The following is a 57671-nucleotide window of genomic DNA, read 5'->3' as shown; positions in this document are numbered from 1 at the left end:
AGGATTATTCGAAAGAAAACAACCAGGAACTAAGAGAGTTCAAAGCAAATATTCAAATGGTTGCGATCCTCGGTTCTCATCCAGCACATAGTTATTGATAAAGGGGCATTGCATGAAAGGTATGTTTAGATTTTTGTTTTTATTCTGTTTTTGTTCCGTTCTTTTGATACCTTTCGGTTTACATGCGAAGGTTTCTTTGGTTGCGACCACAACCGACATAAAGTACATCGCAGAACAAATAGCAGGTGATCGTGTCGAGATTTACGGAATGATCAGAGGAGTGGATGATCCTCATTTTGTCATGACAAGACCCGACTTTCTCGTTCGTTTGAATCAAGCGGACATTCTTTGTGTAGTTGGTCTGGATTTGGAAGTAGGTTGGGTGCCTTTTTTACAACAACAATCCAGAAACATCAAGATCCAGAAAGGCCAGCCGGGATACTGCGATACTTCCGTACAAGTAAAGATCTTAGGTGAGCCTACCGTAATGATGGATCGTTCTATGGGAGATATGCATATCTATGGAAATCCTCATTTTTGGAATGATCCTATCAATGTGATTCAGATGGCGGAGAATATAAAAAACGCATTAACCAGAGTCGACCCGATCAATCACGAATATTATGATGAAAATTTTACAAACTTTAAAAAAAGGCTGATTGCTCTAACCAAAGAAGAACTCAAAAAAATGGAGCCCTATTTCGGAATCAAGGTGGCGGTATTTCACGATCAGTTTGTTTATTTGGCAAATCGTTTTAAATTTACAGCCAATCTTTCCATAGAAGAGAGACCGGGAGTTCCACCTTCTATTCGTTATATGGACCAGGTTGTAAGCTATATGATTGCCGAAAAAATAAAAATCATCTTGCTCGGACCATACCACAACCCAAAATATGCCGAGTATGTTTCTTCCAAGGTTCCCGGGAGTATGGTTCTCATCATGCCGGTTTCCGTTGGGGGAACACCGGAAGCCACCAGCTACGAAGAGACTTTAAAAATCATGCTTCAAAAGATTAGAGATGCTAGCGACAAAAGCAAATAAGATCAGGATTTTTTCCTCTTTTTTGAAAGCGGACAATCTATCCGTCGGATACAGAAAGGGGTTTCCCATTGTTTCGGGTGTTAGCTTTGAAGTGAACCCTGGCAAAACATACGCCCTGACCGGCGGAAATGGCGCGGGTAAAACCACTTTATTTCGAACACTCACGGGACTACTTCCTCCGATTGCTGGAAAGATTCAATTCCCCGTTCTTAAATCCACGTCTTACGTTCCTCAGGCAAAAAAGATGAGATTGGATTTTCCTCTTTCCGTTAAAGAAGTATTGCTTATGCCCGCCAATATGGGTTTGAGTTTTTTGCCTAAAAGAAAATTTACCAAAGAAGAATTGATCCTGATAGAACGTACTGGAGTCGGAAAATATTTAAATAAGCAAATTTCGGAATGCAGTGGCGGACAATTGCAACGAGTTCTGATTTTGAGATCCTTATTCACCAAAGCAAATCTGATCTTCCTCGATGAACCGATGGACTCGCTTGATCATGAGTCAAGGGAACTTTTCCAACTGATCCTGGAAGAATACATTGCAACAGACAACCGTTCCTTGTTTGTAATTACCCATAGTTTAACTAATGATTGGCGACAAGAGTTTTCCGAAATCTTTGAGATTGACGAAGGCAAGTTTTACAAGATTTCACAAGGTGAAAAACCTCCTCATTGCCATCACCATGACTAGTGTGCTTCAAAATTGGGATTTATTTTTGCCCCAGATGATCCTGGGAGGAATTTTGGGAGCTCTTCTCAGTGTTCTAGGAATTCTTTTGGTTCTTAGGAATATGACTTTCTTTGGGATCACGCTTTCCCAAGCAGTCGGTTTTTCAGTAGCATTTTGTTTGTTTATGGATTGGGATCGGGAAATTTATCCAATTTTGTTATCCTGTCTCTTGATCATTCCTATCATTTTGATGAGAAGAATTTCCCATATCAAAGAGGATGTAATTCTAGGGATTTTGTTTGTGTTCTTTGCATCTATTTCGCAAGTGTTACTTGCATTAGGTGGAAATGTTCAAAACCATCTGATGGCTTCTTATTTCGGAGATATTCTAACATCTCAGGTGAAATTGAATTCATTCGGAATCTGGACTGCTGGAATTGCATTTTTCATCTATCTCGCTTATTTCCGACGATTTCTATTTTTAAGTTTTGATCGGGACGAGTATCGAATCCAAATCGGTAATCCTTTCTTTTTCGATATTCTGTTTTATTTGATACTAGCTTCTGCGGTTACTGTAGCGGTAAATGTTTTGGGTTCCTTTTATTCCATCGCACATCTCTTGATTCCCGTCTTTACACTTTTGCCATTTGTTCGTTCTACGAAAATTCTGGCACTCGTCTCGGTTTTGTTTTCCATAACAGGCACCATAGCGGGATTTTTTCTAAGTCTTGCCGGGTTCTCTCATTTGGGCGAGACTATTTATTTTCCGACTTCGTCTATGATCATCGTATTTATGTGTGTATTTTCATTTTTGATTTTAGCTGTCAGGAGTTTATTCAAAAGGCTGTTTTGATATTTTTCCGATAGGTAAAGTATGGAAATGGTTTCATGCAATACCTGTGGAAATACAAAATTCAAATCTTTGTTTTCCAAAGAAAGTCCTCTCGGCGAAAGTTTTCAGATCGTAAAATGCAATGTATGTTCTTTGGTTCAGGTGAACCCTCAACCGAGTCTTGCCGAAGTCATCCGCTATTATTCCGATTCTTATTTTACTCAAAGAACCGATCGGGGTTATGATAATTATTATTCGGATAAAATCAAAACCGAAATCTCCCGTGTATTCCGACTCAATCTTCAGGATTTGAAATTTTTTGGGTGGGAAGACGATTATAAAAAAAGCAGTTTGGAAAAGGAAAGAACCGATACAAAATTGCGATCTTTGGATATAGGATGTGCCGCCGGATATTTTGTGGATTATATGCGGGGCAGAGGTTATTCATCTTACGGGATCGAAGTCGCGGACGGTCCGGTTAAGTTTGCAAGAGAAACCTTGGGATTGGAAGTGTATCAGGAGGATTTTTTAAGTTGGGACAAGAATTTTCAAAACCAATTTGATGTGATCACTCTTTGGGCTACGATCGAACACCTTCATAAACCGAAAGAAACTTTGGAAAAAATATTCAGACACTTAAGACCCGGAGGATGTTTGGTATTGTCCACTTGCAGATACGGAATTTTGGCAAAATTTTTGGGACCAAACTGGCGTTATTTGAATGTTCCCGAACATTTGTATTATTATTCCTTGTCCGGCCTTTTGAAAGTGTTGAAAAACATAGGCTTCGAATCCCCGATCTCACTTTCCTATGGAAGCGGGTTCACTTCCAAACCGAATGCCGGTGTATTTTACAAATTGGCTAAAAAGTTTGCGGATTGGCTTGTGAAAAAAATAAACCAAGGGGATATGCTGGCTGTGCTTTTGAGAAAACCGATGGGAACCCTTTCTTAAATTTCAATACATTCCATAACTGCTTTTACCAGATCTTCCAAAGGGTGCGATGCATCCAGGAAGATCGTACCCGCCGGCAGGATTTTCATATAATTTTCATATATTCTGTTTTGCGAATGGTCGTCGTCAAAGGCTTCTTCGCTTCCTCCCCGGTTTTTACGACGCTCTCTCGCTTCCTCAGGAGTGATATCCAGGAAAAAAACCTGTTTTGGTTTCGGGAAATTTTCCTTTTCATTCAATGCAATGATTTCTTCCGCACTGATTTCTTTTCCGGCTTGGTAGGCGGCGGTGGAATAATAGTATCTATCCTGCACTATGATAGCACCTTTCTCTATGTTAGGTGATATGATTTGCGAAACGGACTCGGTTCTGTCCAGAATAAAAAGTTCCAATTGTTCTTTTATAGTCAAAGAAATCCTTCCTGATAGAAAGGAACGGATCTTTTTCCCATGTAGCCCGTCAGTGGGCTCTCGGTGCCAAATTACATCCCTGTTTTGCGCTTTTAAGTTCTCTGCAACCAGTTTGGAAAGGGTTGTTTTCCCCGAGCCATCAATGCCTTCAAAAACAAAAAAATAATTCGTATTGGCCATATTTGTCCTAATTGAGCTTTCATAATTTTTACTAGACTTTTTTATGCACGGCAAAAACTTATCCAGAGGAGCCAAAAATGAAAAAAATCTCTTTATCTCTTCTTATAGCCCTATTTGCAATTGTTATGGTAAACTGCGCATCAAACGATGTGAAAGAACCTACGCAAAACGATATTAACAAATTGCAAGAGCCAAAACCTTCCAAAAAGCCTACTCTTAACGAAGCGCTTAAACAACGTACTAGAGACATTAAGTAGTCTTTTTTTGTATCCCCATCTTCGGATGGGTTTCCTTTCTATCTTTTTCTCTCAACGCTTCAATACGAACTGCTTCATTCTGATATGAAACACTGAGACTTCTTCTTTCGTTTCATATAGATCTTCCGAAGGCATCCAATTCAAATCAAATTGAGTTTTCCAAATGGTTTTAGGTATCTCTTCGTTGTAGAGAGAGTTGTCCGGCCAGTATAAAAATAGGATTCGTTTCAAATTTAAGGATTTTGATTTTTTTTGTATTTCGATCCAGTCATTTTCCGTATAAGCTGTGATTTGAGGAATCTCCAAATAAGATCCTCCCATCAGATAACTTAAGGAAAGTCCCCTGTGAACGACTAGCTCCGGTTTTGTGGTATCCATTTCTTTTTTCAGAACGTGATACATTTCCGCAGAAGATTTCCAAATACGAAGTGCCCGCAAATCCGATTTGTATCCGAAATACATTGAGGTTAGGAGGGATAGAATTAGAATGAAATGGATGGATTTTTGTTTCGGGGATTCCAGATACAAAGAAAAAAATCCGATCGCAGTCAGATAGGAACCTATCTCGTAATACCTCATTCCGAAAATATCCACACCTGCGCGGTAGGGAGAAAGTACGGGCACCAGAAAAATAAACAATATCCCCGAAAGAAATAGGCTTTTTGAAATAACATTTGTTTGTTTCAAAAGAAAGATTCCCGAAAGGAATACGAAAAATATCGGGTATCCTTTGAAAATTCCTATCTTTGATTCGGAACCCCATAGGTCTGCGATCCAGGAACCGATATAAGATCTGTTAGAGAAGGTATCCACATCCTGGATCGTATTCATTCCCCTCATTCCGAATACATGACCGTAAAGTTTGTAATTTAAAAAAGAGATAAATCCCAAAACAAGGAGTGTTGCCATCCCCGATAAAAAATGATTTCGTATCCAATCCGGTTTTTGTTTGGAAAGTATGAAATGAACAATGATAAAAAAGACAATGCCTATCGTTACTTCCGGGCGAAGCTGAAAGCTGAAATTGACTGAAAATGCAAAAATCAGATTATAAAATAGAGTGGAGTTCTTTTTTTTCTCAATATGGAAATAACTTAAAAGCGAGATCAGTGCAAAGAAGTTGGTAAGTGTCAGCTCGGAGTAATCGAGAGTGGATAAAAATAAAAAACTGAAAAAATGTATGAGTATGGAAATTACTGCCGAGGTATTCTCTTTTACCCCAAGCTCCCTTAATAATTTGTCTGTTAGCATCAGATTCAAAAAAAAGAATAAGATGGGAATATAAGTCATCCAATGGATCGGAAATAAAAACCCGATTGAGGATTGTACAAGTGTAAATAGAATGGGGTATTGAAAATAGCAGGTTCCGCCTTCCTTTAGAAACGCCCAAGGATAACCGATCGGAATCTGTTTGGTTTCAAATCCCAAATCCTTTGCAGGAAAATAACATTGCAACTTTTCTGAAAAGTTTCCCCCTTTTCTTAGGGCTTCCACTTGGTACAATTTGATCTCAGGATCGCTTCCCACAAACACAGAATCTCCGTTCCACTGGATTCTGTGTACTAAAGGATAGAGACAGACGAGAAAGAAAATGAAAACTTTCACGAATCTAATTTTCATAAAACATCATTCCCGTTTCATGATATGAGCGGAAACGGTTTGGAAGGTGATTACAAAAATAGAAAGACTCGTCGTTGTGAGGAATAGCAGCTGATGCTCAAAGTTGATAAACTGGTATTGGTTTTTTTTCCATTGAATGATCGTATAAGCCAAAGAGGAAATCAAAGTCAAAGCGCCGAACAATGCAAAGAGGAATAGTTTGTCTTCGGGAAGTTCCAATAGTTTTTTATAGTATTTTGATATTCTATTTTGTTTGGTAGCGATAGAAAGTCCCGTACCCCAAATCTGAACTCCCATGATACTGAAGAAGGAAAATACGATCATCGAATGACCGCCGTATAGATTGAATCCGTCAAAATGTACGATTCCAGTAAACGTTCCTATGAGTAGATTGCTGTAAGATAGTAAAAAAAGCCCGATCCCCGTCCATTCAAAAAGATGGGGAGCATAGAACAGGATGCGAAGCAGATGACGCATTCCGTCTCTCCATGTTTTCAGGTGAGGAATTCTACCTTCTTTGTCCGGCCAAAGGGAAACGGGAACATGATGGATTTTGGATTCATGAAGCAGTGATTGGATCAAAAGTTCCGACGCGAATTCCATTCCTGTACTTTTTACATTCCAGGAGAGATAAGCTTCTTTGGTAAAACATCTGAAACCGGAGTTGGAATCTCTGATCTTTGTTCTTTTCGCATATAATAAATTGATGATGAAGTTGATCACAGGAGTTCCCAGATATCTGTGCAAAAACGGCATTGCCCCTTTGTGGATCTTTCCATCCAACCTGGAACCGATCACCATATCATAATTGCCTTGCACAAGACTTTGGATGAGCGCAGGTGCCTCTAAAAAATCATAAGTATCATCGGCATCGGCAAAAACTATGATTTCGCTTTTTGCGTTCCGTATTCCCGAATCCAAGGCGGCGCCGTAACCTTTGGTAGCACAAGGAACCACTTTTGCTCCGAAGGATTTGGCAACTTGCGCCGATTTGTCGGTGCTCCCGTTGTCTGAAACCAAGATTTCAACATCAAAATTTGTGCTTAGATCTTTTTTGACTTTTACCAACTTTGTCAAAACGTAAGGAAGAGTTTGCTCTTCATTCAAACAGGGAATTACAAAACTAACGGATTTTTTTTTCATTGTTTTCGGCTCAGATATATTTTATAGGGGTCATGTATGGATAGGATGGCTTTGATAAAAGGAAGTAGTCTTTGATTGCCTTTCTCCTCATTCAATAGATCATATAACTCGGAATAACAAAATGCTTTTTGATTTGTTTTGTTAAAACAAAGGGTTAGGTAATGGGAATAGATAGGCGATTTTTGATGTTTTGCCCGCGCCATTTGAAGATGAATGTATCTTTTTCCTAAAAAATACTCCCTCCAGGTTTCTATTTCTACCGGCTCTTCCGGCAAATGAGCGAACTTGTGTTTCGAATTGTACTGAAAAAATTCAAAATTGGAAGTTTGGTATAATTTGGTCCATTTGCGGATGTAACTTTCCGTTTCATTCCATTGTAAGGCTTTATAAAAAAACAGAGATGCGAATCCCAGAAGTAAGACGAGAAAAATTTTCTTTTCCATAGGTTCGATTTGTTCTACATCTTCTTTCGGATCCAAACCGATTCCCAGAATCAGTAAAATCGCATATAGATTCGGAATTTCAAAAGAATTAAAATCGAATATTTCGTGAATAAGCCATACCAAACTGATGCCCAGAAGTACGTACCGATGTGTCCTTTCGTTTTGTACAAACACGACAGACAAAACCTTTTTGATCCATAAAAAAAGTAAAATAACCAATAGGATGATTCCTACCATTCCGAGAGAACTGAATAACTGGATAAAAAGGCTATGGGCTACTGGAAACGATTTGAATTCATTCACATAATCCAGTATGGTTTGGTAATGCGAAGAACTATCCGGATTCGTATCCAAAAACAATAGCTGGCTTTCAGGAAATAATCCGAATCCGAACAAAGGCGAGATATGCAAAGTATTCGTAATATGAAATTTCCATATCATCAAACGGATGTTTATCGAGTCCAGGTTGATCAGTTTTTTATCGTTGAATTGGCTGAAAAATATTAGAATAAAAACGGCTAAGATCAAAAGAAACAAATGATGGATTTTAAATTTTTTTCTGACAAGTATTCCGAATATAAAAATTGCAAAACAAATAAACATTAGAATGGAACTCCTTGAGCTGGAGATTCCCAAAAACAACAATGCAATTCCCAGGCCGAACGCATTGTACGTTTTTTCCATAACCGTAGGTTTTCTGATAAACTGGACTAAAAATAAACAAGCAAAGATCGCCGAATTTGCACCGAGAAGGCTCACTGGAATATGATAAAAACTGCTCCGATTGAAATTGTATTCGAATCCGGTATCCAGACTTAATTTTAAAATAAAAAACAAGCATTGTATGTAATATACATAACCTAACCAGGATAATACTTTTTCCTTTTCGTCCGAATCCAAATAATATCCTCTGACGAGGACGAGTCCGCCGATTAGAAACAGATAAAATTGCAATAGACCGTTTTCGGGATCAAGGCCGCGCCAGGTGGATATAAACGCGGATAAAATAAATAAGATCAGGACGAGAAAGGTTTTTGATCTGGTCTTTGGAAAATGAAATTGGGAAAGATCTTTTGGTAAAAGTCCGTAACCCAGACCCAAACAAACCGGTACGATCGCGTTCGGATTGTAAGCTGTGAGTGCTATATTCGGAAAGATCGCTATAATGGAACCGAGCTTTGTAAATGATTCGGAGTTTCGTGCCTTTTTAAAATGATAAATGAGCAGAACCGCCCAAAAGAGAAATGTTAGTTTCACAGATGCTTTTTCCGGAAGGACTCGGAGTGGGTCGTACTCCCCCCACTTGACTGCCGAGAGTCCGAGCAAAACTAAGAACAGGATTAAATCTAAAATTTTTTTCGGGTCTGATTTGAGATAAAAATAGGCGTAGATGGAAAATACAAAAGCAACCGTAAGGGTCGCGGCAAAGATTTCAAACCGGAAAATGGGGTGGGATGTGGGGCTAAAGAAAAAGTAAAGGATCGAAAGTAAGGTAACGCAATACTTCGTATAATAAAACATCCTAATCGCTCCATTCCTTTATAGAATCCTTTCTGTCCAAGTCATTTTCAAAATGCTAAGAGTTTTCCCTATATCAGAAATCAATTTGTCTAAAAAAAAGGCAATTTGCGCGACTTTGCGCGGCCGCTATTTTCCCTTGTTTGGAATTTGGGCAATTTGATTAAAGTTTGTGAGCTCTTACTCATTGGTACCTTTCTTGCATTCCTTTGGTAGAATAAAACATGATTTTGGAAGAGAGAACACGTAAAAATTCAGAGGAATGGGAAATTTGGTTGGGTTCTGGAAGGATTGTGCCTGTTTTCCAACCCATTTTATCCTCGGAATCCACTGGCATTTTCGGCTATGAGGTACTGGGTCGTCTGGTAACGGACACAGGCCTTGAGTCTCTAGGTCCGTTCTTTCTTGCATTCGATCAGGCGCGCGGCCCGGGCCAATCAGTCAACAGAACCGGCGATCTGTTTCGGATCAAAAAGAAAATCGATAGAGAGATTCGTTATCTCGCCTTACAAAAGTTTAAGGAGGAAGCACCTCCGGAAACCAAACTGTTCATCAATGTTTCCCCACATCTGATGTTCGATTTTTTAAAAAATTTTCCTGCAAAACTTCCCTTTACGATTCAGAAGGTGAGAGAACTTGGAATTGATCCCACTCGCATCGTGATAGAGATAACCGAGGAAAGATTCGAACATAATTTGGAAATTCTAAAGCCGCTTCTCAGCCTGTACCGAAACGAAGGATTTAGTATTGCAGTTGATGACGCAGGTTCCGAGGCTTCCAACCTGGATCGGATCGGTTTATATCATCCTGAAATCATCAAAGTCGACTTACAGATGTTACGTAGATCCACATTTTCAAGAAATTTTAAAGAGATTTTATTGAATCTTTCCAAATTGGGAGAGTCTCTCGGCAGTTCTCTTTTGTTCGAAGGAATCGAGTCGAATGACGAACTTTATAATTCTCTCAATTACGGCGCACGTTATATACAAGGTTATTATTTTTCCAAACCGGAAAAAGAGTTTGCGAAGAGATTTGCTTTTCGTTCCGAAATGAGCCGGTCTTTGGAATATTTTCATGAAAGAAAAAACGAAGAGATGAATGCCGAAATCGAATGGGAAACAAAGTGGAAGGAAAAACTATCCAAGATCACTCTGGGCTTTGATAATACGGACGGGGTCTATGAATGGACAGGCAAACCGGATTCGGAAATTTCCAAAGACAGGGACTTTTTCAGAATGTACATTACCAATCTTCTGGGGTTTCAGATTTCTCCCAATTATATTCATGATTCCAAAAAAGGGATGTTAGCTGACTACGGTTATTTGGGGAAAAACTGGTCCTGGAGACCTTATTTTTTCGAACATATACATAAATCCAGAACGAGCGAAGACTCCTGGGCGATTTCCCCCGTTTATCATGACATCACCGACAATGTGATGTTGCGTACATTTTCCAGGGATTTCGGAGAAAATTTAATCCTCTTTATCGATATAGTGGTTTCCCGTTAGGGAAAGTTTTTGCCAATCTTTCATTCTCCGTTTGTATGACGAATAGAGGATTACTTGGCAACTCTCAAACTCATCCAACTACCTGTTCCTCCGCCTTCCTATTATGCGGCTACCGGAAATGTTCCTCTTGCGGCCGGAACTCTTGCAAGCTCACTGGAATTATCCGGGCTAGGCAAATCGGGTCTGCACACGGAAGTCCTTTCTCCTGATGAAACAGATGTTATGGGGGATGAAGAACTTGCAAATCATATTGCAAAAGACGAACCTGCCTTCGTCGGGTTTTCCCTTTATCTTTGGAATACTGAAAGAAGTTTGCACCTTGCCCGGGAGATCAAAAAAAAATCACCCAAATCGAAAATCATCATCGGGGGGCCTGAGGTAAATCACGACAACCCATTTGTGCTTTCGGAAGAAGGTTATGATATAGCGGTGAGCGGAGAGGCGGAACATAGTTTTGCAAAATTAATGAAGACGTTACTCGACAAGTCTCCGTTAGACGGAATTGAAAATATCGCCTATAGGAATTCTTTCGGAAAAATGGGAACTTTCTCCCGAGAGCTTTCTCCCGATTTTCCACTTACTGATTTTCCGTCGCCATATACCAACGGATTTCTGAAAGTAGATCCCAAAAGGTCGACTTATCTTGAGACCGTGAGAGGATGCAAATCTTCCTGTACTTATTGTTTTTATCCCAAGTCTTCTCAGAATCTGAGAACCCTTGATATCGGAGAAACCATCAAATTGATTCGTTCCTTAAAAGACCAAGGTGCGAAGGAGCTGGTTTTCCTTGATCCTACTTTCAATCACAGACCGGGTTTTGATGCTTTTCTGGATGCGATAGCAGAGGTGAATTCGGACGGGCAGATGTCCATGTTTGCCGAACTTCGTTCGGAAGGTGTGACACCAAAGCTTGCAAACAAATTGAGAAAAGCAGGGTTCAACCGGATTGAATTGGGAATGCAGTCCGTAAACCGTGAAACGTTAAAGCGCGTTAAACGGTATGGAGATCCGGCAAAAGTAGCCGAAGTGGCAAAGATGCTCGCGGGCGAAGGGATTGATTTGCTTTTGGATCTGATCATCGGTCTTCCGGGTGACAAACCGGAGGATGTGGAAAGAGGAATTCATTTTTTTCTGGAACATGGTCTCGGTGAATGGGTACAGGCATTTCCGTTGTCAGTCCTTCCCGGTACTGCGATGAGAAGGGATGCGGAATCGGAAGGTTTGCATTACCTTATGGCCCCGCCTTACAGAATCATTCGAACCGCTGATTTTTCCCCGGACCAATTGGTGGACAGTCTGTATCTTGCCGAGGATCTCTTGGACCGAAGATTGGATGAATTTCCTAGACCTTTCCTATGCGTTCCGGATAAGAACATCAGAGATAGATATGATTTTGATTTGGATCGGGTGGATCTTTCCTATTTGATTTCGAAGGCGAAATTGCCGGGAGCAAGACACCAATCCGTTTGGTTTATGAGTAAAGATTTCGAATCCAAAAAAGATTCCATTCGCAAACTAATGGATGTTCGCTTGGGAGTTGATCCTTTCTGTACAATGGATTTCGTTTTTTATATGGAAAGGGAAGTTTCTTTGGATTTGATCGGATTTTTGGAAGCCCGTATACGGGAAGCAAACCCGAGTTATCTTTCCCGTGCACTCGCACACCGTGGGGAAAATATGCAACGTAGATTGATCTTTGTTTTAAAGAAAGATGCCGTGACTAGTCCGGCTTGGCAAAAACAAATGGAAAGAGCGGAGTCAGTTGTTTTGTATCGGGAAATGAATTCCGATTTTGCGTCAGGCCATGCGGAAATGTTAGGCGTCACATTGCCTTTTGCATGGATTTCCGATCAAACGGTAGAAGATAGAATTTGGAAACATTTGCAGGAAAAGTCGGATCCGGAAGCTGTTTCCTTTGCCGTTCGGGATTTGGAAAGGAAATGGTCTACCGAGGTTTTGGAATATGGAGAAACATAGGGCGATTTTATTTTCCTATTTGTTTTCTTAAGATCTCAACATTCTCCAAAAATCTTTTTTTCTCCCCATGCCTGGAAGAGTGACCCGCAAGAGAAAGCCCTACGGTTAAAAATCCTTCCTGGTCTTTTTGAATGGACTTGATCATTCCGAAAGCGGTAAGAGGGGATTGCATCCGAAAGAAAATATCAAAATGAAATCCGCTGAGTTTCGGAATGCTTTGTAAAAGATCAGGATGATCGATTTTTACTTTGATCCCGCCTTCCGAGATGTCAAGAACCGGATACTTTCCTTCCACCTTAACTAAGTTAGAGTGTCTGATCCGATCGACCATTTCGAAAGCCAAAGTTTTTGTTTCCATTGCTTTTACCAAGTCGAATGTTTCCGTTTTGCTTTGCATTTGGATGTAACCGATCGGAATGGATTCATCATCGTCATTCAGATAAAGTACGGGAAGTATCAGTTCGGAAATCACTTTCTGATTTCTGAATTGGTTCATTTGTTGCTGGATGTCGGAATCGATTTCTTCCGAAAATACAATAAAATCTTCTGTCGGTGCTGTTTCATAAGATTCTGCTTTTTGGGTATCTTCGATCAGAAGTATTTTTTTTGTTAGTTTAACGCGTCTTATCTTTTCGGGATCGTCCGATGTAAAAGTGGAAATTTTAATGAAATCGCATTTCCCATGGAGCCTGTTTTCATAATCTTCAAAACTCACTTTTACCGCAGTGGGAACGTTAAACATATCCGTTTCGATCTTTGCCTTGCTGGATATGATGTTTGTGATCCATACGGAACCGGGTGGAACGGAAAGTCGGGAACTCTCTCTGTCCTTTTTGGCAATCGCAATTTTGTCCAAGACCATCACATATTGATTATCGCCTTTGTCTTGTTCTACGGTGCAGTCCAGGTGCAGGTATCTGCCCAATATCTTATAAAGTACTAATTTTTGCCCCACATGGAGGATGGTTGTAGGGCGGGTCCCTACAAGAATTTTGGTTCCATCTCCTGCTACTTTTTTCAAATAACAGATGTCCCCACCGCCTTCCGGGTCCTTGATGTTGAGTTCCTGGTTCAAAAGGAACTTGGTCAGTACGTGGAGTTTTTTGTCCTTGTCTGAAAATACATCTAGAGATCGTCTCGTACGTTCAATTGTTTCCATTTGAGTTGGTGCTTGTCTAAATTATCGGACGAAAAACAAACGAAATTCTCTTGCAAGGAGAGTTTTCTAGCCTAAAGTAGAAAAAGGAAGGATAATTATGTCAAATCACCCCCAACCAGGGACCGAACTCCTAGACGGAGTGAGCGGAGAAGAGCTCTTTTCGGTCAATATGGGCCTCACCTACCGGGATTTTTTGGTCCTGCCAGGTTTTATCGACTTCAATCCGAGCGATGTAGAGCTGGATACCAAACTTTCCAAGAATATTTCTCTGAAACGGCCGCTGATGAGTTCGCCTATGGATACTGTAACGGAATCCGAGATGGCGATCGCTCAGGCGCTGATGGGTGGCATTGGAATAATACATTATAATAATACCATCGAAGAGCAGTTGGAACAGGTTCGAAAAGTAAAAAGATTCGAAAACGGGTTTATCAAAGATCCGGTACTCCTTTCTCCGGAACACACTGTTGCCGATTTGGATGACGTAAAAGAAAGGCACGGATTCAGTGGAATTCCCATTACCGAAGACGGAACGGCAAATACCAAATTGGTCGGGATCGTTACCAACAGAGATGTGGATTTCGAGCAAGATCGATCCACTAAGCTTGGTAAGGTGATGACAAAGGAGCTCATCACTGCAAACCAAGGCATCAGTCTCAAGGAAGCAAATGATATTCTTCGTACGAGTAAAAAAGGAAAATTGCCCATCGTTGACAAACAGGGAAAACTCGTTGCCCTGATTTGCAGAAGCGATCTGAAAAAGAACAAAGAGTTCCCTCATGCTTCCAAAGATGATACCAAAAGATTGAGAGTGGGTGCGGCCATTTCCACTTTGCCTGAGTCTTTGGAACGAGTTTCTCTTCTTTCCCAAATTGGTGTGGATGTGATCATCATTGACTCCGCACAGGGAAATTCTTCCTACCAAATTGAAATGATTCAGTTTATCAAAAAGACCTACCCAGCCATTGATGTGATCGCAGGAAATGTGGTCACCCAAGGGCAAGCTGCCAATTTGATTGCCGCAGGGGCCGATGGACTTAGAATCGGGATGGGTCCCGGCTCCATTTGCATCACTCAGGATACTATGGCAGTGGGGCGTGCACAGGCAACTGCCGTTTATAAAACAGCTCATTATGCATCCAAACACGGAGTTCCGGTGATTGCCGACGGTGGGATTTCCAATATCGGAGACATTGCCAATGCTCTAGCGATCGGTGCCTCCATGTGTATGATGGGATCCATGTTTGCCGGAACAAAAGAAGCACCGGGGGAGTATTTTTATGAGAATGGGATTCGTCTAAAACGTTATCGTGGGATGGCCAGTTTGGAGGCGATGAATAAGGGTGGGGACAAAAGGTATTTCTCCGAATCACAAAAGATCAAAGTGGCACAAGGTGTCTCCGGTTATGTTGTGGATAAAGGATCTGTATTGAATTTGATTCCTTATTTGGTTCAAGGCTTAAAGCAGTCGTTCCAGGATATGGGATTTAGAAACGTTACGGATTTGCACACAGCACTTCGCGCGGGACGGGTTCGATTTGAAAGAAGAACCGAGTCCGCACAGGCGCAAGGCTCCGTTCATGGATTGTATTCCTATACCAAACCTTCCATGAGAGTTGAGTAAACAAACCGAAATTATGCGAAATATTTTAATTTATCTCTTTCTTGTTTTAACACTGCCTTGCGTTTTGAATGCGCAAGGTGCTGCTTCTCCCGATTCCGTATTATCAGCCCAGGAGTTATTGGCAAGACTTGACCGCGAATTGGATTACGGAAAGGGACTCGTCAAAGGTTCTTACATCCTAATTCGAAGAAACGGTCAGTCCGAAACCTGGAAGATCAACCGTTTCTTCAACGGAGAAGACGCGCTTTATCTTTTTGATCGAAAGGGGAGAGGGTTGGAATCAAAACTACTCACCAAAGACGAAGGGGAAAATATTTATTTCTTCAATGTTTTGAGTGCCAAGTTATTCAAAAAGACGGACGATGAAAAATACGAAGCATTGATGGGAACCGGTTTTTTTTACATCGATTTGTCAGGTTATTCCTATCAGGCGAATTACAACCCTTTGGTGAACGGTGAACTAGAGATAGGCGGCGAGTTCTTTTATCGGGTTTCTTTAAAACCGATCCTACCTTATTTTTATAAAAAGCTCGTTTTGCTCATTGGCAAAAAAGATTTGAAGCCCTACCGAATCGACTTTCATGATAAGGACGGTATTTTATTCAAGACCCTGAACTTAAAATACGGTCCGGTCAAAATCAAAGACTCTTCCAAAGTGGAAGAATTGGAAAGAGCTTCCCGATGGGAAATGTTAGACTTGAATACGGGTAGTATTACTGTTTGGGAAATCCAGGAAGTGGATAAGTCGGTAGCTCCCGATCAATCCCTTTTCGCAGTTGATAACCTGAGCCGATGAAAGAGAACAGCTTTCTCGTTTTCAGAGAAGGTTTTGTTCCAAAGGAAAAAATTCCGATCCTTCCGGAAGAAATTGCGCATCTTCGCAGCCTTCGTTTGGACAAAATACCGTGTGAAATCGAGATCCGGGACGGTCTTGGAAAATCCTACTTCTATTCTTACGAGCCGGGAAATAAGTCCATTTCCTTTCTTTCCGAAACAATTTTAAATTTCAACTTACAAGCGTTATCTTTAGTCATTGCATTGCCCAAAGGAAATCGTTTGGATTTTTTCCTTCAGAAAGCGACTGAACTAGGGATCCAAAAAATCTATTTTTGTATTTTCCGCCATTCGATCCGAAAGGAATTCAATTTGGATCGTGCTAAAAAAATCGTAAGGGAAGCGGCAAGTCAGTCCAAACAGGCCATCTTACCCATATTAGAGATAGTTGATGCAAAGAATTGGATGGAAGAAAATAAAAACAGAATCTGTATCCTTCATCCCGGAACGGAAAGAATTTATAAACCTGGGGATTTTTCCAGGTTGATTCCTGTGATCGGACCGGAGGGAGGATTTCATTCGGAGGAAGAAGAATGGATGACTCGAGAAAAGATTCCTAAGTTTTCTTTTCCCGGGGGAATCCTTCGGACGGAAACCGCAGGCATTGCTGCGGCCTCCCTGATTGCTTTTGCGGAAAGGAAAGTCTAGAGCGATCTATCCTTTATCTTTTGCTCAAGAGCAAAAGCAAAGTATTGGAAAGATTGCAGTTTGTGGTGCAATTGGACTGGCAAGTGGAGACCGCAGGAAAATTGTCTCCCGTTACATCCGGATAAGCTGCTGCACACTGTGACTGACAAGCTGCCAAAGATCCGCCGTTACAAGTTAATGTATAAAGAAGTAGATTTTTCTCAATGGTTTTGTCTTCCCGTTCTTTGCAAGCAAAGGAGAAAAGCACCAGACTGAGTAGAATGAAAAACTTAAGAACAGGATTCATATTTCAAGGATCCTGGCGGGTCATCTTTTCGTCAATCGGATCGTAAATCACTTGACCCACTAGGTTTTTTCCATTGTCTGGAGGAAATCCAAGATGGCTGAAACTGCGAAAAAGGTTCTTGAGAAAAAAGGACAAGGGGAATACGAATTCACTCCTTATGGCGAGTTTTTGTCCTATTTTCACGCACATATAGATATTTTTAAAAGACTACTCAAAGCCAAAAAAAACGACCCGGCACAAATAGAGGCGATTTCAAAATCTGTAAAAGCCTACATGACGGCGAATATCAAAAAGACGGATCATTTTTTTGAAAATCTCCCCCAATTCTCGACTATGTTAGGTGTTTCTCAAGGAGAAATTTCCAGCTATTTAAACACAAATTTCATCGAAGTTCTAGGAAAGGTTCAGGAAAAATTAAAAATCCAAGAACTGGAAAAAATCAACAACGCTCCCGAACAACAATACGAGCGGATTACGGAAGAGATCATAGAAAAATTGCAATTCGTTTTTCCAGCTGATACTCATTTTGCGGAACGCGGAATATTGATCGTTTTGGAAAATACGAAGACGGGAGAGATCACCGAGCCGAAAGGGCTTATGGCGGAATCGGCAAGAGCTGCACTCGCGGTGTCGGGCAATGCCAGTGAGAAAGCGGGAACAATTTCCTTATCCGAAGCACTTGCACAGGCGAATGCACCTCCGCCTCCTCCTGTAAAAAAAACACTCTTACCCGAAAAAGAAAAATCCATCTTACAAGAGATAGTTGAACTTTACGGAGATACATTGACCGGTGGGCTTTTGGAGGTTCAGATCGGCCCGCCTGTAGATGAAAACGCTCATATAGAAGAAGTTCCTTCTTCCTCCAAACAAGAAAAGAAAGACGATTATGAAATCGAAGACCTGGATTTTGAAGAAGATTCCGGTTCTTCCCAAATGCAAACCTCCACTCCCGAGACCCCCGATGGAATTTTGGATGATATCGGAGGGATTTTGGATTTTGATTCTACTCCCGAGCCGGAACCGGAAGAAGATCCTTATCTCGATACCGTTCGGAATTATTCTGTCAGGGAATATATTGAATTAACTTCTGTTATTGTGTCTTATCAGCAAAAGGCGGACCAAGTAGGTTATCAGAACTGGCTGCGAACCCAACCCGAATTTGAAAAAACAGTGATTTCCTTTCGCGCTCAATTGATGAAAGAGGCAAAGGGAGAGTCTGTGGATTGGAGCCAGGCATTTCAGAGTATTTCTTCCAAAACGGAATTTACCTCGGACAGCTTGCATTTGTTACAGCAGAAGCTTAAAAACTTTCAAATTGTAAAAATGACTTTGGACAGAACCATAGCGGAGTTAAGAAAGGGATCGCCCGAGTTTATGAACTTGGTTCGAATGGCATGGCCTCATATTCAAAAAGCGTTCTTTGATGTTCCCAATTATGAAGCGGTACAAAGAAGTCTTAAGGGAATTCTTTCCAGGGTAAATGAAGAAAGTCATAAAAAGGACCTAACAAGAATTTTTTCACAAGCACTTAATTTCATTCAATCCAAGTATAAGGATTGATCCGACATCGAAAATACGTAATTTCTGCAATCGGGGAGTAAATCTGTGAACGGAAGAATACCGCTTTTTTTCTTTGTTTTTCCTCTCGTTATTTTTTCGGAAGAAACATTGATCGTGGATCCCTTGCTGCAACGTCCTTGGATTCCGGATTCCAGGGCTGAAGAAAAAAACAGCTATCACCGTTTTCTCGCCTCATCAAAAGAAACTGTAAAAACAAAACTTGCACAGGATACATTCGGCAGAAATTACCACGTATACCCTTCGCTAAAGATACGTTATACGATCGACAACGATTATCATAAGGAATTTCCCATTTTGGAGGATGGAGATCTTGCGATCAGAGAGATGGAGGCTTTGGTGGGAGCAAGAAGGGAAAAGGACGCTCTTTTTTTGGGAAAAGGAATCGGACTTTGCCAAAGACTTCACGCCGAAAAACAAAAAGGTTTTATGCCCCTTTGGGCGAAAGAGGCAAATGTTCTGACGAGTCGGCTTTCCAGTAGGCTTTTGGACAAACCCGAGGAGATGTTTCTTGCCTCGGACCCATTCGGTTGTTATGCGGGGGGCCCTGAATCTTTGGGAAATTTGTATTTGGAATCCGAGACATTCCGATATAGACTCGTAGTTCCCGCCCAATTGAGATATGAGGGACTGTTCCGAACGAATGCAGGTCATATCCGTTTGGAAAAAAACTTTATGTACAGACTGGTTCGTTTTGTGGAATTTCTTTCTCCTACCAGAAACGACGATTGGGACGATATGGAGGAAGCACTCACCTTACAAACAGCAGGTCTTACAAAAAAAGCACCCAGGAAAATCTTATTTTCGATTGCTTCCACGTTTGATACGGTTCCAAGGCTTAGGAATTCAAAAGATTATTTTCGGTTTTGGGATAAGATACGCGGCCTGAATCCCAAAATGATCCACGAAAAATCTTTTACCAGATTTGAAGAAAACGGGGACTATATAAGCAAATGGAAAGTGATCGACGAAACGGGGAACGTATCTTATTATCTGATGAAAGAATATTATTTTTACAAAGCTCCTTTGGGCTTTCTGATTTCTTTGTCTTATCCCGAATCGGAAAAAGATAAAGCGAACACCTACTGGAATTTGATTCGTTCTGAATTTAAGGTAAGAGAGTATTAGTCATGTTTGCCTTTGTCGAAACCCCGAAGAAAAAAAGACCGAAACGCCCTGATTCCGAACCTAGCATATTTCAATTATTTTGGATCGGGCTTTGTCTGATCTTGGGTTTTCTGATCTCGCTTTTGCCCTTTGGCGCTTATTTACCAATATCCATTTCCATTTGGGCGCTTGTGATTTTATTTTTACCCTTATTGTTTATGGGAATCTCTTTGATAAGAAAATACGGATATATGATTTTGATTTCCGTATTCTTGTCATTAGTCGGTGGCGGCATATCCATTCTGTTTTTGGGGGACTATGTCGGGTATCTGACACGTATTACCGCAGTGACGGACATCAACCCGGAAGAAGCTGTCAAATACTCCCAGTATAAATTTATCTTTTTAAAAAATTATAAAATACTAAAAGAGGAAGGAGGTAGTTTTCAAGCACCCCTTACCGTAAGAAGCCGCGGTGCTTCAAAGTATTATGGTCCTGTGATTCAATTTCAATTTGCTCCCATTCGCGGAAGCCTTGCTCCGGAAAAAGATCTTTCGCTCTACGCCGTCTGCATGGCGAATTTGGGCTCTTCCTGTTCTTTTTCGGATTCAGGAACGGGGGGAAATGTGTTGCATGAGTCCATTTGGGATTCAGAAAAAAGAAATGCGAAAGGAAATATTCCCAAAGAAGGATCGATTTTCCTTGTTTGGAAACCTTGGGGAGAGATGGAAATTCAAAAAAAAGGGATTTGGTCTTTGGTCAGTATTCTGGTTGTACTCTTGGTTTGGGCAGGATTCTGTTTTGGTAAGAAGATCTTTCAGATGAAAGCTCAAGATATTATCTGAACTTTTTCTTTTTTTGTTTTCGATCCTTCCTCATTTTTCATTCTTTTCCCCATGGTGAATCGGACCCTCTTTCGCAAATTTTTTCTTCTGGCAAGTTTATTCGTTTTAACAACAACTTCTTTTTTTTCACAAAATGCGTCCCCCCATATTGAATTGTTTAGTCCGGAAGGAACTTCCAAACAGGTCAAACAAATACAAGTTAGGTTTTCCAAACCGATCGTAACATTGGGGGATCCCAGACCCAAACAGGATATCTTTAAAATCAATTGCGCTCTTCCGGGAATTGCCCGTTGGATCGATAGTTCCACTTGGGTGTATGAATTTGAAAAAGAGCTACCCGGAGGAGTGAAATGCGACTTCACTCTGAACGATTCCGTTAAAACTTTGGAAGGGCAGAATATCTCCGGCCAAAAAAATTTTCTATTTGATACGGGCGGACCTTCGATCCTTTACGCATCTCCTTACTCGGGAGGAACGGTCGATGAAGATCAGATTTTCATACTCAACCTCGATGCAAAACCTGACCTAAATAGTGTTTTGCGATACGCTTATTTTACGGAACAGGATTTGTCCAATCGGATCGGCCTGGAAATCGTGGAAGGAAAAAGCAGAATCGAAATTTTAAAAAGCCAATATTCTGCGGATGTCGAAACCACGATTCTTATCAAAGCGAAGCAGACCTTTTTGCCTGAAAAAAACATCCAACTCGTATGGGGCAAAGGTGTCCGTTCTTCCTGGGGTGGGGAAATCCGGGAAGATGAAATCCATAACTTCAAAGTCAGAGCGCCTTTTTCCGTTAGTTTCTCTTGCGAGAGGGTGAATGCCAAAGCGGACTGCATTCCTATTTTGCCTTTCAGTCTTTATTTCAGCGGTGCTGTTCCGACGGATGAGCTTTCAAAGATCAGTTTAACATCAAAGTCAGGAAAAGAATATCCTTCCAAGCTTGATCCTGAAGATAAAAACTCGAAGAGTTCGCATTATTTAAGTTTTGCGGGTCCGTTTCCCGAAAACGAAGAATTTGTCATTCAGATTCCAAAAAGTCTGAAAGACGAAACGGATCGGGAGCTTGTAAATCAATCCAGTTTCCCATTGACAGTCCGTTCCGGTGAATTTCCGCCTTTAGCCAAGTTCCCTGCCAAATTCGGAATCCTGGAGCTGAATGCAAATCCAGCCATCCCGGTCACCGTTCGAAATATAGAGGCGCAGCTTCCTTTGAAGACCATGTCTCTTACCGTTACTAGCAGCACACAAAAAACAATCGATCCGATCGAAGTGCAAAAATGGTTCCAGGCACTTTCCAAACACGAAAGGGAAAAATCCATTTTTGCTTCCAAGATTGTTACGGGGCAACCAGTTTCGGCGAATTTGCCAAAACCAAACGGAAAGAAGACGATGGAAGTCGTGGGAATTCCTTTGGAAAAACCAGGGTTTTATGTTGTTGAACTTGCCAGTGATGTGTTAGGTGCTTCCCTTCTTGAAAAAAAGGGGAAGATGTACGTAACAAGCGGGGCACTCGTTACAAATATGTCCGTACATTTCAAATGGGGAAGGGAATCCAGCCTTGTTTGGGTAACCTCTCTCGATAAAGCCGCTCCCGAGCCCGGAGTGATTGTAAAAATCATAGATTGCAAAGGTATTGTTCGCGGAACGGGAATTACCGGGAAAGAGGGAACCGTCCGGTTCGGAAAAATGGGAACGGGAGAAATTCCTTATTGCGGATATTACGAAATGGGGAGCGGTCTTTCAGTATTTGCTCGGAAAGGAGAGGATCTCAGTTTTACTTCAACTAATTGGGATAAGGGGATAGAGTCCTGGAGATACCAATTGCCCACGTCCGAGTACAACGATTCTTCCGAAATCCAGACTGTTGTTATGGATCGGACTTTATTCAGGGCGGGGGAAACGGTTCATTTTAAACATTTCAGAAGAGGTCATTCCATCCAAGGTATGACGGCAAGCGATCCGAAACTGTATCCTAAGAAAGTAGTGATTCAACACGAGGGTTCGGGAGAAAAATTTGTTTTTCCTTTGGTTTGGTCTTTTCCCGGTTCTACGGAATCGGAATTTGCAATTCCGAAACAGGCAAGACTTGGAACGTACAAGATTTTTTACCCTTATTCGGAAGATGATGATTCTTATGGAAATACTGTTGCGAGTTTTAGGGTGGAAGAGTTCCGACTTCCTGTGTTACGCGGAGGAATCCAGCTTTCGGAAGGTGCCGGTTATCTGGTAGCACCAAACAATGCAAAGGTTGAGATGAACTTACAATACTTATCCGGAGGAGGGGCTTCCGGATTTCCCGTCACAGTGAGAGGACAGGTCACTCCTCAGAGTTTTTCCGTTTCGGAAGAATATTCCGAGTTTTCCTTTTTCCCCGAAAAAATAGAAACAGGAAGAGTGGTTCTGGACGAAGAAGGAGGAGGCTCCGATGAAAGTTCGAAACGAAAAACATATCCGGGTGAAAAAATCAACTTGGATGAAAAGGGTTTTTCCGGTTTTACCTTCGATGATTTAAATTCGATTTCTTCCGATTCCTCATTGGAAGTTGAAATGGAATATCTCGACCCAAGCGGGGAAATCCAAACCGCTTACCGTAGTTTTCCGATTTATTCCGCCAATCTTAGGATAGGTATTATGCCGAAGGGTTGGATGTTTACCAAAGAGAAGGTAGAGATGCAAATACTCGCTCTCGATCTTAAGAACCAACCTAAGAAAAACCAAAAGGTCACCGTTAAGGCTTATTCCAGATCATACTATTCCAATAGACGCAGATTAGTCGGTGGATACTATGCTTATGACCATTACAGGGAAGTGAAGGATTTGGGTACGTTTTGTACGGGAAAAACCAATGAAAAAGGCATTCTGTTTTGCGATTCACCCGCACCTGCTACGGGAGAGATTCTTTTTTCCGCTTCTTCAGAAGACGAAAAAGGAAATGTTTCCGCTTCCACTCATTCGATTTGGGTGGCTTCTTCGGAAGAATCATGGTTTGAAGCAAGTGATCACAACCGTATGGATATCCTGCCTGAAAAAAGAAACGTGGAAACTGGCGAGACTTTAAAAGTCCAACTGAGATCTCCCTTTCGGGAAGCTACCGCACTCGTTACAATCGAAAGAGAAGGTATCATGGATTCCTTTGTAATGCCGGTTACGGGAAAAGAGCCTACTGTCAGTTTTCCGATCAAAAAGGAATACTCGCCTAATATCTATGTTTCGGTGCTTCTTATTCGGGGAAGGATAGGAGATCCGAAGCCGACTGCACTTGTCGATTTGGCGAGGCCGTCTTTTCGAATGGGAATCGTTCCCATCCATGTGGGATGGAAACCTTATGAATTGAGTGTAAATGTAAAAACGAAAAATTCCAGTTATAAAGTAAGAGAAAAGGTGGAAGCGAATATTCAAGTCAAAGATGCAAACGGCAAACCGCCGCAAGCTGGTGGAGAACTGGTTGTTGCCGTTGTGGATGAAGCCCTCCTTGAGCTTTCCGGGAACCCTACTTGGAAATTATTGGATGCAATGATGGGACTTCGCGGACATGAAGTCAATACTTCGACTGGTCAAAGTCAGGTGATAGGAAGGAGGCATTTCGGTTTGAAAGCGAGACCGACAGGAGGAGGGGGAGGAAAGAGTCCTACAAGATCCTTGTTCGATACTCTTCTTTATTGGAAAGGCAAAGTCGTATTGGATAAGGAAGGCCGTGCGACCGTCAATTTTCCGTTAAACGATTCTCTTTCTTCCTTTAAGATCGTTGCCGTTGCTTCCTCGGGGGTATCCGAATTCGGAACCGGATCCGTTAGCATTCAATCTACTCAAGATGTTCAGATTTTTTCCGGTGTCCCCAGTGTAGTAAGGGAGGGGGATTCCATTTTACATGAGTATTCCGTTCGGAATGCAACTTCATCGGAGAAAAAGATCACAGCTAAACTTTCCGTGACAGATATTGGAACCGGCTCCGCAGCGAAAAAACAGGTTTTTGTTTTACCGGAAAAAACTTTATCTTTGAGAGGTTCTGCGACCGGAGTATTTGCATGGGATCTGAAAGTTCCGAATGATTTGCAAACTAGAAATCTGTTTTTGGAAGTGAAAGACGATTCGGGGACAGTACTTGATCGGATTGCGGTCGATCAGAAAGTAACACCTAACTTGGTGCAAAGGGTTTACCAAGCAGGTTTATTTCAATGGGAAGGGGAATTCAAAGAAAATATAGAAACACCTTCGGATTCGATTCCCGGATCGGGCTTCTTTCAGGTAACAACCTCCTCCAGTATTCTGGGGAGTCAGAAAGCAGTAGAAGATTATTTTAAAAAATATCCTTATAATTGTTTGGAACAGAAAGTTTCCACGGCAATCGGACTTTCCAGTGAAAGCAGATGGAAACAGATTGATTCTGAATTGGGATCTTATTTGGATTCGAACGGACTTGTAAAATACTTTCCGCGAATGGAAAGAGGGAGCGAGATATTAACCGCTTATGTTCTTACCTCAAGTAAGTTAGCTGATTTTGAAATGAATGGAGATTCCGTTACGAAGATGGTCGGGGGCCTCCGGGCATTTTTACTTGGAAATATTCAGGGAGACAGATGGTCTTTTGGTGCGGATTCCGTGATTCGTAAGATCATAGTGATGGAAGCACTTTCCCGTTATGAAACTTTGGAATGGGATCTGGTAAGTCCCGTATTTGTAAATATCGAACTGCTTCCGACCGCTTCACTCATTGATTTGGGTGAAATTTTAACAAGAGTAAGCGGATACGATCCAAAATTGAAATCTCGTATTGCGAGTGCTTTGCGATCCAGGTTGAATCTGCAAGGAACTGAACTTGTGATCGCGGATGCGAATTTTTCCAATCCGTGGTGGATTCTCGGATCCAATGACTATACAATGTCCAAACTTGTATTATGGTCTTTTGCCGATCCTTTTTTTAAAAAAGACATGCCTAGGCTCGTCAAAGGTTTAACCCAAAAGCAGAAAAAGGGAAGATGGGATACCACTCTCGGGAATGCATATGGAATTCTTGCTTTGAAAAAAGCGGGCAAAGTATTGGAAAGCGAACGGGTACAAGGTGGTAATGTTTCCGTAAGCGATGGCAAATCCGTAACTCTTCTCGATCCGAATGCCTCTGATAAAAGTTCCGCTTCGGTCCCGATGGAAATCGGGAAAAAGGAAATTGCAGTAGGTTACTCGGGAAAAGGGAAACCTTGGATTTTCTGGGAAGCGAAAAGTAAAATTCCCTTGAAAGAACCTCTTTTCAGCGGTTATCGGATCAAACGTTCGGTCGAAGCGGTAAGTCGTGTTTCTTCCGGCAAATGGACAAAGGGAGATATTCTCAAAATCCGTCTGGAGATTACTGCTGACTCGGAAAAAACCTGGGTGGTTTTGGAAGATCCCATTCCTGCAGGTTCCGTTCATATTGGTCGGGGTTTGGGCAAAGAATCCAAGATTCTAAGCGGAAGAATTACAAATGACCAAGATTTTTCACCTAGTTTTGAAGAGAGGTCGTTTACAAATTATCGCGCCTATTACGAGTATTTGCCACAAGGCACTTGGGTAACGGAATACACGATTCAATTGAACCATCCGGGGATTTTTCCTCTGCCGCCCACCCGTGTGGAAGCAATGTATTCTCCTGAAACATTTGCGGAATCTCCGAACGGAGTTTTTGAGATTTCGGGTTCGGATTCCTAGGAAAAGTTTACGGATTTAGGGGTTATGGAATTATGACTCCAATGGAAGAAATTCCAGCCCCTTCATCCCTTCGAAAAGTACTGTTCGCCGTAATTGGCTACACGGTTTTTTTTTACTTATTCTTTTTATTATTTAATACTTCTTTCACCATCATGGGTGTGGATGTAGGAGATTACCTAAAACAATACTTAGGTGATTTTTTCGGTGTTTATCTATTTTCCACCTTCAAAGTGTTTTCCGCTTCTCTGGTATTTCATTTTGCATTGGGGATTTTATTTCATTATAGTTTGGAATCGGTTCCACAGTTTAATATAAAAAAACAAATTCCTTTACTACTCACTTATCTTTTCGCAATGGATTTGCTCGGACTCTTTCATTCCATTACTCTTTATCCGCAGATCTACGGAGAATTTTTCTTTTACCGTTATTCTTCACTTTCTTCGCTCCTATATTTTTTTACGGATCATTTTTCACCCGTTTTCTTTTTTTATACAATTGTTTTGATTTTATCCGTTCAACTGGCAAACATACTCTATTATGTTTGCCAGGAAAAAACAAAACTATCCTTCTTCTATTTAACAACAATCCTGATCGTCCTCCTTTTTCATCGGTTCGGGAGTCTGTATCCTGCGCTCGCCTTTATTTTTATCTTTCCCATCTTACATAAGTTAAAAGATAAAATACATATCAGAACCTATTTCCTGTTGATTCCGTTTCTGATCTTTCTTTTTCCCTTTCCATTTCTGTTCGATTTCTTATACGGAACTTTTACGGAAGATCATAAGGACAAACCGCCTGTTTTTTTGATCTCTGCCGACTCGCTTCGTTATGACAAACTCGGATTTGTGAACGGAAATAAGGAAATCACACCAAACATAGATTTATTCTCCAAAGATAGTTTTATTTTTCATGACCACCATACTACGATTCCACGCACTTTTCCCAGTTGGGCGGACCTATTGACAGGAAAGTATTCCATGACTCATAAAGTCAGGGATATGTTTCCGTCGAAGACGGAAAAAAACAGGATCGGTTCCAAAGAGTTTCCTACTATCGGACAAAAGCTGAAAGAGATCGGTTACAAAACATCCGCTATCGGGAGTTTTGCGGCAGATATTTTTCCAAGGGCGGATTTCGGTTTTGATGAAGTATTGGCTCCCAATTTCAATGCAAAGGTGATGACTTTGCAAAGGACGGCTGAGTCTCAACTTTTTTTATTGCCGGTTGTAACGGGGAGTTTCCTCGGGGGTGGAGATTATATTGAAGAGATGGACGGATTGTCCACCTGGGGAGACGGTAAAAGGATTTTAGACCGACTTAAAAAAGTAATAAGGAGATCCGGTGAGTCTTCTTTTTTTCTGACATACTTTTCAAGCGTCGTTCATTTTCCATATACGCCCGCTTATCCCAATTATAAAAAATTCACAAATCCGAATTACTACGGCAAATACAAATATCTGAAATTCGTTGATCCAACCGCTACGGATAAATTGAACAACCAAGAGATCGAACAGATTCGCAGTTTATTCGATTCCTCCGTATATGCATTTGATGAAGAATTCGGTGCCATCGTTCGATTTTTAAAAGATAAAGATTTATATGATAAGTCGATCATCATTCTGACTGCAGATCATGGCGAAGCATTGTACGAAGATATCCACGGACAAGGACATGGGGAACACTTAAGAGGAGAGGCTGTCACCAAAGTTCCTTTGTTGATTAAGTTTCCTTCCGATAGCAAATATGCGTCTTTACCGGAACGGGAATTTTTCGGAACTACTTCTTCCGTTGATATTTTTCCTACTTTATCGGATTATTTTTCAATTCCAATCAAACAAGAGTTACCTGGTCTGTCATTATTGAATGTTCTGGGACAAAAAGATTGGGAAAATGAAAGAGTAGTGTATTCCGAAACCGGGATTTGGTTTTCCGACGTAGGGGATCATTTTTTTCAATCTCAGAGAATTCCATATCCCAATATTTTAGAGCTTCATCAAGTGGTTCCCGAAGAAGAATTTCAGATTATGATCACTGACCGTAATTTCCAAGAGACAATTGCCTTCGCCAAACACAGGTCAGTTCAAAACTCACGTTATAAATTTATATACATTCCGACCAGAAAAGGTGTTCTGTTTGAGCTTTACGATAGAAAAAACGATCCATTGAATACTAAAAATATTTTTCCGAACGGAGCGATCGGTCCTTCTCTAAAAGAAAACTTATACTCCCTTGTAAAGAAATGGGAAGACGCAAGTCAGGCAGGAGAATATCTTTTGCCAGGGACACTCAGGAATGGCGACTTATAGTGAATTTTTAACAATAGATATAGGAAGAGAAATATGCCGAAACGTAGTGATTTAAATTCGATTTTAATTATTGGTTCAGGTCCGATTGTAATTGGTCAAGCTTGTGAGTTTGATTATTCCGGGACGCAAGCTACGAAAGCCCTTCGTGAAAAAGGAATTCGCGTAATTCTCGTTAACTCAAATCCGGCCACGATTATGACGGACCCCGATCTGGCTGATGCAACTTATATCGAACCGTTGACGGTTCCGGTTCTGGAAAAGATCATTAAAAAGGAAAAACCTGATGCCATCTTACCTACGGTAGGTGGACAAACCGCTTTGAACCTGGCACTTGCCTTGCACAAAGAAGGCATATTAGAAAAATACAATGTAGAGTTGATCGGTGCGAAGGTGGAAGCGATCCGTAAAGCGGAGGATCGGGAGCTTTTTAAAAAGGCTATGGAAAAACTGAACATCCGGGTAGCGAAATCAGTTATGGTTTCGGATATGGTCGCGGCAAGAACGGCTGCAATCGAGATCGGCTTCCCGATCATCATCCGACCCGCATTCACTCTCGGGGGAACGGGAGGAGGAACTTGTTATGATCAGGAAGAATTTGAAGATATCGCTGCAAAAGGTTTATCAGCATCTCCAATTTCTCAGATTTTAGTAGAAGAATCCGTGTTAGGCTGGAAAGAGTTCGAATTGGAAGTCATGCGTGATCTCGCAGACAACGTAGTAATCATCTGTTCTATCGAAAACCTGGATCCGATGGGAGTTCATACGGGAGATTCCATTACAGTTGCCCCACAACAAACATTAAGCGACAAAGAATACCAAAGACTCAGGGATATGTCTATTGATATTATCCGTGAGATAGGGGTCGAAACGGGTGGTTCCAATATCCAATTTGCAGTCAACCCTGCAGACGGGGATGTGATTGTGATAGAGATGAACCCCCGTGTTTCCCGCTCTTCTGCACTTGCTTCCAAAGCAACCGGTTTCCCTATCGCCAAAATTGCAGCCTTACTATCCATCGGATATACTTTAGATGAAATTAAAAATGATATTACTCGTGTTACACCTGCTAGTTTTGAACCTTCGATAGATTATGTTGTAACGAAAATACCGAGATTTGCATTTGAAAAATTTCCGGGTAGTGATCCGACTCTAGGTGTTCAGATGAAAGCTGTGGGTGAAGCGATGGCGATCGGAAGGACTTTCAAGGAGAGTTTTCAAAAAGCGCTTCGCTCTTTGGAATCGGATCGTTTCGGTTTCGGAAGCGACGGTTATTTGAAAGAACTGATCGAATGGGACGGGATAAAAGATTCCGATAAAAAAGAGTGGCTGACAGGCAAAGTAAGAAGACCCACCGACAAACGGATATTCTACGTCAAACTTGCTTTTAATTTCGGAATGAGTGTGGAAGAAATTCATGATATTTGCAAGATTGATCCTTGGTTTTTATATCAATTCGATGAGTTGTTATCTTTGGAAAAAAGATTCAAAGCGGAAGGCCGGGCCATCTTAAAAGAAATGAAGAAAGCGGGATTTTCCAATCGTCAGCTTGCATTTCTCACCAAAGAATCCGAAATTTATACTCAATTGAGAAGTGGTGCTCCGATCGACGTCACCAAATCGAAAATCGAAGGAATTTTGCGTAAGGAAGAAGAAGATTTGGAAACTTATCTTCTGAAGGAACACTTAAATCCTGTTTATAAACGAATTGATACTTGTGCGGGAGAATTCGAAGCATTTACTCCTTATTTGTACTCTTCTTATGATGAAGAAGATGAAGCGGATGTTTCCTCCAAAAAGAAAGTAATGATTTTGGGTAGCGGTCCGAACAGGATCGGACAAGGAATTGAATTTGACTATTGTTGTTGCCATGCTTCCTACGCATTACAGGATGCAGGTGTTGAATCAATTATGATCAATTCCAACCCGGAAACGGTTTCTACAGACTATGACACTTCAGATAGACTTTATTTCGAGCCGCTTTGTTTGGAAGATGTTTTGAATATTTTCAGAAAGGAAAAACCCGATGGAGTGATTGTTCAGTTAGGTGGTCAAACCCCTTTGAAATTGGCTCGTGCACTGGAGAAAAGAGGAGTTCCTATCATTGGAACAAGCCCTGATTCCATTGATCGCGCGGAAGATAGAAAACGATTTGCTGAAGTTTTAGATAAACTTAAACTCCGCTCTCCTGAAAACGGAATTGCTTCTTCCAAAGAAAAAGCAAGAGAGATCGCAACGAGGATCGGTTATCCTGTCCTGGTTCGCCCTTCATACGTGTTAGGTGGAAGAGCTATGTTGATTGTGAACGAAGAATCCGAGTTGGATCGTTATATGGAAGAAGCGGAAGAGGTATCCGAAGACAGACCTCTTTTGGTGGATTCCTTTTTGCAGGATGCGACCGAAGTCGATGTGGACGCACTTTGTGACGGTAAGGATGTGTTTGTTGCGGGAATTATGGAACATATTGAAGAGGCGGGAGTTCACTCGGGAGATTCCGCATGTGTTCTTCCTCCTCAGTCCATTTCCACAAGAATGATTCAAGAGATTGAAGAAGCGACCCACAAACTTGCCATTGAATTGGATGTAAAGGGACTGATCAATATTCAGTTTGCGATCAAAGATGAAACTCTTTATGTGATTGAAGTGAATCCGCGTGCTTCGAGAACTGTGCCCTTTGTTGCTAAGTCCATCGGTGTTCCTATTGTAAAGTTAGCCGTTCGTATTATGTTAGGTGAACATCTTGCTAGTTTCAACTTGGGAAAAAGATTTTCCGCACCGATGATTACCGTAAAAGAAGCTGTGCTTCCTTTTAGCAAATTTCCCGGAGTGGATACTATTCTCGGACCTGAAATGCGATCTACCGGCGAAGTAATGGGAATCGCTTTGTCGAAAGGTGAGGCTTTTGTAAAGGCACAAATCATGGCAGGGGAAGAACCACCTAAACAAGGAACTGTTTTTGTCACGATCAATGATAAGACTAAAAAAGAATTATTGGAGCCTGTGCGTTCACTTTCCAACCTGGGGTACATCTTAATTGCTACGGAAGGTACTCATAAGTTTTTATCCGAGAACGGAATTTTATCCAGCAAGATCAATAAGATCTACGACGGATACTTTCCGAACGTAATTGATTATATCAAAGAGAAAAAAATCCATTTGATCATCAATACTCCTTTATCGCGTGTTACTCGGGAGAATGCTTTTACCATCAGACAGGCAGCAATCAAATACAAGGTACCTTGTCTGACTACTGCACAAGCTGCAAAAGCTCTGATCCATGGTCTGGTTGAGATGAAGGATAAAGGATTTACCGTCAATTCATTGCAGGAAATTCACAAAATCCCGAAAAAATAGTAAGATAGAAAAGATATATAAACTCAAGGGGCAGGGGTTTATATATCCAATCCTGTTAAAATCCGTTCAATCCTTTTTCTATTTACACCTAAATCCGATTTACCCAGCCTGGAGGCGGATCGGAAGTGCAGAAGTTTGTTTTTTTCATCAAAATAAAACTCAACGTCGTCCACATAACGCATGATTAGCGATGTAAATTCCACATAAATGTAATTTCCGCCTTCTTGGATTATATTTGTTCTTTCATAGTCTGTGATTTTTTTCTTTAAAATGGCAAATGCTTCCGGTAGCGGCTTTTTATAAGCTACAGGGGATCTGAAATGTTCCGCATCATTTGTTTCGGAAAAAGATGAAATGCAGTTTGGAGTTTTCGGACAAGCAGTAAGTTTCCCTTCTTTGATTCCCAAGCTGGTTGGTCGGGAACCTGTGCAAGAAACAAGGAAGAGGAGGGCGATCGTTGTAGTTGTTGTTAGTTTCATGGAGAATCCTTAGAGGGCGGTCCCCCGCCCTTTCTAGGGTGGGGAGGAGTGGATCGTGGGCCCGCGCTCCGTCCCCCTTGTTACCTCATTACCTCCAAAAAAACAATCACAACTTTCAACTTTATTGTTTTTCTTCCGATTTGTTCGCCTTTATGCCTACTCAAATACCAAGTTTCCTTTTTTCTGTGAAATTCGGAACGCAGCATTCACAAGACCTACATGGCTATAGGTTTGCGGAAAATTTCCCCACTGGCTGCCGTCTTTTGCATCTACATCTTCACTAAATAGTCCCAAGTGATTGGAATGTTCTATCATTTTGTAAAAAAGCTCCGACGCTTCCTCGACTTTTCCCAAACAAGCGAGGCTTTCTATGTACCAGAATGCGCAGACGAGAAAAGTGGAATCCGGTTTGCCGAAATCGTCATTGTGAAGATATCTGAAAAATAATCCTTCTTTGGTTTTCAATTTTCTTTCTAATTCTTCCAAATGTTTATGTGCGGTTTCAGATTGCGGTTTTAAGTAAGACATTGTAATGAGCTGCAAAAGGCTTGCATCCAAATGTTTTGTTCCGATTGCTTGGGTATAAGCTTGGGCGTTCGGATCAAAACATTTTTCAATTCTCAGTTTGGATTTGTCCAGTAAAGAGAGAGCTGATTTTTTTAAATCCAAATCTTCCAAGGATTCTGCAATCTTGATCGTTGCTTTTGCCCCTGCCCAATGGAACAAATACGTATAACAATGATTTTGTGATAAATTTCGGAACTCCCAAAGTCCTGCATCCGGTTCCTCCATAGTTGCTTCAATCTGATTGAGTATATTTTTCACCAATGTACGGTTATGATAACGATTTTTATCAGGTAATCTTTCATCCAGATACAAGGGCAATAAGGAAAGAAGAATCTGTCCGTATGCATCATTCTGAATATGAGTATAAGCTTGGTTTCCCACTCGGACAGGAGTGTTGCCTAAATATCCTTTGATCGGAATTTCTTCTTCAGCAATCAAAGTTTCTCCGGTAATGGAATAGAGAGGTTGGTATCGTCCTTCTCCCGTCGGTTTTAAGTTGGCAATATAATTGGCATAAGATTCCATTTCTTCAAAATGGCCTAGCCTTGTTAAGGCTTGTAAGGTGTAGTAACTGTCCCGAATCCAACAAAAACGATAGTCCCAGTTTCTACCGCTTCCGTTTGCTTCGGGCAAACTTGTGGTGGAGGATGCGATAATTGCACCAGTATCCTGATATTGGTGTATTTTCAATACGAGCGCAGATCGGATCACTTCCTTGGCTGCAAAACTCCCTATCGAACAATGTTTTACCCAGTTCTGCCAATAATCTTTTGTTTTGTGATAATACTCTTCAAATAAATGGGGAAGATTTCCGTTTAAGGAAAATCCATAGGTCAAAACAAAATACTTCGTTTCGGATAATACTTCCGACCTTTTGTTCAAAAGATAATTATGAGAAAAGTTAGTATAAAGTCTCAATTTAAAATTGTTGAAAACATAGGAGATTCTGTCCGATCCGAATTGGATTTCAGGAGATTCTTTTCCAAAATGATATTTCGGATTTAAATCGATTTTGATTTTTGGATTGCCTTCGAGCCTTTCCACTTTTCTGCAAAGAGTGAGTGGGTAATACGCTTGTCCGTCTTGGTAAAACCTCGGGGCAAAATCAATGACACGAAATTTCCCTCCGCTTGTATGAAACTCAGTGGAAATGATATTTGTGTTTTGAATGTATTCTTGTTTTACTGAATATATTTCCTCATCGGAAGTAATGCTGAAATTTCCGCAATCGGGGTCGAGTAGAGACCCAAAAACAGGCGAGGAATCAAACCTGGGCAGACACATCCAGGGAATATTCGCATTCGAATCAACATGTGCAATATAACCGCAATTTCCTATGATTCCCGTATTGTATTTATGTTGTGAGCTCATTTTTTTTCCTTAAACGAACATTTTTAAAAAATCACGAACCTCTTCAGGATGGGCAAGTCTGTATTTTGCAAAACTATCACCTAACCCTACTTTGATGGTAATCGATGATTCCGGTAAAGATTGAAACATTTCTTCGTCAGTAGTGTCGTCTCCGATGGCGATAACGGAAACATCATTCTTTGATTCTAAAAATACGTTTACAATACGGCCTTTGCCGGTTCCGAATTCCCTTATCTCAATGATTTTACTGCCAGGCAAAACGATAAACCCGCTATTGACCGAAATCTGAAACAATTCGTCCAATAGTTCTTTTGAATATTTCAGGCCAGCTTCCGGGTCTGCGTTTCTATAATGCCATACAAGGGAAAAATCTTTTTCTTCGACGAAAGATCCGGGTACTCTTGCTTCGTATTCATCTAATAAATGTTTTATTTCTTCCTTCCATAAAGACTGTGATTGAAACTGAGAGACCCAGTTTTCATTCGGTTGTTTCCACCAAACTCCATGTTCGGCTATCAAGTGAATGGGGAGTTCATTGAAGTAGGATTCTAAGAAAGTTTTTGTTCTGCCGCTGATAATTACGATTTCAAATTTATCTTCTTTGGCAAGAGTCTGTAAAAGATTCAGGATTTCTTCCGTAGGATAGGCGTCTTCCGGTTTCCTTTGCAATTCCCTTAAGGTTCCGTCATAATCCAGAAAAAAAATAGTTTTGGCTTTTGAGTTACAGTCGGAAATGATTTTTTTCCAGTCATCTTTCTGCAAGGTGGTCGTTTTGGAATACGTTTTATTGGAAATACTTTTGTTTGTGTCTTTCAGTATTTCACTTGCCCAATAATTGATATTGTATTTATGAATTCTCTTTTTTAAAAACGAGTTTCTTTTTTGTCTTTCCGCTTCAGGCATTGTGAGAGCAATTCTAATTCCATCGGCGATTTCCTGCACATCGTTCGGATTTACGAGAATCGCCTCACCTAATTCTGAGGAGGCGCCTGCAGTTTCGCTTAAAATTAATATCCCGTTTGTTTCTGTTTGAGAAGCAATGAACTCCTTTGCGATTAGATTCATACCATCCCGAAATGGTGTGACTAGAATCGTGTCGGATGCATTATAATAACTTACTAAATCTTCAAACGAAAATCCTTTGTATTGATAGATGATAGGAGACCAATTTAAATTTCCATAGTCTCCGTTTATTAGTCCTACTTTTTCATCAATTGCGCGTTTCATTTCCGAATAGGAGCGTATCCCGGTTCTGGATGGTACAATGATCAGAATGAATTTGCATTTTTCCCTCCATTCCGGGTTTTGTTTCAGGAACAAATCAAAAGCAACTAATCTTTGTAATACTCCTTTCGAATAGTCCAAACGATCAACAGACAAAATAATCTTCATTTTATCTGTTTTTATTTTAAACGTTTTCCTTTTACATGCTGCGGTATTTGCAAAATCGGAAAATCTATTATAGTCTATTCCCATTGGATAACTACCCGCTATGACGGATCTTCCTTCAACCGGAATGATTCCGAAATTATTTTCGATGCCCAGGATTCTTAATACAGATCTGAGGAAATATTGAGTATATAACTGCGTGTGAAAGCCGATTAGATCGGAACCAAGTAATCCTTGTAATATGGAAGAGCGGATCTGGGTAGATAGAAACCGAAAGATTTCAAACGTAGGAAAAGGAATATGAAGAAAAAAACTTATCTTTGCTTTCGGAAATTTTTTCCGTAAAATGGCGGGCAATAACATCAAATGATAATCATGAACCCATATCCAATCGCCATCCTCATAAATACCGGCTACTTTATCCGCATAAATCTGATTTACCTCTTTGTAGGATTCGAAGCTATCTCTTGTAATTTGAGTTAAAGAGGTAAAGTAATGGAACAGAGGCCATAACGTATCATTGCAAAATCCGTTATAAAACTGATCGAATAACTTTTGTTTGATGAATACTGGAATTGCATTATGTTCTGTTCTTAATTTTTTTTCCAGTTCCGATTTTCCATCTTCGGAATCAATCGGTCCGGGCCAGCCTACCCAAAGAGACTCGTTTCCTGATTTTTTCCAATGATCCAAAAATCGGGAAAGCCCTGTGGCGAGTCCCCCGATGGTGGGTTTTCCTTGGGGAGTTACAGGAAGTCGATTGGAGACGAGGATCAATCGCATACCCGATTTTGACAGAAGATGTGCTAGGAAACAAGGGGTTTTTCATGCTAATTAGCGATTATCACTACAGAACTTCATAAAAAATCAATCATTTCTGGCATTTATTTCGAACCTGTGTTTGAAACTAAAGTTCAGTTCCCTGTTGAATGAGTCTTTTTTGCAATTTCAAGGAATTCTGGAGAGCAGATTCGAATCCGAATCACCGTTCCACATGAGTTAGGTCATCATGTGAAGGTCTCTACTCCTAGTGATCCGGTCAGTTCGAAAAAGAACGAATCCTTTTATTCTTTTTATCAGAGAACGGTGATCGGCTCTTATTTGTCGGCTTGGTCTTTGAAAAGAAAACAATTGGTAAATGGCGGCTATGAAAAAATTCTTCCCATTCATTCTTGGAATCAAAATTATCTGGTTCCTCCTTTCTTGGAGCGATGGAAGTGAATGGATTTTTTTCAAATACTTTGGAAAATAGGATGGAAAAACGTTAATAAAAGGAACCAAATCTCCCGATTTTCGGTCGAATCATTGTGAAACAATTGCTTATCCTTTTCCTATTTACTGTTTTCCATCTACAGTGTTTTTTATTTCGTTCCATTGACAAACCTTCCCAATTGATTTCTTTGGAGCCGGCTCTGGCAGATAAGATAAAATTTCATTGGGTAGGGCATGCTACCGTCCTCATTCAAATTTATGATAAATGGATTTTAACGGATCCTAATTTTTCAAAAAGCCTCGGGCTAGTTATTAAACGTTATGTGGAACCGGGCATCAATCCTAAGATCATTCCTCCTTTGGACGCAGTCCTTGTGTCCCATTCCCATTTCGATCATTTGGACAAATCATCTTTGGAGGTTTTGAATCTGAAAGGAAATCTCTATCTTCCTCCGGGTGCCAAAACTTATATCCCCGGTGCTTTGGATTCCAAAAGTTTTGAGATGAAAACTTGGGAGGTCCGAGAAACCGACGGACTTAAGATAACGGCTGTTCCAGCGAAACATTTCGGGGGGAGATGGCTCTTTGATAACTTCTGGGATGGTGAACCTTATACGGGTTATATGATTGAATACAGGGACGTGACTGTTTTCTTTGCAGGAGATACCGGCTATCAGGGAAAAGAATTCAAAGAAATGGGAAAAAAGTATAATATAGATGTGGCGCTTCTTCCTGTTGGTCCAAGCAAGGGACCGAATAACGCGATTCATATTAACCCGAATGAGGCGGTTCAGACATTTCTGGATTTGCATGCAAAAAAAATGATCCCGATACATTTCGGAACATTTTATCGTTCCATGGAATCTGAATTGCCCGATCTTTTGAAAGCTATTGAACCGCTGGGAAATAAGGCGGTGCTTCTTGGGGTGGGAGAGTCTTACGAATTCAATAAATCGGATTATGCGGTTGATTCAAATTGAGTTCGTTGACTCCTAATACAAATATTTACAAATAACGAATGCCCCGAAAGCAGGGCAGCCTTGACCGTTTATCCCAATCTGTTAAAGTCAGTTTATATTTCGTTATCTGTTTTTCAGGACTTCCCGTTGCATTTACATTGGATGGTTGAATGATACTTTTAGTCGAGGATGACCCAACTCTATCGAAAAATATCACGGAGTATCTCCGTATGAAAGGAGAGGAAGTCGAAGCCGTATATAATGCAAAAGATTGCAGGTTTTTGGTTCATAATAGATTGGATGAGTTTGAAATCATACTTTTGGATATTATGCTGCCCGACGGAGACGGCTTACAGATATTAAATGATATTCAGGAAGTGTCCGATATTCCTGTGATTATTGCGACAGCTTTATCGGGTGAACAAAGAGTAATCGAAGCTTTGAACAGAGGAGCAAATGATTATCTGATAAAACCGTTTCATCCTGAACTGCTTCTCGCTCGCATCGGTGTAATCCGAAGAATGGTTTCTGCAAATAAAAAAGTCAAAGCGGAAATTCGATTTTCCAAGAAAAATGTATTCGTCGATGAAATCTCAAGAAGAGTTTTGCTTAATGATAATGAAGTTGATTTTTCTTCTTATGAGTTCGATATTTTTTTATTATTACTGAAAAACCGGGGAATGGTTGTATCCAGAAATCAATTGTACAAACTTTCAAAAGGTAAGTCCCGCCATTCCGCCGATCGGACGATTGATATGCAAATTTCAAAGATAAGAAAGAAAATAGATTTGGAGACGGAGATCAAAACGATATGGGGAAAAGGATATCTTTTGACAGATGAGAATTTATACTAAAATCATCGCAGTCTTCATCATAGTTCTCGGACTTATCGCAATGATGATTGCCTGTTTGTTATATATCGATCGTAATTATCCCCATTTGTCTCCGAGGAATCGGGATTTTAAACCTATTTTTAAACTATACGTGGATGTTTTGGATACAAAATCTTCCGAAGAAAGACAAAAGAGTTACCAGGATTCAAAAAGCGATATGTTTCAAATGACTGAAACGGATTCTGCGGGTTTGGAGCAATTGTCAGCTAATAATCGTATGGTGATAAAATCGAATAAATTTCCCGATAGGTATTACTTAGTAATTTTTGAAAAGAAGCGTATTTTTTTTCTGATCGGAATCACATTGATTCAATTTTTGATTCTACTTTTACTAATCAGTTTTGTAATCAAAAAAACTTTAAAGCCCTTGAAAGATTTGGCAAACTCAATGTATCGAATCGCAAATGGAGATTTTTATATCCGTCTGGGTGAAAAACTGAACGATCCCGAATTGAAACTACTTGCCCAAGGATTCAATCATATGGTAGCAAAATTGGAAAGCAGCAAAAAAAGAGATCAGCTCTTATTACAGTCTATCTCGCATGAATTAAGAAGTCCAATTGCAAGTTTGATCTTTTTATACGAAATCATTCGTGAGAAAAAAAGTTATGATCGGCTGACTGAAATCGGCGAAGGAATCTTTTCATTGGAAAAAACTTTAAATGAAATCGATTTGATCGCAACCGGAATTATTTCAGGGAGTTCTATTGATATATATTCCGTTGATTTGAAAATCCTCTTATCCGAATTCATACAGGAAAATTCCAACTGGATTCATAACAAAGGAAAAACCTGTCATTTGAAAGAAACAAATCCCGGATCCGTGTATGAAGTGAAAGGGAATGAAAATTATGCAAAGATCATTTTTAAAAATATAATTCAGAATGCGATTTATTATGAAAATCCAACGGCGAGGATTGATATATGTTTGGAAGGAGATTCCGAATCTTTGAAAATCATTTTCCCCTTGGACCAAAATATTGATGAAGATTCGGTAAACCTGTTTACTCCTTTTTATCGGGGTAAGGAAGCTAGCTTGAAAAATCCGAAAGGGAAAGGTCTCGGTCTTTCCATAGCAAAATCATTATGCGAGACAATGGGTTGGTCCATACAATATAAAAATACTGCTTTTCTTATTGAGATTCCCGTTTGAAACGGATCACATCTCCTTCCACGTTTACGACCGAGACGGTTCCTATCGGAAAAAAATATTCTGTTTCATGCCAAATGACAAGGTCGATCATGGTTTGCCCTCCCTCTATTTTTTGAACGGCATCGCTTAACGCATTTTCTATGTTCAGCGGATCCGTAACCGGAAAAATTCCGAATAAATAAAAACAAGACGACTTTCCGTTTGTGCGACCTAAAACATCATAAAGGTTTTCTCTTGTATTTGTCGCCTGAGTACCTAGGAGAAGATCTCTCGTTTGACCGTTATGAAATAACAGATTGGTTCCGCAAGCAGAAGTAAATAAACAAATGCTAACGACGATTCCTTTTAATTTCAAGAGGTTCCTCCTCTTTATCGAATTTGACTGCTTCCGCCTGTATGCCGAAACGATGGATGACAAATCCGAGTATATAGATCCTATCATTCCAATAATGGATATTAACCAAGGCATCCGCTGAATTTTCTCCGATGTGTTTTTGTATCAATTCGTGGACTTTCGGTTTTCTCAAGGGAAAACCGACGATACCAAAGTCGATTGATATCCAAGTGATGTAGTCGTCCACACTCGCAATCGTTTTGTATTTTTTGTTTCCCATCGGTATGTTGCTCATGGATAGACCGGCACTTGCAGAATTACAGTTCGCACCTGTGGAAACAAATACGATGAATGCTAAGATTGATATAAGTCGTCTATGAATTTTATCTTTCCGTTCAATGGGCATGCGTATAAATTCTTTCAGCGGGAGGAGAATGTCGATTTATATTCGTAAATCTTCCAAAGTTTCATTTGTAAATATTTGTATCCGGGAATACAAATATTTACAAATACGGGGTAGTCGTTTTTCCGTTTAATCATTGAAGTCGAAGGTTTATCTCGCGTTATAAAACCAGTTTCAGTTTGCGGGAAGAATCGATTGAAGAAAATACTATTTATCACATTGTTCCTAAGCCCTTATTTGATTTATTCTCAAAATCTTAAAATCAATGCAATAGTGAAGGTAATCAATCGTTCCAATCGGTCTCCTATTCCCAATGCGCCTGTTGTTATGAAAGAAGCAAATGGTTATTATACTACGGATGTAGACGGTATTGCAAAGATATCCGTTCCAAATTCCGGATTTTATTCCATTCGGGTAGTCACAGGCAATTCAGTTATCGTAAGACAGAAAGAGATCACCCAAGAAGGACAGGTGGTTAATATTTACATTGATGATGCGGATGTCGGAAAAGATACCATTCGTGTAACTGGCGAAGCCGATAAAGTGAAATTATCCAGATATTCATTCCAGCAGGATGAGATCAAAAGACTTCCCGGTGCACAAGGGGATTCTCTGAAAGCATTGCAAACTTTACCCGGTGTGGTGCCAGCTCTTCCGGTTGGAATCAATTCCAGCGGCTCCTTCGGAAGTTTTTCGGTGAACGGCAGCCCTTATAGAAACAGTGAGAGAGGTGATTTGGCTCTTCGCGGTGCTGGAACAAATGCGAATCAGTATTATTTTGACGGATTTCCTGTTAGTTACCCTTTTCATATAGGAAATCAATCTTCAGTATTTAATAATAATATTATAAAATCATTAGATGTATATTCCGGATCCTATTCCGCAAGGTACGGATACGCGAGCGGAGGTATTATCAATATCGAAGGAAAAGACTCGGTTAAAAGTACAAGAACGACTATAAATTTCAACTTATTTCAATCGGATGCTATGGTGGAAAGAAAGATCACTGAAAATTCCTATGTGATCGCCGCTGTCCGTAAAAATTACCCAAACTATACTTTATTGAAATTGTATCCAGATGGAATTCCGTCGGATGCCAAGTATGCGAACTATGAAGATTTTCAATTGAAGTCCGGCTGGGATATTTCCAAAGAACATAAGCTCATGTTCACTACATTCGGTTCAAGGGACATTCAGAAATATACCAAAACCGTAGATGAAGCGACAAATTCAAGATATGGAAGCAATGCGACCGGTCCTATTGGTGGCGCCGACAGCAGACCTCCCGTAGGTTTGGATCGTAGCTTTCGTACGGATGGGGTTCGTTATACCTATCAACCGGGAGATAAAATTTCCAATACATTAAGTATTTCCAGAAATTCGTATAAAGAGTTTTATGAACTGAAATTTGATAACCCCTTGTCGGGAGAAAATATTTTCGGTCTTCAGAATGTAACAACACAAAATATTTATTATGTGGAGAATGTCCTTAACTATAATGTCTGGAAGGAATACTTGAAGTTTCAAATAGGCGGAACATATAGAGGAAGAGAAATTACGCAGAAAGCTGAGAACGTCACTCAATCCAGTTCCGAATTCTCGAGAATATTCAATAATTTGATTCAATCCGATCCGACTTTTCGCGCTTTGATAGACGGAGACGGAGTTCGGTCGAAAGAATTGGGAGCTTTTGCAGAACTTAACTTCAGTTATAAGGGATTTAAATTTATGCCGGGAGTGAGGGAAGATTATTACAACTTATCCAATCAGAAAGTAATCAGCCCCCGATTGAATACTTCATATACATTTGAAAAACTTGGAACGACTTTTCTCGCAGGAGCGGGAGACCATTACAATGCACCTACGGGAATCGGCCAAGTGTCCTCTCGGGTGGGCAACGATGGGTTAAATCTTGAAAAAGGCGAACATATGGCAGTGGGCGTAAGTCAGGATATCAATTCCGACTGGCTCGTTAAAGTGGAAGGTTTTCGTAATATTTATTCCAATCTGGTTGTATCCGATTCTTACATACAAGATCCTTACGCTCTCAATAACCAAACAAGCGATATCATTGAAAAATCTGATGATGTTTTTCGTAATCCGATCAAACCAAAACCTCTCAGGTATTCCAATAATGGAACCGGTCATTCGGAGGGAGTGGAAGTTTATTTAAAGAAAACAAAACGTCCGGAAGATTCGGGCTGGTACGGTTGGATTTCTTATACCAACTCCCTTACCAAACGGAACAATCACCAAACAAGATATTCCGATCAGGAAAGAAACGAAAGAAGTGCGTTGAATGCAAGCAGAACGTTACTTGCGCAAACTCAGAACAAATACGGATACGTTAATTATTATAACGATAATCAATTGGAACTGGTCTATGATAATGATAGGGAAGAATTATATGATTTGGATCGTACTCATGTATTGAATATAGTTGCGGGCTGGAAAATTAATAGTGCTTGGCAAATCGGGGGCAGATACCGTTATCTTACAAATACCCCGTTCACTCCTATCACGGGATCATCTTCCGCAAGTCAGGCGGCGACTTCGGGATTCACTTTAAATCTTCCGTCATATTCGACTTATTACAATTCGGCACGCCAAAGCCCGTGGCAACAATTGGACATTCGAATTGATAAATTTCATAATTACAATTGGGGTTATATCAATGTATATTTTGAACTGATCAATTCTTTCGGTCGTAGAAATCCTTCGGGAGAAACATTTTCAAATACGGAATCTTACCAAGCAGGCAAAAATCCATCAACCAATTATGATACTACAAATTCACCCTATATCGAAACAATGTTTGGTGGTAAGACCGTATATATTCCGCTTCTTAATTTCGGGGTAGAGGTCAGATTTTAATGAAGAATCTGTTTTTTTTGATTCTTATCATTATTTTTGTTTTCGATTGCGGCGGAAATCAATCTAAACTGAACAAAGAAAAGGAAACTTACAATCTTAGCTTGATGATCTATTATCTTTATCGTTCTGAAGGAAACTGCATTCGATATCAAAAGACGACAGAAGGCTGGACCATATATTGTGATCAGAGGTCGAGGGGGCTTTGCAATACTTCCGATCTGATTTATACGGATTCGGAAAAATCCGCAGCATTATCGGAAATTTCCAAAATCAATCGCGAGTTGCCAAACCGATGCAGCCAAGCGATTTTGGTTTCAGGTGTACTTCAGGAAAAAACTCTTTCCTTATCCGAGGGGGATAAGATCAATCAGGAAAATGCTTATGTGGTAGTTGCTTCCTGCGTCGAAACAGGAATTCAAAATGCAAATCTATTGGTAAATACGTCTGACCTGAGCTTTCTGAATTCTACGAAGGGTAAAATTGCAATTGCTTCCGAACAAACCTATAATTTTGAACCGGATCCCGTTCGAAAAGCCGATGCACTAGCCTGTCTCGATTATCTGATCAAAGACTCTTTTTCGGGAAAACCAAAGGAAGACCTTCGCACTTTGCTTTCGGATAACAGAACTAAAAAACGATGGAAACAAGTCTCTTGTGTAAATAATTCCAGCCTTACTACCTGCCCGCCACAAGTTATCCATTAGTTTTTGTTAGTTGGCTTGTCTTTGGTCCGATTCAATTTGGATCTGATTCGACTGAGAGAAACTGGAGTGATTCCCAGAAAGGAAGCGATATGATACTGCGAAACGGATTCTTCTATATTCGGATAGTTTTCTTTCAGCAATTTGTATCTGGATTCCGCATCCAGAGCAAGTAGTTCGTATTCTCTTTTTGCTTTTTTTAGGAACAAATTTTCCGCGACCTTTCTCCCCAACCGTTCCCATGAGATATGAGTTTCAAAAAGAGAAGCAAGTTCACCGAATTTTGCTACTGCGATTTTGCAATCGGTAATGGCACGGATATTACAGGTTGACGGTTGTTTGGTGAGTAAATCAAAATAGGAGCCGGTGAATTCTCCCGGAAAGTTAAAACTTTTTATATATTCGTTTCCTTTTGAAGTCAGATAATATTCTTTCAAGACTCCGGAGAAAACAAAGGCATACTCCGTCGGGATTTTTTCCTGTTTGATAAAAAAATCTCCATACCCCAATTCACGCAAAGAATAGGAGATGCCAGCTTCCTTCCATACTTCCAAAGAGACCGGTGATAATGAATTTACACTTTGATAGATCGCCCACCACTCGGGGCTATCTTCTTTGATTTTGGAATCTTCCACTTTCTAAAGTGGAGTTTTTAATTTTTTTTTGGCAAATCTAATTAACGGATCGATTTTAAAAAGGGAATGGTAATCTTTAAAAATGTTTCCGGGTCTTCTGCAAAAGGAACATGTCCGGTTTGTAAAAATACCAACTGTGACCCTTTTATTTTTTGACTGAGCTTTTCTCCGAATTCGGGAAGGATTACAGGATCTTTTTCTCCCCAAACTATAAGAGTGGGGACGGTGATCCCGGAAACCCTTTCTCTCATGTCATGTCCTTCGTCTGAAAAACTTTTCCAAAGGGAAGTTCTTATCTGCTTTGATCCTTCTATATTTTCTTTTTCTTTCACTCTATCTAAAAGTGATTTTGTATATCGGTTTTCTACTTTCAGATAGTAGTTCGGAAATGCGTTCCATGTAACACCCGTAAACCAAAGATTGCTCATTAATTTTACAAATGTCCTGGTTTTGAAATCAGGATCATTCATTCCTCCCGTATCCACTAAAATCAATCCCTTTACCAAATCCGGTTTTTCCACCGCAAGTTTAATGGAGGCGAATCCTCCTAAAGAATTTCCTATGAGTATTGCACCTCCCGGTGCCAGTTGTTTGATTAAATCGGGAAGGATTTCCGCATAAGAAACCGCTGATGCGGACTCCAATGGATTTGGAAATTCCGATTTACCGTGACCTGGCCAATCCAAACTAATGACTCGGTAGGATTCCGAAAGTTTGGGAATGATCGCATCGAAATCCCTATGTTCATGGCCGGGGCCTGCGGAATGAAGTAAAATCAAATTTTCTCCTTTTCCCTTAATCCAATATGCTATTAATCCTAGTTTGGTGTGGAAATATCCGGAAGGTTTTTCATCCTGGATGTTATTTGTTTCCATTGATTGGATTTGCATTTCCTGTCCTCCTGAACAAGCAAGAAAGATTCCTGTGAAGAAGACTGATAAAAGTTGAATACGAATTTTCATATACTTAGTCTGCAACAGTTAGAAGGAAATGTCAATGGCAGGAAGCATGTTAGTAACAGAAATCCGGTTATCCTATGTTAAGATGATTTTTTAGGACTATTACTGGTATTAGGTATTTCCAAGTATCCGGACTCAGACCATTGCTTTGGTATGGGTTTTAATATATGACTACTAATTTCGTACATTCACTAATAGCCGTTTGGCTTTTCTTAGGGTAATCGATAAGCACGTGCTATTTGATCAATTTTATTCTATTGGTGGCTGAATAAAAATTGACCTTTCTTTATTTTCCTATACCGTTGGCATTCTTTTTAGAGAGAGAATGTTGGTTTAACTTAGTCGGGGTAGCACATTGATCAATACAGAGAGTTGGATAACTAATCTATTGGCAGCCGGAAAGATTGCCGGTTCCGGCAGTATCGCAGATATTTCTATCCCAGGAACACATGATAGTGGAACATATAAGTGCTATCAGGTGGGATTTTCTTTTTTGAACTTTATTTGTGCGCAGACTTGGTCTATAGAAGAGCAATTGAATGCAGGTGTTCGCTTCCTGGATATTCGATTGGAGCAAAGTTCAGAAACAGCCATTCAAGTTAATCATGGAAGTCATTACTGCCATATCGGTCTGGAAGATGTTTTAAACCAATGTTATGCTTTCTTAGCGAAGAACCCAGGCGAATACATTATCATGTCTTTAAAAAAAGATTATGGTGATAATAGCAGATTTACAAACAACCTTGGCACTGTTTTACAGAATAACTATATAACACCCGCTGCTAAATCCTGGTATACTCAAAGCACCATACCTACTGTTACTAACGCTCAGGGAAAAATTGTATTATTCAACAGGATGAACTATCTAAACGGTCAGGGTATTGCGGCTCTGCCAGCAAACTGGCCGGATAATTCCGAATATTTCAGCATTAATAATACCGGTTATAATATTTATGTTCAGGATTTATACAACCCTTGGTTCATTACTTCAAAATTGGAAGCTATTGACAATTTGTTTCAATTAAGCAATAAGAAAGATGGTAATTTTTATTTGAACTTTTTTAGCTGGTTTGCCAAAACCGGTCGATGGGCGTTTCCCACTTCGCCTTATTCCGGTTCTTTGAGCGTAGGTGTTACTGCAATCATCGTTGACGGAACAACCGTAGAGATTCCTATTGATCCTTTGTCTGTCATCCAGAAATATGCCGGAAACAAGATGGGAATTGTCATCTTGAATTTCCCGACCAAAGACCAAATTAACGCGATTATAAATACTAATGGCTGATTGAATATGAATTTAAATGGAAGGTTTGTATGTTAGATCCTTATCTTGGTGAAATTACTTTATATGCGTTTAATTTTGCCCCCCCAGGTTGGGCAGCATGCAATGGAGCTCTTTTGCAGATCAATCAATACCAGGCGTTATACTCCCTCTTAGGAACAACATATGGAGGAGACGGAGTAAATACTTTTGCCCTTCCTGATCTGCGTGGATGTTTTCCAATCCATTCAGGTTTACCCAATAATCAAAATATTTCATTTGGGAAAAAAGGGGGACAGAGCTCAGTAACTTTAACAGAAGATCAACTACCAAGTCATACACATCCATATGGTTTTACTGCGGAAGCAGCCGTATCAATCGAAACAACCACTGAAGAGGCGTGGACATCCGATCCGGAAAATAATATACTTGCTACCCCCGCCGAATTTCTCGGAAATCATTTTCCTATCTATAAACAACCAGCAAGTGTAGATCCTAAAAATGTGAAACAACTGGGTGGTGTTAGCGGTGGTTCCATAGAGTATTCAGGCGACACGCAAGCTACAGGGCTAGGTAACTCTATTCCCATAATGCCTCCTTTTTTAGGATTGAATTTTTGTATTGCGATTGAGGGCGCCTATCCTCCTCACCAGTAAAATACAAGTTATACGATCTTTCTCATGAGAAAAAATCTCACTCGATTTTGTAGATTCGCCCGGAAGCAAAGTCGACAACATATACATTTCCGGAATGATCTTTCCCGAACGTAGAGATTAGGATCGGCCATTTGCCGAGTGCATAAGCAGTCTTTGTCGTACCATTTGTATCATCAGGAACGGAAATCGCCCAAATTCTTCCTGTGATAAAATCACCAAACACGTATTTATTTGTAAGTCCGCTCAGCTTGGAACTGGAATAAACATATCCTCCCGTAATGGATTGGCCTTCCTCTCTTCCGTATTCGTAAATGGGATCGGTTAGTCCTTCCGATTTGCATTTTTCTTTCGGATCAAAACAATGAGAGGCTTCCTTTGTATTCCAGCCGTAATTTTTTCCCTTTTCAATGATGTCGATTTCTTCCCAAAGATCTTGTCCTACATCGGCAAGAATCAGTCTTCCTTTCGGATCGAAACTGTATCTCCATGGATTGCGAAGTCCGTAAGCGAATGTTTCGGGAGCGCAGCAACTATCTCCTACGAAAGGATTATCTTTGGGAATGGAGTAAGGAAGTTTTTCCGAAGGCAAGTCCACATTGATCCTGAGCATGCTTCCTAAAAAGGTTTTGGGATTTTGTCCGTTCTTTCTGGGATCGGCCATCCATCCTCCGTCACCCCATCCAACATAGAGTAGGTGGTCCGGACCGAATGCGATTTGTCCGGCGTTATGATTGGGATAAGGTTGTTCCACTTCCATAATCACCCTTTCAGATTCCGCCTTTGCATTCGGAAAATCGTTCGGTTTGGAAAGCGTCCATTCTGCAATCCGACTGATGTCTTTTTTACCTTGTTTCAAAGTATAGTTCAGGTATATTTTTCCGTTCTTTGCGAAATCGGGATGGAATGCAAGTCCGAGTAGTCCTTCTTCCCCTTCCGAAATCACATTCAATGTCAGCAAAACTCCCGTTAGCTTGCTGTTCACTTTTCCCCATTTCAGTTTTCCCTGTTTTTCCGCGACCAGAAAGTATTCGTTTTCTTTGGGAGGAAATTGTAAATCGGTCGGTTGTGCAAATCCCGCCGCAACTTCCACCAAACGGATTTTGATTTTTTCGCGGGAAGCATCTTTACTTGAAAATTCCGCCACTAGTTTTTTGGGATCGGTTTCAGGTTTGTAATCTTCGGCTGCTCCTAGTTTGGAAACAAGCAGGCTTCGGATGGAGTCGCAACCGAAAACTATGAAGGTGAATATGGATATGTAAAATAAGGAAATTAGAATTTTGGAAATTTTCTTCATAGGGAAAGTTTGGATTTTGCGGAAAAACGCGTCTTGCGAATATTTAAGAGCCGGGTGAAAAAAAGCGTTCGATGTTCCACGCTCTTTTTCTCGGAACACCCTGTTCCGACGAAAAAGCTCCGGCCGTGCCTTGCCATTCGCAAGCCGACCCAAAGGGAGTGAGAATGTGAACTGGTTGGTAAGTGAATGCGATAGTCCAGATTCACAGACTTGCTTGCAAGTCTAACTGATTGGCCATAAATCTTTAACCAACTGACTTTTAGAAATTCACGTCAATCCCGAGATGTGCTTTTTGCCACCGAAGGGAAACATCTCTCTTGCTTTTAAGAGAAGAGTGGCTTTATTTATGTTAGTATGGTAAGGCTCGCATCTTTTTTTTGCCCGAAGCAAGGCTCTCCTTATAAGATGGGATTTTGGTATCCCCGCCCTGATTTGGGTGGGGAAATCCACCCGCCACCCAATGAGTTCCAACTAACACATTCCAATCGAATTGGCAACTCTTCCCTGCATGTTCTCGAAAATTCTCGGAAAAAGTTCGCCTTTTTGCCAAGGCAGAAAAGTTGTGCTGAATGCTCCTTTGCAACTTACGGCCTGACGAATCGAAACCTAATGAGAGGCCGTGAGCTTGGACTAGCCTTGCGCGCGAAAGAAACATCTAACGCTTGTTTTAAGACAAGATGTTAGTTCACAGAAGTCAGCGGAGGTTATGGTTGCCTGAATCGAAGGAAGAGATAAAGCATCGAACGCCCGACTTTAGCAGAAAATTTCAAAAATCTATAGATTTGCTATTTTTTTCGTGCCAGTTTGGTAAGGGTAATCCTGAAATTTTTCAAAAACAGAAAATTCTACTCATGGAAATTTGGATTTTTCCGATCCTCCTATTAGGAATTTTTTAATTTTTTTTTGAAAAAAAATAAAACGCTAAAGTGGGTAAAAATGGCTCTATTTTATCAAAAATAGCCAAATACTTGCAAATACCTATCGAAATCTTCGGATTAATTTCTCCTACCCAATCACCGACATACAAAAGGAACAAATAGATTTAGGCACCGACAGGGCTTAAAAACCAGACACAAAAAACCCAGGAGGGAAGGGATTTCCTCCTGTTTTTCGATCATGTTTCAAGGAGGAAACCAATGATCATAAATCACAATTTAGCCGCGATTAACTCCCATCGCGTACTCAAGTTTCAAAACGAGGAAGTTTCCAAGAATATGGAAAAACTTTCTTCCGGAATGCGTATCAACCGAGCAGGTGACGATGCATCAGGACTAGCTGTTTCTGAAAAAATGAGAACGCAAGTGAGTGGTCTTAGACAAGCAGAAAGAAATACAGAGGACGGAATGTCCTTCATTCAAACGACTGAAGGTTATCTCCAAGAAAGCAACGACATCATCCAAAGGATACGTGTACTTGCAATTCAATCTTCCAACGGAATCTATTCGGCAGAAGACAGACAAATGATCCAAGTAGAAGTATCACAGCTCATCGACGAGGTGGACCGTATTGCTTCTCAAGCGGAATTCAATAAAATGAATTTGCTTATGGGGGATTTTGCCCGTGGTTCAAAGGCTGCATCTATGTGGTTTCACATCGGTGCGAACCAACACCAAAGAGAAAGAGTATTCATCGCTACGATGACTGCAAAAGCTCTGAACCTGAGACCTCAGGCAGGTGGACCTTTGACCCTTTCTACTGCAGAAGATGCTAACGAAGCAATCGGGAAACTAGATGATGCCCTTCAAAAGATCGGCAAACAGAGAGCAAACTTAGGTGCTTATTTCAACCGCTTAGAACATGCCGCAAAAGGTTTGATGAATGCGTATGAAAACACCCAAGCTTCTGAGTCTAGAATCAGGGATGCGGATATGGCAGAAGAGACCGTAGCTTTCACAAAGAACCAGATTCTAGTACAATCCGGAACTGCGATGCTTGCTCAAGCGAACGTCCGACCACAAGGGGTTCTTTCTCTTCTTCGTTAAAGAGAAGGCTAAAGCCTTACGTAAGTAAGGCTTGGCCCGTTTTTAATAAGAATTGGGTAAATTTCAGAAGTCGTTATAGATAATCAGCCGGCTTTCCCCTGCCAGGTGGCAATCCGAAAGCTCTTCCTTGACACCGGACAGGGATTGTCCGGCTAAGTACTGCAAGGTGCTTGGCAATACACAAAGGAGTGTAAGCCAATGATTATCAATCACAACATGAGTGCGATTCAATCACATCGTGCTCTCAAGTTTACACAATGGGACGTAGATAAGTCGATGAGGAGTTTATCCTCTGGCCAAAGGATCAACCAGGCCGGGGACGACGCTTCGGGACTAGCTGTTTCGGAAAAACTAAGGACTCAAATCCGAGGTTTACGTCAGGCCGAAAGGAACACGGAGGATGGGCTTAGCTTCATCCAGACTGCGGAAGGATTTCTGGAGCAGTCTGCTGAAATTATCCAACGACTCCGGACCCTTGCGATCCAGACTTCGAATGGAATCTACACACCGGAGGACAGGCAGCTCGTGCAGGTAGAAGTATCTGCATTGGTGGACGAGATCGATCGAATCGCTTCTCAAGCGGAGTTTAACAAGTTTAAACTCTTTGAAGGTGATTTCGCTCGTGGATCTAAAAAGGCGTCGATGTGGTTTCACATGGGGGCAAACGCTGGACAAAGAGAGCGTTTCTACATTGGAACTATGACGGCAAAAGCTTTAAAAGTGTCGAAGGGAGAACTCTCTCTATCGACCCCTGGTAAAGCGGATGCAGCGATTGCTTTGGCGGATTTCGCCTTGGATAAGATCATGAAACAGCGCTCGAACATGGGAGCCTACCAAAATAGACTCGAAGGTACAGCGAAAGGTCTCATGGGTGCATATGAAAATATGCAAGCATCTGAATCAAGGATCCGGGACGCGGATATGGCTGAGGAAATGGTTGCGTTTACCACGAAGCAAATTCTGGTGCAAAGCGGTACGGCGATGCTCGCGCAAGCAGGACTCAGAGGAAATTCCGTATTACGACTCTTACAAAATACGTAAGAGCGTAAGAAGGCAAGAGTTGCCTTAAACTATTGGCCTCTTTTCCCATGGGCAACATGAGAAAGGAGGCTTTTCTGTTTAAATTTAATGAAGACATTATTTTCTTTTTCCACGATGCTGACTGTCTAAAAGTCCCGGAGGAAGAAACATGAAATTTCTTTCCAAAATCAAAAATCCCAAAATTCCATTGGTTCTTTTTTTAATCGTATTTTTTTTCGGAGGAGCAAAAAATCGGGAACCTTCCGAATCAATCGAATCCCCAGTATCTCTCACTACAAGCGATGGAGCGGGACTAGTCTTAAAAAGTTACGAATCAAATACCGTGCTTGATGGTTTTTTCGCATTCACCGAAATCAAATTGAGTTTTTATAATCCGGAAGACAGACAAAGAGAGGGAAGGTTTCGAATCGTTTTGCCGGATAATGCGCATTTGGCGCGATTTGCGATGATGATAGGAAATAATTGGCAGGAAGGAGAAGTGGTGGAAAAGGAAAAAGCGACCCGTGTCTATGAAGATTTTTTACATAGAAAACAGGATCCGGCTCTTCTCGAATCAGATGCGGGAAATGAATTCAGTGCGAGGGTTTTTCCCATCCCGGCCAAATCCGAAAAAAAAATCATCATTTCCTATTCCTCAACATTATCCTCTTTTCCGCCTGCATACATTCTTCCTATTAAGGGACTTCCGGGGATTGATGAGTTTCAAGCCAGAGTTATCTTCGACGAACAGGAGTTTGGTAATCGGAATGATCTTTTAACATCCGATCTTAAAACCAGCACTCGAAAGATAGTTTCGCTGCAAAAAAAGAATTTTAAGCCTACCGACGATATTCGTTTCGAACATAAGATCAAAGGAAATCTTCTATCGCAAAAGGGAAATTTATTCGCGGTTGAGTTTGTTCCTATTCCCGAGGATAAGGGTGAGATGATTTCTCTTGAAAAGCTCGTCGTCCTTGTCGATACTTCGGCTTCCGCCGCATTACAGTATCCGGAGACTTTGGTCCGATTGGAAAAGTTGCTTTCCGATTTAAATCCCAAGGAATTACATATATTCGGTTTCGATACTTCTCTCAAGTTTTACGGAACTGGCAAAAAAGGAGTTCAAAAACTGAAAGAAGTCCATCCCTTGGGATCAAGTAATCTCAGTTTGGCGATATCGGGCATCGACAAGGAAATCAGAATGGGAGACGGTAGATTGCTCATCGTAAGCGACGGGGTTGCGACAGCGGGAGAAATTCAAAAATCGGAAATAACAAAAATCCTAAAAAAGGAAAAATGGATTTCCCGATTGGATTTTGCTGTTCCGGGTTCTTACAAAGATACCGGTATGATCCGCTCGCTTCTTTCTCTGGGAAAAGAAACCGGTGTATTGACATTGTTAAGCGATGATCTTGCTTCCGTTGCAAAAAAATTAAGCCGAAAGGTTTTTTTTAATCCTGTGGTCAGTGTGCCCAATGCAAAATGGATTTTTACGGGAGATATTTCTTCTTTGCAACCGGGTGATTCCATCACCTTGTTCGGTGAATTGAAATCCGATGATTCAAAACCGCAAGACTCGATTTTATTCAACGGAAAAAAGATAACGGGATTTCATACTGTCATTACGGAACCTGTTTTATTCGAAAGGGAAGTGACTGCGGCAAGGATCAATCGATTGCTCGAGTTATCCGACAAAGAAGAGAATGACGATACCGCCAAAGGGTTGAGTTTGCAAGCAAGAGAACTTTCCATTGCTCATAGAGTTCAATGTCCTTTGACTTCATTTCTTGTTTTGGAAACGGAGGCGGATTACGACCGGTTTCAAATCACTAGAAATTCTTTGGCGGATATACTAACCATCGGTCTTGGAGGATTGGAAGTAATCAATCGAAGACAGTCCGAAAATTACGGGTTTTTAGATCCGCAGAATATAGAAAAACGAAAACAAGAAAAATCGAAAAACCGGGAAAAGGTTTCCAAACCCAAAAGAAACGGAAGGGAGAGTGAGGAAAAGGAAGATGCTAAAATGGTTTCCGGTGCCCCTGCCGATACGGACCGGATAGCCGACGATGAATTATCATCTAACACTGAAAATACTCCTTCCGCAACATCGGTAAACGATATAAGTGAAGAGGTTTCCAATAGCCCGCCTCCTATCCAACAATCGGATCGGTTGCCGGAAAGAAATAACTTTCGGGTCGAGTCCAATTCGGTATCTCCGGAACCTCCCCGGGAACCCCCTGAAAAACGGGAAAAAATAGAACCTCATACCGGCAATTTGAAACAGTTTTATAAATTGCTAAGGAATGGCGAAAACCAGAAGGCCCTGGAGTTTGCTTGGGAATGGAGAAAGGAAACCCCGGAAGATATTTTGGCATTACTCGCATTAGGTGATTCTTATCATGCGTTGAACGATCATAAAAATGCAACTCGTGCTTATACTTCACTTGTCGATTATTTTCCGCAAAGAGCTGATATAAGAAGATGGGCGGGAGAAAAATTGCTTGCGATCGGAAATTATAAAGATGCGATTGACACCTTCGAAATTTCCCTGAAGAACCGCCCGGATCATCCAAGCACATATCATTTGTTAGCTATTTCGTATTTGAAACTGAATTTATGGAAAGACGCCCATTCCGTTCTTATCAAAGGACTGAACAGGCAATTCCCTCCCCGATTTCAGAGTGTACATGATATTTTTTATGATGACTTGGATTTGGTTTATACGATTGCAAAAAACTCCGGCATTACCGTCATAGAACCGCCTAATGAAACAAATGCTAAATTAAAACCCAAAAATCTGAAAAAAGAGATTCGTTTCATACTGGTTTGGGAAACGGATGCAAATGACGTGGATTTTCATATTTACGATAAATCCGGCAATCACGCATTTTACAGCAAAAAGGAGTTGGAATCGGGCGGTCAGTTGTATGAGGACCTAACGGGCGGATACGGGCCGGAGTGTTTTCGCATTATAAATCCGAAGGCTTTTCCTTATCGTCTGGAAGCGCATTATTATAGTCGTGGCCCGATGGGTTATGGAATGGGGGCTTTGCAGGTGATTCGGTTTGACGGAGAGAAGAAGTTGGATCTGGAAACCAGAAACTTTGTGATTATGAATGATGGAGCGTATATAGATTTAGGAACGGTGAAGTAGGTAAAGTTTCAGGAAGGGATTTTTTTCCCTTCCTGGTGTAAAGTTTACCAGAAGGTTTTACTTTTGTTGCTCTTTTTGCAAAAGAGAGCCTGGAAACAATTTTGATTTGTTTCACTTGATTTTGAATTTTTTCCTCTTTTCGTTCCATAGGAAAATCATCGGAAAATCCATTATAAAAGCAATAATTATATTTTCGTTAGGCTGATAGGCAATTCATGCAAACTTTCTAAATTCGCCACATTTGAAAAAAGGGAACTTTTTTTTGAAATACCGTTTTTTTTTGTTAATTTTTCATAACCTAACTTTCCGAATCAGATCATTTTGATTTGACGTCCTTTTTTTGCTGAAGCCACCCTAAGGAATGAAAAAATCAAATAACTCTCTTTTGGCGATTCCCCTGCTTATCCTAACGATGATGTTTTACTTCTCGTGTAAAACCGAGACGAAAGATCCTGAGACGGAAGCTCTAACCAATCTAATGCTATTGACTGCGATTTCGAACGGGGGAACTTGTCCGACCTGTTCCTGTATGCGTACAGACGATTGCATTGACTTTGATGCTTCCGGCTGGAACCAATCCAGAGCTACTTCCGCATGTACGAATGCAGTAGGCACTTTCTCTTCAACTAGCAGTTGCTCTTCTACTAGAAGCCAGATTGGGGTCGGCACCGGAACTTACACTGCATCGAAAATCGGGAGCGGGGCGGCAAAGATAACTTTTTACGATTTTTATAGTTCGACAGGAGCTGATTTCGCCACAACTAGTGATGCTACCGTTACAGTAACATCGGGAGGAACTGCGACTGTGACTGGAGCTCAGTCAAAAACAACCACTTATTTGGGCCAGGCGGCAACTTTCGTTGCCTCCTCCACCAAACCAAGAATTAAAATTGTAAATTCCAGCGGTGCTACGGAAAATTATACCTTGCATTCTTCGGCTGCGTGCGGAGCGGCAACACTTGTTAAAACAATCGGATCCACTACGAATGGTGCAAGCCTTGGTTATTCTACCGTGGATGCAGGAAAGTATGCGATTAGCTTCAATGCAGGAACAAATTGTTCAGCGCTGAACTATACTTTTTCCAATGGAAATGTTTGGACGATCACTTCCGGAACGACTGCTTATACAGTCGCTGCAACTACGGAATAATTCCTTGATCTTTTACAATCATCTCTTTCTGCAATGAGTCGGTTGGAGATGGTTGTGTTAAATTTGAATCAGTTCGAAACAATGAAATTGATTTTTATTGCATAGAAAATGTGAAAAACCGGCTTTATGAAAAATCTTTCGATAAACGGATGATAAATGTAGAAGATGATTATATTTTTTTCCTTGACTGGAAAAATATTGTTTCCAAGTTTTAAGAATGAATTATATAAAAACTCTCGTTATACTATCATTGATTGTTTTCTTTGCAGTCACTGGCTGTAAAAATGACAAAAAAGAAGAAGTGGGAGACTTCTCCCTTGAAAATCCGATCACCTTACTGTTGCTCTACTCTCTGATCAGTGGACCTGCGGCTTGCAATGCCCGTAGCGACGATGGAGTTGCGATCGCTGTGCCTGAAACAGGAACTTACAGTATTTGCGGTAATACCGGAAATGCTGCGCCTATCACCTTTGCAAAAACAGGGGTGAATTATTCCGTAGTTGCTGAGTCCGGTTCTGCGAATTATTTTTCTACCAGATGTAGTTCTACTTCCAGGACTCTTTCCGTTGCACTGACTCGCACAGCCTCCGGTATTACTTCCACGATTGTTAGTTCTGGTGCTTCTACGAGTGCAACTGCTGATCTGGCATCCGATACCACTGCAACGTATTCAATGATAGGGAGCGGTGCTCCTAGTTTGACTTGCAGTGGTGCTTCCGTAACACCTTCTCTGAAGGATTTTAGAATTACTTTTACTGCCAAATAATTCTAAAAAGATTCTTCTTGCTCTTAAGCCATGAAGGCAAAAAGTCTTCCCTCATGGATCAAAATCTCTCTGGAAAAACCGCCGTAGTCACTGGAGCCGCACTCGGAATCGGAAAAGAAACCTCTCTCTTACTTGCAAGTAAGGGCGCTTTTGTTGTTGTCTCCGACATCAACGAAACTGAAGGAAACAACGTAGTCTCCGAAATTCAAAAACAAGATGGAAAGGCGGTTTTTATCAAATGCGATGTTACTCAGGAAGAGGAGATTATCGCTCTACTTGATTTTGCAAAATCTGACGGCAGACGTTTGGACATTATGGTAAATAATGCGGGCATTGCCAACAAACCTGTGTTTATGCACAAAGTTTCCACTGAAATTTGGAACAAATTGATCCTAATGGATTTAACGAGTGTGTTCTGGTGTCAAAAATATGCCACCAAACATATGCTTGCTGATAAAAAAGGCGGATCAATCATCAAT

The 57671-nt window shown here is 40.8% G+C and carries 45 protein-coding genes (2 of these 45 cut by a window edge); 31 read left to right on the top strand and 14 right to left on the bottom strand.

The window, feature by feature from the left end:
- The 5 genes in view from EHS11_RS11010 to EHS11_RS10990 are tightly spaced (at most 23 nt apart) and all read left to right on the top strand, a layout consistent with a single transcriptional unit that may run on beyond the window.
- Nucleotides 1-98, top strand: partial view of a TonB-dependent receptor gene (locus EHS11_RS11010; protein WP_246047789.1) — the 3' end only. It extends 1201 nt beyond the left edge of the window; the window shows 98 of its 1299 coding nt (coding positions 1202-1299); the start codon falls outside the window, past its left edge; its stop codon occupies nucleotides 96-98.
- Nucleotides 99-121: 23 nt separating this feature from the next.
- Nucleotides 122-1042 carry a metal ABC transporter substrate-binding protein gene (locus EHS11_RS11005; RefSeq protein WP_246047804.1) on the top strand — a complete coding sequence of 307 codons (921 nt, stop codon included), beginning with the start codon at nucleotides 122-124 and terminating at the stop codon, nucleotides 1040-1042.
- Nucleotides 1020-1733, top strand: coding sequence for a metal ABC transporter ATP-binding protein (locus tag EHS11_RS11000; RefSeq protein WP_135764462.1), 714 nt, complete (start codon nucleotides 1020-1022; stop codon nucleotides 1731-1733). The genes EHS11_RS11005 and EHS11_RS11000 overlap by 23 nt, the downstream gene beginning before the upstream one ends.
- Nucleotides 1699-2565 carry a metal ABC transporter permease gene (locus EHS11_RS10995; protein WP_342775443.1) on the top strand — a complete coding sequence of 289 codons (867 nt, stop codon included), beginning with the start codon at nucleotides 1699-1701 and terminating at the stop codon, nucleotides 2563-2565. Before EHS11_RS11000 ends, EHS11_RS10995 begins: the two co-directional genes overlap by 35 nt.
- 21 nt (nucleotides 2566-2586) lie before the next feature.
- Complete coding sequence (locus tag EHS11_RS10990; RefSeq protein ID WP_135764461.1) at nucleotides 2587-3498, top strand: class I SAM-dependent methyltransferase; 912 nt, start codon at nucleotides 2587-2589, stop codon at nucleotides 3496-3498.
- Here EHS11_RS10990 and tmk read toward each other — a convergent pair.
- Complete coding sequence (gene tmk, locus EHS11_RS10985; RefSeq protein ID WP_135764460.1) at nucleotides 3495-4088, bottom strand: dTMP kinase; 594 nt, start codon at nucleotides 4086-4088, stop codon at nucleotides 3495-3497. The two genes, EHS11_RS10990 and tmk, sit on opposite strands and share 4 nt — an antisense overlap.
- A gap of 77 nt (nucleotides 4089-4165) precedes the next feature.
- Between tmk and EHS11_RS10980 the strand changes: the two genes are divergently transcribed.
- Nucleotides 4166-4345 carry a hypothetical protein gene (locus EHS11_RS10980; RefSeq protein ID WP_135764459.1) on the top strand — a complete coding sequence of 60 codons (180 nt, stop codon included), beginning with the start codon at nucleotides 4166-4168 and terminating at the stop codon, nucleotides 4343-4345.
- A gap of 51 nt (nucleotides 4346-4396) precedes the next feature.
- Here the strand turns inward: EHS11_RS10980 and EHS11_RS10975 are convergent, their stop codons facing one another.
- Genes EHS11_RS10975 through EHS11_RS10965 form a run of 3 tightly spaced genes read right to left on the bottom strand, consistent with a single transcriptional unit; the run spans nucleotide 4397 to nucleotide 9072 of the window.
- A complete protein-coding gene (locus EHS11_RS10975) occupies nucleotides 4397-5965 on the bottom strand; it encodes an LA_3751/LA_3752 family putative glycosyltransferase (RefSeq protein WP_135764458.1) in 1569 nt (522 codons plus the stop codon).
- Between the two features lie 6 nt (nucleotides 5966-5971).
- Entirely contained in the window at nucleotides 5972-7108 is a 1137-nt protein-coding gene (locus EHS11_RS10970) for a glycosyltransferase family 2 protein (protein ID WP_135764457.1), read from the bottom strand.
- A complete protein-coding gene (locus EHS11_RS10965; protein ID WP_135764456.1) occupies nucleotides 7105-9072 on the bottom strand; it encodes an O-antigen ligase family protein in 1968 nt (655 codons plus the stop codon). Before EHS11_RS10965 ends, EHS11_RS10970 begins: the two co-directional genes overlap by 4 nt.
- 221 nt (nucleotides 9073-9293) lie before the next feature.
- Here EHS11_RS10965 and EHS11_RS10960 point away from each other — a divergent pair, with 221 nt between their 5' ends.
- A complete protein-coding gene (locus tag EHS11_RS10960) occupies nucleotides 9294-10577 on the top strand; it encodes an EAL domain-containing protein (protein ID WP_135764455.1) in 1284 nt (427 codons plus the stop codon).
- 54 nt (nucleotides 10578-10631) lie between these two features.
- Complete coding sequence (locus EHS11_RS10955) at nucleotides 10632-12554, top strand: B12-binding domain-containing radical SAM protein (protein WP_135764454.1); 1923 nt, start codon at nucleotides 10632-10634, stop codon at nucleotides 12552-12554.
- A 7-nt stretch (nucleotides 12555-12561) separates the two neighbouring features.
- Here the strand turns inward: EHS11_RS10955 and EHS11_RS10950 are convergent, their stop codons facing one another.
- A complete protein-coding gene (locus EHS11_RS10950) occupies nucleotides 12562-13713 on the bottom strand; it encodes a DUF1577 domain-containing protein (protein ID WP_135764453.1) in 1152 nt (383 codons plus the stop codon).
- Nucleotides 13714-13810: 97 nt separating this feature from the next.
- Between EHS11_RS10950 and guaB the strand changes: the two genes are divergently transcribed.
- Genes guaB through EHS11_RS10935 form a run of 3 tightly spaced genes read left to right on the top strand, consistent with a single transcriptional unit; the run spans nucleotide 13811 to nucleotide 16819 of the window.
- The gene (gene guaB, locus EHS11_RS10945) at nucleotides 13811-15337 is read left to right on the top strand and encodes an IMP dehydrogenase (RefSeq protein WP_135764452.1); all 1527 of its coding nucleotides are present in this window, start codon (nucleotides 13811-13813) and stop codon (nucleotides 15335-15337) included.
- Between the two features lie 13 nt (nucleotides 15338-15350).
- Nucleotides 15351-16133 (top strand): outer membrane lipoprotein-sorting protein, encoded by a 783-nt coding sequence (locus EHS11_RS10940; protein WP_135764451.1) that lies wholly within the window; start codon nucleotides 15351-15353, stop codon nucleotides 16131-16133.
- On the top strand, nucleotides 16130-16819 hold the full coding sequence (locus EHS11_RS10935) for a 16S rRNA (uracil(1498)-N(3))-methyltransferase (protein ID WP_135764450.1): 690 nt from the start codon (nucleotides 16130-16132) through the stop codon (nucleotides 16817-16819). The genes EHS11_RS10940 and EHS11_RS10935 overlap by 4 nt, the downstream gene beginning before the upstream one ends.
- A gap of 13 nt (nucleotides 16820-16832) precedes the next feature.
- On the opposite strand, the gene EHS11_RS10930 is transcribed toward EHS11_RS10935, so the two are convergent.
- Entirely contained in the window at nucleotides 16833-17105 is a 273-nt protein-coding gene (locus tag EHS11_RS10930; protein ID WP_246047787.1) for a hypothetical protein, read from the bottom strand.
- A 93-nt stretch (nucleotides 17106-17198) separates the two neighbouring features.
- On the opposite strand from EHS11_RS10930, the gene EHS11_RS10925 reads away from it, so the two are divergent.
- From EHS11_RS10925 to carB, 6 genes are read left to right on the top strand one after another with little or no spacing between them, the layout of a single operon-like run.
- Nucleotides 17199-18665, top strand: coding sequence for a hypothetical protein (locus tag EHS11_RS10925; RefSeq protein WP_135764449.1), 1467 nt, complete (start codon nucleotides 17199-17201; stop codon nucleotides 18663-18665).
- Between the two features lie 45 nt (nucleotides 18666-18710).
- Nucleotides 18711-19811, top strand: coding sequence for an LIC10775 family protein (locus EHS11_RS10920; RefSeq protein ID WP_135764448.1), 1101 nt, complete (start codon nucleotides 18711-18713; stop codon nucleotides 19809-19811).
- A 2-nt stretch (nucleotides 19812-19813) separates the two neighbouring features.
- Entirely contained in the window at nucleotides 19814-20635 is an 822-nt protein-coding gene (locus EHS11_RS10915) for a hypothetical protein (protein WP_135764447.1), read from the top strand.
- A gap of 51 nt (nucleotides 20636-20686) precedes the next feature.
- A complete protein-coding gene (locus EHS11_RS10910) occupies nucleotides 20687-26320 on the top strand; it encodes an alpha-2-macroglobulin family protein (protein WP_135764446.1) in 5634 nt (1877 codons plus the stop codon).
- 41 nt (nucleotides 26321-26361) lie between these two features.
- A complete protein-coding gene (locus EHS11_RS10905) occupies nucleotides 26362-28626 on the top strand; it encodes a sulfatase family protein (protein ID WP_135764445.1) in 2265 nt (754 codons plus the stop codon).
- Nucleotides 28627-28659: 33 nt separating this feature from the next.
- Nucleotides 28660-31977: a carbamoyl-phosphate synthase large subunit gene (gene carB / locus EHS11_RS10900; protein ID WP_135764444.1), complete on the top strand. Its 3318-nt coding sequence runs from the start codon at nucleotides 28660-28662 to the stop codon at nucleotides 31975-31977.
- 38 nt (nucleotides 31978-32015) lie between these two features.
- On the opposite strand, the gene EHS11_RS10895 is transcribed toward carB, so the two are convergent.
- From EHS11_RS10895 to EHS11_RS10885, 3 genes are all read right to left on the bottom strand, one after another.
- Entirely contained in the window at nucleotides 32016-32456 is a 441-nt protein-coding gene (locus EHS11_RS10895) for a DUF1499 domain-containing protein (protein ID WP_135764443.1), read from the bottom strand.
- 156 nt (nucleotides 32457-32612) lie between these two features.
- On the bottom strand, nucleotides 32613-34394 hold the full coding sequence (locus tag EHS11_RS10890; protein ID WP_135764442.1) for a glycoside hydrolase family 15 protein: 1782 nt from the start codon (nucleotides 34392-34394) through the stop codon (nucleotides 32613-32615).
- A 9-nt stretch (nucleotides 34395-34403) separates the two neighbouring features.
- Complete coding sequence (locus EHS11_RS10885; RefSeq protein ID WP_135764441.1) at nucleotides 34404-36566, bottom strand: bifunctional alpha,alpha-trehalose-phosphate synthase (UDP-forming)/trehalose-phosphatase; 2163 nt, start codon at nucleotides 36564-36566, stop codon at nucleotides 34404-34406.
- Between the two features lie 228 nt (nucleotides 36567-36794).
- Here EHS11_RS10885 and EHS11_RS20480 point away from each other — a divergent pair, with 228 nt between their 5' ends.
- From EHS11_RS20480 to EHS11_RS10865, 4 genes are all read left to right on the top strand, one after another.
- On the top strand, nucleotides 36795-37004 hold the full coding sequence (locus tag EHS11_RS20480; protein ID WP_210413673.1) for a hypothetical protein: 210 nt from the start codon (nucleotides 36795-36797) through the stop codon (nucleotides 37002-37004).
- 86 nt (nucleotides 37005-37090) lie between these two features.
- Nucleotides 37091-37975, top strand: a complete 885-nt coding sequence (locus tag EHS11_RS10875) for an MBL fold metallo-hydrolase (protein ID WP_167884413.1) — start codon at nucleotides 37091-37093, stop codon at nucleotides 37973-37975.
- Between the two features lie 149 nt (nucleotides 37976-38124).
- Nucleotides 38125-38808 (top strand): response regulator transcription factor, encoded by a 684-nt coding sequence (locus EHS11_RS10870; RefSeq protein ID WP_135764439.1) that lies wholly within the window; start codon nucleotides 38125-38127, stop codon nucleotides 38806-38808.
- Entirely contained in the window at nucleotides 38792-40000 is a 1209-nt protein-coding gene (locus tag EHS11_RS10865; RefSeq protein WP_135764438.1) for a sensor histidine kinase, read from the top strand. The genes EHS11_RS10870 and EHS11_RS10865 overlap by 17 nt, the downstream gene beginning before the upstream one ends.
- Here EHS11_RS10865 and EHS11_RS10860 read toward each other — a convergent pair.
- Nucleotides 39981-40355 carry a hypothetical protein gene (locus EHS11_RS10860; protein WP_135764437.1) on the bottom strand — a complete coding sequence of 125 codons (375 nt, stop codon included), beginning with the start codon at nucleotides 40353-40355 and terminating at the stop codon, nucleotides 39981-39983. The genes EHS11_RS10865 and EHS11_RS10860 overlap by 20 nt on opposite strands.
- Nucleotides 40330-40740, bottom strand: a complete 411-nt coding sequence (locus EHS11_RS10855) for an LIC20211 family lipoprotein (RefSeq protein ID WP_135764436.1) — start codon at nucleotides 40738-40740, stop codon at nucleotides 40330-40332. The genes EHS11_RS10860 and EHS11_RS10855 overlap by 26 nt, the downstream gene beginning before the upstream one ends.
- A 192-nt stretch (nucleotides 40741-40932) precedes the next feature.
- Between EHS11_RS10855 and EHS11_RS10850 the strand changes: the two genes are divergently transcribed.
- Both EHS11_RS10850 and EHS11_RS10845 read left to right on the top strand, forming a co-directional pair.
- Nucleotides 40933-43611: a TonB-dependent receptor plug domain-containing protein gene (locus EHS11_RS10850; RefSeq protein WP_246047785.1), complete on the top strand. Its 2679-nt coding sequence runs from the start codon at nucleotides 40933-40935 to the stop codon at nucleotides 43609-43611.
- The gene (locus EHS11_RS10845) at nucleotides 43611-44315 is read left to right on the top strand and encodes a hypothetical protein (protein ID WP_135764435.1); all 705 of its coding nucleotides are present in this window, start codon (nucleotides 43611-43613) and stop codon (nucleotides 44313-44315) included. The genes EHS11_RS10850 and EHS11_RS10845 overlap by 1 nt, the downstream gene beginning before the upstream one ends.
- On the opposite strand, the gene EHS11_RS10840 is transcribed toward EHS11_RS10845, so the two are convergent.
- Together EHS11_RS10840 and EHS11_RS10835 are read right to left on the bottom strand one after the other, a co-directional pair.
- Entirely contained in the window at nucleotides 44312-44947 is a 636-nt protein-coding gene (locus EHS11_RS10840; protein ID WP_135764434.1) for a Crp/Fnr family transcriptional regulator, read from the bottom strand. The genes EHS11_RS10845 and EHS11_RS10840 overlap by 4 nt on opposite strands.
- 41 nt (nucleotides 44948-44988) lie before the next feature.
- A complete protein-coding gene (locus EHS11_RS10835) occupies nucleotides 44989-45822 on the bottom strand; it encodes an alpha/beta fold hydrolase (protein ID WP_425460578.1) in 834 nt (277 codons plus the stop codon).
- Nucleotides 45823-46294: 472 nt separating this feature from the next.
- Between EHS11_RS10835 and EHS11_RS10830 the strand changes: the two genes are divergently transcribed.
- On the top strand, nucleotides 46295-47191 hold the full coding sequence (locus tag EHS11_RS10830; protein WP_210413672.1) for a phosphatidylinositol-specific phospholipase C domain-containing protein: 897 nt from the start codon (nucleotides 46295-46297) through the stop codon (nucleotides 47189-47191).
- Nucleotides 47192-47220: 29 nt separating this feature from the next.
- Nucleotides 47221-47823 (top strand): phage tail protein, encoded by a 603-nt coding sequence (locus EHS11_RS10825; protein WP_135764431.1) that lies wholly within the window; start codon nucleotides 47221-47223, stop codon nucleotides 47821-47823.
- 37 nt (nucleotides 47824-47860) lie between these two features.
- Here the strand turns inward: EHS11_RS10825 and EHS11_RS10820 are convergent, their stop codons facing one another.
- Nucleotides 47861-49117, bottom strand: a complete 1257-nt coding sequence (locus tag EHS11_RS10820; protein WP_135764430.1) for a PQQ-dependent sugar dehydrogenase — start codon at nucleotides 49115-49117, stop codon at nucleotides 47861-47863.
- Nucleotides 49118-50253: 1136 nt separating this feature from the next.
- On the opposite strand from EHS11_RS10820, the gene EHS11_RS10815 reads away from it, so the two are divergent.
- The 6 genes from EHS11_RS10815 to EHS11_RS10785 all read left to right on the top strand — a co-directional run.
- Complete coding sequence (locus tag EHS11_RS10815) at nucleotides 50254-51099, top strand: flagellin N-terminal helical domain-containing protein (RefSeq protein ID WP_135764429.1); 846 nt, start codon at nucleotides 50254-50256, stop codon at nucleotides 51097-51099.
- A 198-nt stretch (nucleotides 51100-51297) separates the two neighbouring features.
- Nucleotides 51298-52140, top strand: coding sequence for a flagellin N-terminal helical domain-containing protein (locus tag EHS11_RS10810; protein WP_135764428.1), 843 nt, complete (start codon nucleotides 51298-51300; stop codon nucleotides 52138-52140).
- 148 nt (nucleotides 52141-52288) lie between these two features.
- Entirely contained in the window at nucleotides 52289-55276 is a 2988-nt protein-coding gene (locus EHS11_RS10805) for a VIT domain-containing protein (protein WP_135764427.1), read from the top strand.
- A 361-nt stretch (nucleotides 55277-55637) separates the two neighbouring features.
- Nucleotides 55638-56426, top strand: a complete 789-nt coding sequence (locus EHS11_RS10795) for a hypothetical protein (protein ID WP_135764425.1) — start codon at nucleotides 55638-55640, stop codon at nucleotides 56424-56426.
- 217 nt (nucleotides 56427-56643) lie between these two features.
- The gene (locus tag EHS11_RS10790; RefSeq protein ID WP_135764424.1) at nucleotides 56644-57192 is read left to right on the top strand and encodes a hypothetical protein; all 549 of its coding nucleotides are present in this window, start codon (nucleotides 56644-56646) and stop codon (nucleotides 57190-57192) included.
- Nucleotides 57193-57245: 53 nt separating this feature from the next.
- On the top strand, nucleotides 57246-57671 hold the 5' portion of the coding sequence (locus EHS11_RS10785; RefSeq protein ID WP_135764423.1) for an SDR family NAD(P)-dependent oxidoreductase. 327 nt of this gene lie beyond the right edge of the window; 426 of the gene's 753 nt are visible here — the first part of the coding sequence; the start codon lies at nucleotides 57246-57248; its stop codon lies off the right edge, out of view.

The sequence above is a fragment of the Leptospira ilyithenensis genome, assembly GCF_004771005.1.
Classification (GTDB): domain Bacteria; phylum Spirochaetota; class Leptospiria; order Leptospirales; family Leptospiraceae; genus Leptospira_A; species Leptospira_A ilyithenensis.
This window is presented reverse-complemented; position numbering and strand designations above follow the sequence as displayed.

What these genes read in the sequence shown, in the direction of transcription:
- EHS11_RS10970 (WP_135764457.1), bottom strand. Translation starts at nt 7,108, where the DNA reads ATGAAAAAAAAATCCGTTAGTTTTGTAATTCCCTGTTTGAATGAAGAG.
- EHS11_RS10795 (WP_135764425.1), top strand. Translation starts at nt 55,638, where the DNA reads ATGAAAAAATCAAATAACTCTCTTTTGGCGATTCCCCTGCTTATCCTA.
- guaB (WP_135764452.1), top strand. Translation starts at nt 13,811, where the DNA reads ATGTCAAATCACCCCCAACCAGGGACCGAACTCCTAGACGGAGTGAGC.
- EHS11_RS10805 (WP_135764427.1), top strand. Translation starts at nt 52,289, where the DNA reads ATGAAATTTCTTTCCAAAATCAAAAATCCCAAAATTCCATTGGTTCTT.
- EHS11_RS10845 (WP_135764435.1), top strand. Translation starts at nt 43,611, where the DNA reads ATGAAGAATCTGTTTTTTTTGATTCTTATCATTATTTTTGTTTTCGAT.
- EHS11_RS10790 (WP_135764424.1), top strand. Translation starts at nt 56,644, where the DNA reads ATGAATTATATAAAAACTCTCGTTATACTATCATTGATTGTTTTCTTT.
- EHS11_RS10975 (WP_135764458.1), bottom strand. Translation starts at nt 5,965, where the DNA reads ATGAAAATTAGATTCGTGAAAGTTTTCATTTTCTTTCTCGTCTGTCTC.
- EHS11_RS10890 (WP_135764442.1), bottom strand. Translation starts at nt 34,394, where the DNA reads ATGAGCTCACAACATAAATACAATACGGGAATCATAGGAAATTGCGGT.
- EHS11_RS10940 (WP_135764451.1), top strand. Translation starts at nt 15,351, where the DNA reads ATGCGAAATATTTTAATTTATCTCTTTCTTGTTTTAACACTGCCTTGC.
- EHS11_RS11005 (WP_246047804.1), top strand. Translation starts at nt 122, where the DNA reads ATGTTTAGATTTTTGTTTTTATTCTGTTTTTGTTCCGTTCTTTTGATA.
- EHS11_RS10855 (WP_135764436.1), bottom strand. Translation starts at nt 40,740, where the DNA reads ATGCCCATTGAACGGAAAGATAAAATTCATAGACGACTTATATCAATC.
- EHS11_RS10925 (WP_135764449.1), top strand. Translation starts at nt 17,199, where the DNA reads ATGGCTGAAACTGCGAAAAAGGTTCTTGAGAAAAAAGGACAAGGGGAA.
- EHS11_RS10870 (WP_135764439.1), top strand. Translation starts at nt 38,125, where the DNA reads ATGATACTTTTAGTCGAGGATGACCCAACTCTATCGAAAAATATCACG.
- EHS11_RS10935 (WP_135764450.1), top strand. Translation starts at nt 16,130, where the DNA reads ATGAAAGAGAACAGCTTTCTCGTTTTCAGAGAAGGTTTTGTTCCAAAG.
- EHS11_RS10950 (WP_135764453.1), bottom strand. Translation starts at nt 13,713, where the DNA reads ATGGAAACAATTGAACGTACGAGACGATCTCTAGATGTATTTTCAGAC.
- EHS11_RS10930 (WP_246047787.1), bottom strand. Translation starts at nt 17,105, where the DNA reads ATGAATCCTGTTCTTAAGTTTTTCATTCTACTCAGTCTGGTGCTTTTC.
- EHS11_RS10810 (WP_135764428.1), top strand. Translation starts at nt 51,298, where the DNA reads ATGATTATCAATCACAACATGAGTGCGATTCAATCACATCGTGCTCTC.
- EHS11_RS11000 (WP_135764462.1), top strand. Translation starts at nt 1,020, where the DNA reads ATGCTAGCGACAAAAGCAAATAAGATCAGGATTTTTTCCTCTTTTTTG.
- EHS11_RS10820 (WP_135764430.1), bottom strand. Translation starts at nt 49,117, where the DNA reads ATGAAGAAAATTTCCAAAATTCTAATTTCCTTATTTTACATATCCATA.
- EHS11_RS10895 (WP_135764443.1), bottom strand. Translation starts at nt 32,456, where the DNA reads ATGAAACTAACAACAACTACAACGATCGCCCTCCTCTTCCTTGTTTCT.
- carB (WP_135764444.1), top strand. Translation starts at nt 28,660, where the DNA reads ATGCCGAAACGTAGTGATTTAAATTCGATTTTAATTATTGGTTCAGGT.
- EHS11_RS10815 (WP_135764429.1), top strand. Translation starts at nt 50,254, where the DNA reads ATGATCATAAATCACAATTTAGCCGCGATTAACTCCCATCGCGTACTC.
- EHS11_RS10835 (WP_425460578.1), bottom strand. Translation starts at nt 45,822, where the DNA reads ATGGAAACAAATAACATCCAGGATGAAAAACCTTCCGGATATTTCCAC.
- tmk (WP_135764460.1), bottom strand. Translation starts at nt 4,088, where the DNA reads ATGGCCAATACGAATTATTTTTTTGTTTTTGAAGGCATTGATGGCTCG.
- EHS11_RS10905 (WP_135764445.1), top strand. Translation starts at nt 26,362, where the DNA reads ATGGAAGAAATTCCAGCCCCTTCATCCCTTCGAAAAGTACTGTTCGCC.
- EHS11_RS10980 (WP_135764459.1), top strand. Translation starts at nt 4,166, where the DNA reads ATGAAAAAAATCTCTTTATCTCTTCTTATAGCCCTATTTGCAATTGTT.
- EHS11_RS10910 (WP_135764446.1), top strand. Translation starts at nt 20,687, where the DNA reads ATGGTGAATCGGACCCTCTTTCGCAAATTTTTTCTTCTGGCAAGTTTA.
- EHS11_RS10865 (WP_135764438.1), top strand. Translation starts at nt 38,792, where the DNA reads ATGAGAATTTATACTAAAATCATCGCAGTCTTCATCATAGTTCTCGGA.
- EHS11_RS10915 (WP_135764447.1), top strand. Translation starts at nt 19,814, where the DNA reads ATGTTTGCCTTTGTCGAAACCCCGAAGAAAAAAAGACCGAAACGCCCT.
- EHS11_RS10960 (WP_135764455.1), top strand. Translation starts at nt 9,294, where the DNA reads ATGATTTTGGAAGAGAGAACACGTAAAAATTCAGAGGAATGGGAAATT.
- EHS11_RS10825 (WP_135764431.1), top strand. Translation starts at nt 47,221, where the DNA reads ATGTTAGATCCTTATCTTGGTGAAATTACTTTATATGCGTTTAATTTT.
- EHS11_RS10990 (WP_135764461.1), top strand. Translation starts at nt 2,587, where the DNA reads ATGGAAATGGTTTCATGCAATACCTGTGGAAATACAAAATTCAAATCT.
- EHS11_RS10965 (WP_135764456.1), bottom strand. Translation starts at nt 9,072, where the DNA reads ATGTTTTATTATACGAAGTATTGCGTTACCTTACTTTCGATCCTTTAC.
- EHS11_RS10885 (WP_135764441.1), bottom strand. Translation starts at nt 36,566, where the DNA reads ATGCGATTGATCCTCGTCTCCAATCGACTTCCTGTAACTCCCCAAGGA.